The organism is Aeromicrobium sp. REDSEA-S38_B2 (assembly GCF_001628525.1).
GTDB classification, from domain to species: domain Bacteria; phylum Actinomycetota; class Actinomycetes; order Propionibacteriales; family Nocardioidaceae; genus Aeromicrobium; species Aeromicrobium erythreum.
Genome location: NZ_LUNH01000028.1, coordinates 1 through 54180, shown reverse-complemented (window position 1 = coordinate 54180; position 54180 = coordinate 1). Strand labels below are relative to the sequence as shown.

The 54180-nt window shown below is 69.6% G+C and carries 62 protein-coding genes, 1 tRNA gene and 1 pseudogene (1 of these 64 only partly in view); 39 read left to right on the top strand and 25 right to left on the bottom strand.

Annotation, left to right across the window (positions count from 1 at the left end; translation table 11 throughout):
• Positions 1–957 carry the 5' portion of an MFS transporter gene (locus A6Q81_RS07525; protein WP_286690056.1) on the bottom strand. The gene continues 567 nt to the left of window position 1, outside the view, so only the first 957 of its 1524 coding nucleotides appear in the window; its start codon is at positions 955–957; its stop codon lies off the left edge, out of view.
• A 103-nt stretch (positions 958–1060) separates the two neighbouring features.
• On the opposite strand from A6Q81_RS07525, the gene A6Q81_RS07520 reads away from it, so the two are divergent.
• Positions 1061–1795 carry a DUF3027 domain-containing protein gene (locus tag A6Q81_RS07520; RefSeq protein WP_253027137.1) on the top strand — a complete coding sequence of 245 codons (735 nt, stop codon included), beginning with the start codon at positions 1061–1063 and terminating at the stop codon, positions 1793–1795.
• A gap of 18 nt (positions 1796–1813) precedes the next feature.
• Here A6Q81_RS07520 and A6Q81_RS07515 read toward each other — a convergent pair whose 3' ends face one another.
• Complete coding sequence (locus A6Q81_RS07515) at positions 1814–2218, bottom strand: DUF2530 domain-containing protein (protein WP_236749741.1); 405 nt, start codon at positions 2216–2218, stop codon at positions 1814–1816.
• A 92-nt stretch (positions 2219–2310) separates the two neighbouring features.
• On the opposite strand from A6Q81_RS07515, the gene A6Q81_RS07510 reads away from it, so the two are divergent.
• The 3 genes from A6Q81_RS07510 (at position 2311) to A6Q81_RS07500 (ending at position 5466) form a co-directional block, all read left to right on the top strand.
• A complete protein-coding gene (locus A6Q81_RS07510; RefSeq protein WP_286690055.1) occupies positions 2311–3402 on the top strand; it encodes a YncE family protein in 1092 nt (363 codons plus the stop codon).
• 77 nt (positions 3403–3479) lie between these two features.
• Positions 3480–4919 (top strand): NCS2 family permease, encoded by a 1440-nt coding sequence (locus A6Q81_RS07505; RefSeq protein ID WP_286690054.1) that lies wholly within the window; start codon positions 3480–3482, stop codon positions 4917–4919.
• A gap of 22 nt (positions 4920–4941) precedes the next feature.
• Entirely contained in the window at positions 4942–5466 is a 525-nt protein-coding gene (locus tag A6Q81_RS07500) for a gamma carbonic anhydrase family protein (protein ID WP_286690053.1), read from the top strand.
• A gap of 129 nt (positions 5467–5595) precedes the next feature.
• On the opposite strand, the gene serC is transcribed toward A6Q81_RS07500, so the two are convergent.
• Complete coding sequence (gene serC / locus A6Q81_RS07495) at positions 5596–6705, bottom strand: phosphoserine transaminase (protein WP_286690052.1); 1110 nt, start codon at positions 6703–6705, stop codon at positions 5596–5598.
• A gap of 101 nt (positions 6706–6806) precedes the next feature.
• Here serC and A6Q81_RS07490 point away from each other — a divergent pair, with 101 nt between their 5' ends.
• On the top strand, positions 6807–8675 hold the full coding sequence (locus A6Q81_RS07490) for a methylmalonyl-CoA mutase family protein (protein WP_286690051.1): 1869 nt from the start codon (positions 6807–6809) through the stop codon (positions 8673–8675).
• 62 nt (positions 8676–8737) lie between these two features.
• A pseudogene (gene scpA / locus A6Q81_RS07485) lies at positions 8738–10855 on the top strand (methylmalonyl-CoA mutase); the annotation flags it as partial.
• Between the two features lie 62 nt (positions 10856–10917).
• Here the strand turns inward: scpA and A6Q81_RS07480 are convergent.
• The gene (locus A6Q81_RS07480) at positions 10918–11205 is read right to left on the bottom strand and encodes a hypothetical protein (protein WP_286690050.1); all 288 of its coding nucleotides are present in this window, start codon (positions 11203–11205) and stop codon (positions 10918–10920) included.
• A gap of 114 nt (positions 11206–11319) precedes the next feature.
• Here A6Q81_RS07480 and meaB point away from each other — a divergent pair, with 114 nt between their 5' ends.
• From meaB to A6Q81_RS07465, 3 genes are read left to right on the top strand one after another with little or no spacing between them, the layout of a single operon-like run.
• Positions 11320–12291 (top strand): methylmalonyl Co-A mutase-associated GTPase MeaB, encoded by a 972-nt coding sequence (gene meaB / locus A6Q81_RS07475; protein ID WP_286690049.1) that lies wholly within the window; start codon positions 11320–11322, stop codon positions 12289–12291.
• Between the two features lie 10 nt (positions 12292–12301).
• Positions 12302–12997, top strand: coding sequence for a SurA N-terminal domain-containing protein (locus A6Q81_RS07470; protein ID WP_286690048.1), 696 nt, complete (start codon positions 12302–12304; stop codon positions 12995–12997).
• A 10-nt stretch (positions 12998–13007) separates the two neighbouring features.
• The gene (locus tag A6Q81_RS07465) at positions 13008–13607 is read left to right on the top strand and encodes a nucleoside triphosphate pyrophosphohydrolase (RefSeq protein WP_067859572.1); all 600 of its coding nucleotides are present in this window, start codon (positions 13008–13010) and stop codon (positions 13605–13607) included.
• Positions 13608–13615: 8 nt separating this feature from the next.
• Here the strand turns inward: A6Q81_RS07465 and A6Q81_RS07460 are convergent, their stop codons facing one another.
• Complete coding sequence (locus A6Q81_RS07460; RefSeq protein WP_144433786.1) at positions 13616–14287, bottom strand: hypothetical protein; 672 nt, start codon at positions 14285–14287, stop codon at positions 13616–13618.
• A 295-nt stretch (positions 14288–14582) separates the two neighbouring features.
• On the opposite strand from A6Q81_RS07460, the gene A6Q81_RS07455 reads away from it, so the two are divergent.
• The 4 genes from A6Q81_RS07455 to A6Q81_RS07440 all read left to right on the top strand — a co-directional run bounded on the left by A6Q81_RS07455 (position 14583) and on the right by A6Q81_RS07440 (position 17886).
• A complete protein-coding gene (locus tag A6Q81_RS07455) occupies positions 14583–15164 on the top strand; it encodes a M23 family metallopeptidase (RefSeq protein WP_067859568.1) in 582 nt (193 codons plus the stop codon).
• A 352-nt stretch (positions 15165–15516) separates the two neighbouring features.
• The gene (gene eno, locus A6Q81_RS07450; RefSeq protein WP_067859566.1) at positions 15517–16794 is read left to right on the top strand and encodes a phosphopyruvate hydratase; all 1278 of its coding nucleotides are present in this window, start codon (positions 15517–15519) and stop codon (positions 16792–16794) included.
• A 2-nt stretch (positions 16795–16796) separates the two neighbouring features.
• On the top strand, positions 16797–17363 hold the full coding sequence (locus A6Q81_RS07445; protein WP_067859564.1) for an FtsB family cell division protein: 567 nt from the start codon (positions 16797–16799) through the stop codon (positions 17361–17363).
• Entirely contained in the window at positions 17356–17886 is a 531-nt protein-coding gene (locus tag A6Q81_RS07440) for a DUF501 domain-containing protein (RefSeq protein WP_067859559.1), read from the top strand. Before A6Q81_RS07445 ends, A6Q81_RS07440 begins: the two co-directional genes overlap by 8 nt.
• Here A6Q81_RS07440 and A6Q81_RS07435 read toward each other — a convergent pair.
• Together A6Q81_RS07435 and A6Q81_RS07430 are read right to left on the bottom strand one after the other, a co-directional pair.
• Complete coding sequence (locus A6Q81_RS07435) at positions 17828–18499, bottom strand: response regulator (RefSeq protein ID WP_286690047.1); 672 nt, start codon at positions 18497–18499, stop codon at positions 17828–17830. The two genes, A6Q81_RS07440 and A6Q81_RS07435, sit on opposite strands and share 59 nt — an antisense overlap.
• Positions 18496–20082, bottom strand: a complete 1587-nt coding sequence (locus tag A6Q81_RS07430; RefSeq protein ID WP_144433785.1) for a sensor histidine kinase — start codon at positions 20080–20082, stop codon at positions 18496–18498. The genes A6Q81_RS07435 and A6Q81_RS07430 overlap by 4 nt, the downstream gene beginning before the upstream one ends.
• Before the next feature lie 120 nt (positions 20083–20202).
• Between A6Q81_RS07430 and A6Q81_RS07425 the strand changes: the two genes are divergently transcribed.
• Entirely contained in the window at positions 20203–21558 is a 1356-nt protein-coding gene (locus A6Q81_RS07425; protein WP_067859553.1) for a cation:dicarboxylate symporter family transporter, read from the top strand.
• Positions 21559–21625: 67 nt separating this feature from the next.
• A complete protein-coding gene (locus A6Q81_RS07420; RefSeq protein ID WP_286690046.1) occupies positions 21626–22552 on the top strand; it encodes a Ppx/GppA phosphatase family protein in 927 nt (308 codons plus the stop codon).
• An 80-nt stretch (positions 22553–22632) separates the two neighbouring features.
• On the opposite strand, the gene A6Q81_RS07415 is transcribed toward A6Q81_RS07420, so the two are convergent.
• Together A6Q81_RS07415 and A6Q81_RS07410 are read right to left on the bottom strand one after the other, a co-directional pair.
• The gene (locus A6Q81_RS07415) at positions 22633–22977 is read right to left on the bottom strand and encodes a TraR/DksA family transcriptional regulator (protein ID WP_286690045.1); all 345 of its coding nucleotides are present in this window, start codon (positions 22975–22977) and stop codon (positions 22633–22635) included.
• Positions 22974–23399, bottom strand: coding sequence for a DUF1232 domain-containing protein (locus A6Q81_RS07410; protein WP_286690044.1), 426 nt, complete (start codon positions 23397–23399; stop codon positions 22974–22976). The genes A6Q81_RS07415 and A6Q81_RS07410 overlap by 4 nt, the downstream gene beginning before the upstream one ends.
• Before the next feature lie 65 nt (positions 23400–23464).
• Here A6Q81_RS07410 and A6Q81_RS07405 point away from each other — a divergent pair, with 65 nt between their 5' ends.
• Both A6Q81_RS07405 and A6Q81_RS07400 read left to right on the top strand, forming a co-directional pair.
• The gene (locus A6Q81_RS07405; RefSeq protein ID WP_286690043.1) at positions 23465–24403 is read left to right on the top strand and encodes an NAD(P)-dependent oxidoreductase; all 939 of its coding nucleotides are present in this window, start codon (positions 23465–23467) and stop codon (positions 24401–24403) included.
• 84 nt (positions 24404–24487) lie between these two features.
• The gene (locus tag A6Q81_RS07400; RefSeq protein ID WP_286690042.1) at positions 24488–25354 is read left to right on the top strand and encodes an aldo/keto reductase; all 867 of its coding nucleotides are present in this window, start codon (positions 24488–24490) and stop codon (positions 25352–25354) included.
• Between the two features lie 51 nt (positions 25355–25405).
• Here the strand turns inward: A6Q81_RS07400 and A6Q81_RS07395 are convergent, their stop codons facing one another.
• From A6Q81_RS07395 to A6Q81_RS07385, 3 genes are all read right to left on the bottom strand, one after another.
• Positions 25406–25828, bottom strand: coding sequence for a hypothetical protein (locus tag A6Q81_RS07395; protein ID WP_286690041.1), 423 nt, complete (start codon positions 25826–25828; stop codon positions 25406–25408).
• Positions 25829–25929: 101 nt separating this feature from the next.
• On the bottom strand, positions 25930–26130 hold the full coding sequence (locus A6Q81_RS07390; protein WP_286690040.1) for a hypothetical protein: 201 nt from the start codon (positions 26128–26130) through the stop codon (positions 25930–25932).
• 13 nt (positions 26131–26143) lie between these two features.
• Complete coding sequence (locus A6Q81_RS07385; protein ID WP_286690039.1) at positions 26144–27223, bottom strand: hypothetical protein; 1080 nt, start codon at positions 27221–27223, stop codon at positions 26144–26146.
• A gap of 379 nt (positions 27224–27602) precedes the next feature.
• Between A6Q81_RS07385 and A6Q81_RS07380 the strand changes: the two genes are divergently transcribed.
• Positions 27603–28172 carry a hypothetical protein gene (locus tag A6Q81_RS07380; RefSeq protein ID WP_286690038.1) on the top strand — a complete coding sequence of 190 codons (570 nt, stop codon included), beginning with the start codon at positions 27603–27605 and terminating at the stop codon, positions 28170–28172.
• A gap of 23 nt (positions 28173–28195) precedes the next feature.
• Positions 28196–30577 carry an AAA family ATPase gene (locus A6Q81_RS07375; protein WP_286690037.1) on the top strand — a complete coding sequence of 794 codons (2382 nt, stop codon included), beginning with the start codon at positions 28196–28198 and terminating at the stop codon, positions 30575–30577.
• Positions 30578–30604: 27 nt separating this feature from the next.
• Here A6Q81_RS07375 and A6Q81_RS07370 read toward each other — a convergent pair whose 3' ends face one another.
• The 3 genes from A6Q81_RS07370 to A6Q81_RS07360 all read right to left on the bottom strand — a co-directional run bounded on the left by A6Q81_RS07370 (position 30605) and on the right by A6Q81_RS07360 (position 32460).
• Entirely contained in the window at positions 30605–30805 is a 201-nt protein-coding gene (locus tag A6Q81_RS07370; RefSeq protein ID WP_286690036.1) for a hypothetical protein, read from the bottom strand.
• Positions 30802–31980: a hypothetical protein gene (locus tag A6Q81_RS07365; protein ID WP_286690035.1), complete on the bottom strand. Its 1179-nt coding sequence runs from the start codon at positions 31978–31980 to the stop codon at positions 30802–30804. The genes A6Q81_RS07370 and A6Q81_RS07365 overlap by 4 nt, the downstream gene beginning before the upstream one ends.
• 69 nt (positions 31981–32049) lie before the next feature.
• Positions 32050–32460, bottom strand: coding sequence for a hypothetical protein (locus tag A6Q81_RS07360; RefSeq protein ID WP_286690034.1), 411 nt, complete (start codon positions 32458–32460; stop codon positions 32050–32052).
• Between the two features lie 141 nt (positions 32461–32601).
• Here A6Q81_RS07360 and A6Q81_RS07355 point away from each other — a divergent pair, with 141 nt between their 5' ends.
• The 3 genes from A6Q81_RS07355 (at position 32602) to A6Q81_RS07345 (ending at position 33693) form a co-directional block, all read left to right on the top strand.
• Positions 32602–33099, top strand: a complete 498-nt coding sequence (locus A6Q81_RS07355) for an O-acetyl-ADP-ribose deacetylase (RefSeq protein ID WP_286690033.1) — start codon at positions 32602–32604, stop codon at positions 33097–33099.
• A gap of 90 nt (positions 33100–33189) precedes the next feature.
• Entirely contained in the window at positions 33190–33579 is a 390-nt protein-coding gene (locus tag A6Q81_RS07350) for a hypothetical protein (RefSeq protein ID WP_286690032.1), read from the top strand.
• Between the two features lie 41 nt (positions 33580–33620).
• Positions 33621–33693 (top strand) — tRNA-Leu (locus A6Q81_RS07345).
• A 96-nt stretch (positions 33694–33789) separates the two neighbouring features.
• Here the strand turns inward: A6Q81_RS07345 and A6Q81_RS07340 are convergent.
• The 3 genes from A6Q81_RS07340 to A6Q81_RS07330 are packed head-to-tail and all read right to left on the bottom strand — an operon-like array spanning position 33790 to position 36262.
• The gene (locus A6Q81_RS07340) at positions 33790–34137 is read right to left on the bottom strand and encodes a hypothetical protein (protein WP_286690031.1); all 348 of its coding nucleotides are present in this window, start codon (positions 34135–34137) and stop codon (positions 33790–33792) included.
• Complete coding sequence (locus tag A6Q81_RS07335) at positions 34134–35327, bottom strand: site-specific integrase (RefSeq protein ID WP_286690030.1); 1194 nt, start codon at positions 35325–35327, stop codon at positions 34134–34136. Before A6Q81_RS07335 ends, A6Q81_RS07340 begins: the two co-directional genes overlap by 4 nt.
• The gene (locus A6Q81_RS07330; protein ID WP_286690029.1) at positions 35324–36262 is read right to left on the bottom strand and encodes a hypothetical protein; all 939 of its coding nucleotides are present in this window, start codon (positions 36260–36262) and stop codon (positions 35324–35326) included. The genes A6Q81_RS07335 and A6Q81_RS07330 overlap by 4 nt, the downstream gene beginning before the upstream one ends.
• A 121-nt stretch (positions 36263–36383) precedes the next feature.
• On the opposite strand from A6Q81_RS07330, the gene A6Q81_RS07325 reads away from it, so the two are divergent.
• The 7 genes from A6Q81_RS07325 (at position 36384) to A6Q81_RS07295 (ending at position 39874) form a co-directional block, all read left to right on the top strand.
• Positions 36384–36551 carry a helix-turn-helix transcriptional regulator gene (locus A6Q81_RS07325; RefSeq protein ID WP_286690028.1) on the top strand — a complete coding sequence of 56 codons (168 nt, stop codon included), beginning with the start codon at positions 36384–36386 and terminating at the stop codon, positions 36549–36551.
• A complete protein-coding gene (locus A6Q81_RS07320) occupies positions 36548–36847 on the top strand; it encodes a helix-turn-helix domain-containing protein (protein ID WP_286690027.1) in 300 nt (99 codons plus the stop codon). The genes A6Q81_RS07325 and A6Q81_RS07320 overlap by 4 nt, the downstream gene beginning before the upstream one ends.
• On the top strand, positions 36819–37109 hold the full coding sequence (locus tag A6Q81_RS07315) for a hypothetical protein (RefSeq protein ID WP_286690026.1): 291 nt from the start codon (positions 36819–36821) through the stop codon (positions 37107–37109). The genes A6Q81_RS07320 and A6Q81_RS07315 overlap by 29 nt, the downstream gene beginning before the upstream one ends.
• Positions 37106–37453 (top strand): hypothetical protein, encoded by a 348-nt coding sequence (locus tag A6Q81_RS07310; protein ID WP_286690025.1) that lies wholly within the window; start codon positions 37106–37108, stop codon positions 37451–37453. The genes A6Q81_RS07315 and A6Q81_RS07310 overlap by 4 nt, the downstream gene beginning before the upstream one ends.
• Positions 37450–38526 carry an AAA family ATPase gene (locus A6Q81_RS07305; protein ID WP_286690024.1) on the top strand — a complete coding sequence of 359 codons (1077 nt, stop codon included), beginning with the start codon at positions 37450–37452 and terminating at the stop codon, positions 38524–38526. The genes A6Q81_RS07310 and A6Q81_RS07305 overlap by 4 nt, the downstream gene beginning before the upstream one ends.
• Before the next feature lie 285 nt (positions 38527–38811).
• Entirely contained in the window at positions 38812–39456 is a 645-nt protein-coding gene (locus A6Q81_RS07300) for an HGGxSTG domain-containing protein (protein ID WP_286690023.1), read from the top strand.
• Between the two features lie 115 nt (positions 39457–39571).
• Positions 39572–39874: a hypothetical protein gene (locus tag A6Q81_RS07295; RefSeq protein WP_286690022.1), complete on the top strand. Its 303-nt coding sequence runs from the start codon at positions 39572–39574 to the stop codon at positions 39872–39874.
• 13 nt (positions 39875–39887) lie between these two features.
• Here the strand turns inward: A6Q81_RS07295 and A6Q81_RS07290 are convergent, their stop codons facing one another.
• Positions 39888–40346, bottom strand: coding sequence for a hypothetical protein (locus A6Q81_RS07290; protein ID WP_286690021.1), 459 nt, complete (start codon positions 40344–40346; stop codon positions 39888–39890).
• Complete coding sequence (locus A6Q81_RS07285; protein WP_286690020.1) at positions 40343–40786, bottom strand: hypothetical protein; 444 nt, start codon at positions 40784–40786, stop codon at positions 40343–40345. Before A6Q81_RS07285 ends, A6Q81_RS07290 begins: the two co-directional genes overlap by 4 nt.
• A 144-nt stretch (positions 40787–40930) precedes the next feature.
• On the opposite strand from A6Q81_RS07285, the gene A6Q81_RS07280 reads away from it, so the two are divergent.
• Genes A6Q81_RS07280 through A6Q81_RS07250 form a run of 7 tightly spaced genes read left to right on the top strand, consistent with a single transcriptional unit; the run spans position 40931 to position 46634 of the window.
• Positions 40931–41179, top strand: coding sequence for a hypothetical protein (locus A6Q81_RS07280; protein WP_286690019.1), 249 nt, complete (start codon positions 40931–40933; stop codon positions 41177–41179).
• A 19-nt stretch (positions 41180–41198) separates the two neighbouring features.
• Positions 41199–41639 (top strand): helix-turn-helix domain-containing protein, encoded by a 441-nt coding sequence (locus A6Q81_RS07275; RefSeq protein WP_286690018.1) that lies wholly within the window; start codon positions 41199–41201, stop codon positions 41637–41639.
• The gene (locus A6Q81_RS07270; RefSeq protein ID WP_286690017.1) at positions 41617–42087 is read left to right on the top strand and encodes a hypothetical protein; all 471 of its coding nucleotides are present in this window, start codon (positions 41617–41619) and stop codon (positions 42085–42087) included. The genes A6Q81_RS07275 and A6Q81_RS07270 overlap by 23 nt, the downstream gene beginning before the upstream one ends.
• Entirely contained in the window at positions 42084–42797 is a 714-nt protein-coding gene (locus tag A6Q81_RS07265) for a hypothetical protein (RefSeq protein ID WP_286690016.1), read from the top strand. Before A6Q81_RS07270 ends, A6Q81_RS07265 begins: the two co-directional genes overlap by 4 nt.
• Positions 42798–42834: 37 nt before the next feature.
• The gene (locus A6Q81_RS07260) at positions 42835–43152 is read left to right on the top strand and encodes a hypothetical protein (protein WP_286690015.1); all 318 of its coding nucleotides are present in this window, start codon (positions 42835–42837) and stop codon (positions 43150–43152) included.
• A gap of 3 nt (positions 43153–43155) precedes the next feature.
• Entirely contained in the window at positions 43156–43524 is a 369-nt protein-coding gene (locus A6Q81_RS07255; protein WP_286690014.1) for an HK97-gp10 family putative phage morphogenesis protein, read from the top strand.
• Positions 43521–46634, top strand: a complete 3114-nt coding sequence (locus tag A6Q81_RS07250; protein WP_286690013.1) for a phage tail tape measure protein — start codon at positions 43521–43523, stop codon at positions 46632–46634. Before A6Q81_RS07255 ends, A6Q81_RS07250 begins: the two co-directional genes overlap by 4 nt.
• Positions 46635–46742: 108 nt before the next feature.
• On the opposite strand, the gene A6Q81_RS07245 is transcribed toward A6Q81_RS07250, so the two are convergent.
• The gene (locus tag A6Q81_RS07245; RefSeq protein WP_286690012.1) at positions 46743–47159 is read right to left on the bottom strand and encodes a hypothetical protein; all 417 of its coding nucleotides are present in this window, start codon (positions 47157–47159) and stop codon (positions 46743–46745) included.
• Positions 47160–47218: 59 nt separating this feature from the next.
• On the opposite strand from A6Q81_RS07245, the gene A6Q81_RS07240 reads away from it, so the two are divergent.
• The 3 genes from A6Q81_RS07240 (at position 47219) to A6Q81_RS07230 (ending at position 49956) form a co-directional block, all read left to right on the top strand.
• Entirely contained in the window at positions 47219–47920 is a 702-nt protein-coding gene (locus A6Q81_RS07240; RefSeq protein ID WP_286690011.1) for a hypothetical protein, read from the top strand.
• Positions 47921–48329: 409 nt separating this feature from the next.
• Positions 48330–49175 (top strand): TIGR04255 family protein, encoded by an 846-nt coding sequence (locus tag A6Q81_RS07235; protein WP_286690010.1) that lies wholly within the window; start codon positions 48330–48332, stop codon positions 49173–49175.
• A 256-nt stretch (positions 49176–49431) separates the two neighbouring features.
• Positions 49432–49956 carry a hypothetical protein gene (locus tag A6Q81_RS07230; RefSeq protein WP_286690009.1) on the top strand — a complete coding sequence of 175 codons (525 nt, stop codon included), beginning with the start codon at positions 49432–49434 and terminating at the stop codon, positions 49954–49956.
• Between the two features lie 532 nt (positions 49957–50488).
• Here the strand turns inward: A6Q81_RS07230 and A6Q81_RS07225 are convergent.
• From A6Q81_RS07225 to A6Q81_RS07210, 4 genes are all read right to left on the bottom strand, one after another.
• Positions 50489–50758: a hypothetical protein gene (locus tag A6Q81_RS07225; RefSeq protein ID WP_286690008.1), complete on the bottom strand. Its 270-nt coding sequence runs from the start codon at positions 50756–50758 to the stop codon at positions 50489–50491.
• Complete coding sequence (locus A6Q81_RS07220) at positions 50755–51003, bottom strand: hypothetical protein (protein ID WP_286690007.1); 249 nt, start codon at positions 51001–51003, stop codon at positions 50755–50757. Before A6Q81_RS07220 ends, A6Q81_RS07225 begins: the two co-directional genes overlap by 4 nt.
• Positions 51004–51131: 128 nt before the next feature.
• A complete protein-coding gene (locus A6Q81_RS07215) occupies positions 51132–51440 on the bottom strand; it encodes a helix-turn-helix domain-containing protein (protein WP_286690006.1) in 309 nt (102 codons plus the stop codon).
• A gap of 314 nt (positions 51441–51754) precedes the next feature.
• Entirely contained in the window at positions 51755–53194 is a 1440-nt protein-coding gene (locus tag A6Q81_RS07210; protein WP_286690005.1) for a HEPN domain-containing protein, read from the bottom strand.
• Positions 53195–54180 lie beyond the last annotated feature (986 nt).

Genomic DNA, 54180 nt, shown 5'->3' with positions numbered 1-54180 from the left:
CCGGAGCCCGGCGTTGCTGCGCAGCGCGTCGACGACGTGGCGCGAGACCGTGATGCCACGCTTGGCGGGCCGGCCGCTGAGGTCGGACAGGTCGACCTGCTCCTCGCCCTCGCTGGAGTCGACGCGCGCGGGCAGCAGAATCGCGAGCACGGTGCCCACGACGAACAGGACGAACGCGTACCGCAGCGACCACTCGGCGCCGATCGCGGCGGCACCCACGGCGAGCGGTGCCGAGACAGCCGCGGCAGCCGTGCCGGTGAGCGAGATCCGGGAGTTGGCCTTGACCAGCGTGAACTCCTCGGGGAGCAGCCGGGGGACGGCCGACGCGCGGGTCACGCCGTAGGCCTTCGAGGCCACCAGGCAGCCGAGGGCAGCGAGGTAGAACGCGGGCGACTCTTCGGCCACGGCCCCGGCGAGCACCCAGCAGCAGAACGCGCGGATCGCGAGCGTGCCACCGATGGCCCACCGCCGGCCGCGACGGAACCGGTCGAGGAACGGGCCGATCAGCGGGGCGACGAACGCGAACGGCAGCATCGTCAGCACCAGGAAGAGTGCCACCTGGCCGCTGGCCTGCTCCGTCGGCACGGTGAAGAACAGGGTGCCCGCGAGCGAGACCGCGACGGCCGCGTCGCCGGCGGTGTTGAAGGCGTGCAGCTCGAGCAGACGCGACAGGCCCGACTCGCCCGCGCCACCGGCGTGGGTGAAGCGGCGCGCACCCGCGACGGCTCCGGCGCCACCACGGGCCACCGTGCGCCCGGTGCGTCGCAGGCCCGACGCGACCTTGGCGCCGCGACGAGGCGGAGGCGTGCCGGCGTCGGCCCCGGTCGGTGCCTCCTGGTCGGGGCCGAGGTCGTCGAGCGTGTCCCGGTCGCCGGCCGTGCCAGCGGCACGACTGCCGGAAGGACCCGGCCAGTCGGGGCCGGGCGTGCGATCGTCTCCGTCGCTCGTCGGGGCCATGACCACATCCTGCCCCACCCTGCCCCGCCCGACCGGGTGAGCCTCGTCCCGTGTCGGGCACGGGGGTTGGCGGCCGGCTGGACCCATGAGGGACAATCGAGCCATGACGACCCACCCCGCCCTGGGCGCCGCCCACGACGTGGCCCGCGCCGCCCTGCTCGAGGCCACCGACGAGTCGGCCGTGGGCGAGCACCTGAGGGTCGTCGACGACGGCGAGCGGCTCGCCACGCACCTGTTCGCCTGCACCGGCCCCGGCTACCGCGGCTGGACCTGGGCGGTCAGCCTGTCCGCGGGTGTCGAGGACGACGCGGTCACGGTCAACGACGTCGTCCTGCTGCCCGGCGACGACGCCGTAGTCGCGCCCGCCTGGACGCCCTACCGCGACCGCATCAAGCCCGGCGACCTCAGCCCCGGCGACGTCCTGCCGCCCGAGGAGGACGACGCGCGCCTCGTGCCCGCCTGGTCGGCCGGCGACCACCTCGACACCGTCGACCGCGCCTTCGCACGCGAGGTCGGCCTGGGTCGTGCCTGGGTGCTCTCCCTCGAGGGGCGCGACCTCGCTGCGCAGCGCTGGAACGACGGTGAGCAGGGCCCCGACAACCCCATGACCAAGCAGGCCCCGGGCACGTGCGACTCCTGCGGCTTCCTCGTCAGCCTCGCCGGACCGCTCTCCGACCGGTTCGGCGTGTGCGCCAACGGCTCGGCGAACGACGACGGTCGCGTCGTCGCCCTCGACCACGGCTGCGGCGCGCACTCCGGCGCGCGGCTCAGCCGGTCCGCCGGTCCGCAGAAGCTGCCGCCGCCGGTGTGGGACACCGTCGACGTCGACGAGCTCTAGCCGCCCGTCGGGCTCTCGTCAGCCGTCGCGGCGTCGGCCGGGCTGGTGCCGCAGGGCGTTGCGACGCAGTCGGCAGTACTCGATGCCGAGCAGGCCGAGGCCGAAGCCGGCGATCGCGGTCCAGAGCCACCACGTGCGGCCCTGCTCCTCGAGCGTGCCCAGGAACGGGACCAGCGCCACGGCCACCACGCCCCAGAGGATCGTGCCGACCGTCATCGTGCGGACGCCGTCGAGGTCCATCGGCTCGACCTGGGCGACCTTGTGCGTCGTGCGGCCGATCTCGAGCTCGGTGACCTCCGGCCGGCCCAGCTCGTGGCGGCGTGCCGCGCGCTCCAGACGTTCGCGCTCGCGGTGCCCGAGCTTGCGCTCGACCGTCTCCGGGCCGTCGCCGTCGCGCAGCGTCCACTCCGACTCGTCGCTCACCGGACCAGGGTAGCGTTCCCGTCCGGGCGCCCGCCGGCCCGTGACGGACCGCACCCGTGCGTCCCCTGCGGGCCGCTGGGAGGATGGAACCGATGAACCCCCGTCGTCGCCGGCTGCTGTTCCCGGCCCTCCTCGTGGTCCTGCTGGTCGTGGCCGCCGTCGTCTCGCTCGCGCGCGACGCCGACGCCCGCCCGCTGGATCCCTCCAGCCTGGGCGCCCTGCCGGCGCCCGCGACGCTGTCGCGCGCCGACGACGAGACCGCCGCGGCGGCCCGGGTGGTCAGCACCGTGCGCGACCCTCGCATCTCGGAGTCGAGCGGGCTGGCCGTCAGCGCCGTGCACGACGACCTGGCCTACACCATCAACGACTCCGGCAACGCCGACGTCGTCTACGCGGTGCGCATCTCCACGGGCGAGGTCGTCGGCACGACCACGGTCAGCGGGACGCCGTGGGTCGACACCGAGGCCATGACCCTGCACGACGGGAAGCTCTGGATCGGCGACGTCGGCGACAACTCCGCCCAGCGTCGCGACACCGCGATCTACGCCATCGACGAGCCCGGGCCGGGCACGCACGCCGCGCGCTCGACCCGCTACCCGGTGGGCTACTCCGACGGCCCGCACGACGTCGAGTCGCTCGCCGTCGACGGCGACGGCCGGTTCCTGCTCGTGACGAAGGACCTGCTGTCGGGCCAGGTGCTCCGCTTCCCGGACGCGCTCTCGACGCAGCGCACCAACGTGCCAGAGCCCGTCGGCGACCCGACCCTCCTCATGGCGACCGACGCCTCGACCAGCCCCGACGGCCGCTACGTCGTCGTCCGCAACTACATCGCCGCCGCCGTCCTGAACGCCTCGGACCTCTCCCTCGTGCGCACCGAGGCGCTGCCCGAGCAGCCCCAGGGCGAGACGCTCGCCTTCGAGCCGTCGGGTGGCTCCTACCTCATCGGCAGCGAGGGCAGCCCCTGGCAGCTGCAGCGCGTCGGCTTCTCGGCCGAGCGGGCCGGCGCCGCCGTGCCGTCGGCCACCCCTACGCCCACGGCGACGACGCCCGCCGCCGCGACGACGCCCAGTGCACCGGCGCCGACCGAGCTGGGCCGCCCCTGGTTCGCGGTGGCCGTCGGCGGTCTCGCGGTCCTGCTGCTCGCCGCGTTCGGCGTGTGGATCACGCGCCGCGACGACGACTGAGCCGGTCCCAGCGACCGGACGTCCACGAGACGGGGACGGCTCGGGGCCGGACGCCGCGGTCTGGCATGCTGCGGGCCATGACGACCGTGCTCGAGCGCCACTTCAAGATCGCCGCCCGCGGCTCCAGCGTCGGCCGGGAGGTGCGTGGCGGGGTCGTCACGTTCCTCACGATGGCCTACATCATCGTGCTGAACCCGATCATCCTGGCCGGGGTCCCGGACGCCGACGGGAACTTCCTCGGCGGCGGCAGCGAGCCGGGGTCGGGCTTCACGACCATCGCCGCGTGCACGGCCCTCGCCGCCGGCGTGCTGAGCATCCTCATGGGCGCGGTCGCGAACTTCCCGCTCGCGATCGCCACCGGCCTCGGCCTGAACGCCTTCGTCGCCTACTCCGTCGCGTCGCAGATGACGTGGGCCGACGCGATGGGCCTCGTCGTCATCGAGGGTCTCGTCATCCTCCTGCTCGTGCTGACCGGCTTCCGGAAGGCGGTCTTCGACGCCGTCCCCGCGCAGCTCAAGACAGCCATCGCCGTCGGCATCGGGCTCTTCATCACGCTCATCGGCCTCGTCGACGCCGGGTTCGTGCGCACCACCGGCAACGCCGCGCCGCCGATCGGGCTCGGCATCGGCGGCGAGCTGGCCGGTTGGCCCGTGCTCGTCTTCTGCCTCGGCCTGCTGCTCATGATCGCGCTCCACGCGCGCGGCGTGCCCGGCGCGATCCTCATCGGCATCCTTGCGACCACCGTGCTCGCCGGTGTCGTGCAGGCGATCACCGACACCCCCGACGGCGGTGGCGATCCCACCTCCAAGGGCTGGAACCTCAACGTCCCGTCGCTGCCCGACACCATCGTCCAGACGCCCGACTTCAGCCTGCTGGGACAGTTCTCCCTGCTGGGCTCGTTCGAGCGCGTCGGCGTCGTCGCGGCGTCGCTGCTGGTCTTCACCCTCCTGCTCGCCGACTTCTTCGACACGATGGGCACGATGACGGCCATCGGCGCCGAGGCCGGCCTGAACGACGAGGGCGGCTCGCCCGAGGGCGCCCAGCGGATCCTCGTCGTCGACTCCATCGCGGCGGCCGCCGGCGGTGCGGCGGGCGTCTCGTCGAACACGTCCTACATCGAGTCAGCGGCGGGCGTCGGCGACGGTGCGCGCACCGGACTGGCGAGCATCGTCACCGGGGTGCTGTTCCTTCTGGCCACGTTCTTCGCGCCGCTCGTGCAGCACATCCCGAACGAGGCCGCCGTACCCGCCCTCGTGCTCGTCGGCTTCCTCATGATGTCGCAGGTGACGGGCATCAGCTGGGACGATCCCGACATCGCCATCCCGGCGTTCCTCACCATCGTCCTCATGCCGTTCACCTACTCCATCACCGCGGGCATCGGCGCCGGCTTCATCGCCTGGGTCGTGCTGCGGGTGACGCGTGGCCGGATCGCGTCCATCCATCCCCTCATGTGGGTCGTGACGGCGCTGTTCGTCATCTACTTCGCGATCGACCCGATCACCCGCTGGCTGACCTGACACGCTGGCTAGGGTCGGGGTCATGCTGATCGACCTGGGTGACGACCGACGTCCGCGCGTGGCCGAGACCGCCTTCGTAGCCCCGAACGCCACCCTGGTGGGCTCCGTGCTGCTCGAGGAGGGTGCGAGCGTCTGGTACGGCGCCGTGCTGCGGGCCGACAACGAACCGATCACGGTCGGCCCCCGCTCGAACGTGCAGGACGGCTGCGCCTTCCACGTCGACCGCGGTCATCCCGTGGTGCTCGGCGAGGGGGTGTCGGTCGGCCACAACGCCGTCGTGCACGGCGCCACGGTCGAGGATCACTGTCTCGTCGGCATGGGCGCCGTCGTCATGAACGGGGCCGTCATCGGCAGCGAGTCGCTGGTGGCTGCCGGAGCCCTCGTGACCGCCGGCATGCAGGTGCCGCCCCGTTCGCTCGTCGCGGGCGTACCCGCCAAGGTGCGCCGTGAGCTCAGCGACGCGGAGGTCGAAGGGTTGCACCGCAACGCCCGCATCTACGAGGAGCACCGCGAGCTGCACCGCGGCGCCACCGTCGTCGCCCCCTGACCCACCCCTCCGTCCGGTGCGCGTTTGCGTGGGGCCCCACGCAAACACGCAGATGCGGGCGATGTTTGCGTGGGGCGGAGCTGGTTTGCGTGGGGCCCCACGCAAACAGGCTCGGGTGCGGGGGGCTCGTCAGAGGCGCTCGACGACCCAGTCGATGCAGGCGGTGAGGGCGCTGACGTCGTCGGGCTCGACGGCGGGGAACATGCCGACGCGGAGCTGGTTGCGACCGAGGCCCCGGTAGCCGTCGAGGTCGACGACGCCGTTCTCGCGGAGGACGCCCGTGAGGTCCTTCTGCGAGACCGACGCGTCGAGGTCGATCGTGCCCACGACGAACGAGCGTTCGGTGGGGGCGGTGACGAACGGCGACGCGAACGTCGAGGCCTCGGCCCACTCGTACAGCCGCGCGCTGGAGTCGCGCACGCGCCGTGCCGCGAAGTCCATGCCGCCCTGCTCGTTCAGCCAGCGCACCTGCTCGTCGAGCAGCACGAGCGTGGCGACGGCGGGCGTGTTGTACGTCTGGTCCTTGCGCGAGTTCTCGATCGCGGTGGGGAGGTCGAGGAAGGCGGGCACGTAGCGGCCCGAGGCGGCGATGCGCTCCGCACGCTCGACGGCGGCGGGCGACATGACCGCGATCCACAGCCCGCCGTCGGAGGCGAACGACTTCTGCGGCGCGAAGTAGTACACGTCGGTCTGCGCGACGTCGACCGACAGGCCACCGGCCGCCGACGTCGCGTCGACGAGGACGAGGGCGTCGGGGTCGGCGTCGGGCACGCGCTCGACCGGCACCATGACGCCCGTCGAGGTCTCGTTGTGGGCCCAGGCGTACACGTCGACGTCGGGGTTCGCGCGGGGGAGGGGGTGCGTCGACGGCGCCGACTCGAGCACGTCGGGGTCCTGCAGGAACGGGGCCCGCGCGGCGGCCGTCGCGAACTTGCGGCTGAACTCGCCGTGCACCAGGTGCTGGCTGCGACGCTCGACCAGGCCGTGCACGGCGGCGTCGAAGAAGGCGTGGGAGCCGCCGAGGCCGAGCACGACCTCGTAGCCGTCGGGCAGCTCGAGCAGGTCGCCCAGACCACGTCGCACGGAGGCGACCACGTTCTTCACCGGCGCCGCCCGGTGCGACGTGCCGAGCAGCGACGACCCCGTCGCGGCGAGCGCCGCGAGGGCCTCGGGGCGGACCTTCGAGGGGCCCGAACCGAATCGTCCGTCCTGGGGCAGCAACCTGGCGGGGATCTTCACCACCCCATCCTCTCAGCCCTCCCAGGGCTGCTCCAGCCCGCCACCGTCGGGTTCGTCACATGAGGTGGCCGGGCTCACACGCCCGCCCTACGATGCCCCCTATGGCATCCGACCTCGGCTCCGGCGTGGGCCCCGAGGCAACGGTCGCTGTCCCCCTCGCCGACGGTGTCGCCCCCGACGTCGCCGCCTGGGAGAAGGCCACCGCTGCTGTCCTGCGCAAGACCAAGAAGCTCGCCGACGACGCCCCCGACGCCGACGTGTGGGGTCTGCTGACCCGCCGCACGCTCGACGGCATCGGCGTGACCCCGCTGGGCACCCCGGCCCTCACGGCCGACCTGCCGGAGACCGGTCTCCCGGGCCAGGCGCCGTTCACGCGCGGCAGCGCGGCGACCCGCGAGCTCGACGGCTGGGACGTGCGGGCCTGGTTCACCGACCCCGACCCCGACGTCACCGCCGAGCAGGTCGTCACCGACCTCGAGAACGGTGCCAACTCGCTGTGGCTCAGCGTGGGCGACGGCGCCGTCCCGACCAGCGCGCTCGCCCGCGTCCTGGAGCCGGTCTTCGTCGACCTCGCGCCCGTCGTGGTGGAGGACCCGACCGACCCGCTCGCCGCCGCCCAGGCGCTCGACGCCGTGCTCGACGACAAGGCCGTGGCGCCCGCGCCCGGCACCAGCTACGGCGCCGACCCGCTCGGCGCGCACGCCCGCACCGTGCTGGGCATCGGCCTGGAGGGCGCGGTCACCGACCCCGCGGTGGCCGTCGAGGTGGCGCACCTCGCGCAGCGTCGCGGCGCGCGCGGCATCGTCGTCGACGCCACCGCCGTGCACGACGCCGGCGCGTCCGACGTGCAGGAGCTCGCCTACAGCCTGCTCGCCGGTGCCGCCTACCTGCGGCTGCTCGTCGAGGCCGGCCTCGACGTCGACGCCGCCGCCGACCAGCTCGACGTGCGGCTCGCCGCCACCGACGAGCAGTTCCCGACCATCGCGAAGCTGCGCGCCGCCCGCCGCACCTGGGCCCGGCTCCTCGAGCTGAGCGGTGTCGCCGAGACCGGACGCGGCCAGCGTCAGCACGTGGTCACGTCGCGGCCGATGATGGCCTCCTACGACCCGTACGTGAACATGCTGCGCACCTGCGTGGCGACGTTCGCCGCCGGCGTCGGCGGTGCCACGAGCGTGACCGTGCTGCCGTTCGACGAGCCGCTCGGCCTGCCCGAGGCGTTCAGCCGGCGCATCGCGCGCAACACGTCCAGCCTGCTCATCAGCGAGTCGCACGTGGCGCGGGTGACCGACCCCGCCGGCGGCTCGCACGCCGTCGAGAAGCTCACCGACGACCTCGCCCGCTCCGCCTGGGAGCTGTTCGGCGAGCTCGACGCCGCCGCGTCCGACGGTGGTCTCGTCGCGGCGCTGGAGGTCCTGTGGCCCAAGGTCGAGCAGACGGTCTCCGACCGCGCCCTCGACATCGCCCGCCGCAAGCGTCCCGTCACGGGCGTCTCGGAGTTCCCGAACCTGCACGAGGAGCTGCCGCAGCGGCGCCCGTACGGCCGCACCCAGCCGGTGCTGCGGTACGCCCGCGAGTTCGAGGCCATGCGCGACGACCGCGCCGCGCAGCCCGTCTTCCTCGCGACCCTCGGCCGCGTCGCGCAGCACACCGCGCGCGCGACCTTCGCCGCGAACCTGTTCGCCGCCGGCGGCATCGACACCGTCACCGCCGGCGCGACCGACGGCGTCGAGGCCGTCGTCGAGGCCTACCGGCAGGCCGACGCCCCCGCCGTCGTCTGCCTCGCGGGCCCCGACCCGCTGTACGCCGAGTGGGGTGGCGACCTCGTCGCGGCCCTGCGCGAGGCCGGCGCGCGCCACGTGGTGCTCGCCGGCAAGCCCGAGAGCGTCGACGCCGACGTGGACGACTCCTGCGCGGTCGGGCTCGACGCCCTGGCCTTCCTACGCCGCACCCGAGAGGAAGTGACGGCATGACGATCCCCGCCTCGTTCGCCGGACTGCCGCTGGACCCCGACGAGCCCACCACGCCCGACCCCGCCGCGTACGCGGCCGCGGTCGACGGCGCCGAGCCGTGGGACGCCCCCGAGGGCATCGCGGTCAAGAACCTCTACACCGCCGACGACCTCGCCGACGTCGACGCGCTCGACACCTACCCGGGCCTCGCGCCGTTCCTGCGCGGTCCCTACCCGGCCATGTACACGACCCAGCCGTGGACGATCCGCCAGTACGCCGGGTTCTCGACCGCCGAGGAGTCGAACGCGTTCTACCGCCGCAACCTCGCCGCCGGCCAAAAGGGCCTCTCGGTCGCCTTCGACCTCGCGACGCACCGCGGCTACGACTCCGACCACCCGCGCGTGAAGGGCGACGTCGGCATGGCCGGCGTCGCGATCGACTCGATCTACGACGCCCGCCAGCTCTTCGACGGCATCCCGCTCGACGAGATGAGCGTCTCGATGACCATGAACGGCGCGGTGCTCCCGGTGCTCGCGCTCTACATCGTGGCGGCCGAGGAGCAGGGGGTGACGCCGGAGCAGCTCTCGGGGACCATCCAGAACGACATCCTCAAGGAGTTCATGGTCCGCAACACCTACATCTACCCGCCGGCGCCGTCGATGCGGATCATCTCCGACATCTTCGCGTACACGGCGGCGAAGATGCCGCGGTTCAACTCCATCTCCATCTCCGGGTACCACATCCAGGAGGCCGGGGCGACGAACGACCTCGAGCTCGCCTACACGCTCGCCGACGGTGTGGAGTACATCCGCGCCGGGCTCGACGTCGGCCTCGACATCGACGCGTTCGCGCCGCGGCTCAGCTTCTTCTGGGCCATCGGCATGAACTTCTACATGGAGATTGCGAAGATGCGCGCCGCCCGTGCCCTGTGGGCCCGGCTCGTGCGCGACTTCGACCCGAAGAACCCCAAGAGCCTCAGCCTGCGCACGCACAGCCAGACGTCGGGCTGGAGCCTCACCGCGCAGGACGTGTTCAACAACGTCCAGCGCACGTGCATCGAGGCGATGGCGGCCACGCAGGGCCACACCCAGAGCCTGCACACGAACGCGCTCGACGAGGCGATCGCGCTGCCGACGGACTTCAGCGCGCGGATCGCCCGCAACACGCAGCTGCTGCTGCAGCAGGAGTCGGGCACCACCGGCGTCATCGACCCGTGGGGCGGCTCCTACTACGTCGAGAAGCTGACGCACGACCTCGCGAACCGCGCCTGGGCGCACATCCAGGAGGTCGAGAAGGCCGGCGGCATGGCCAAGGCCATCGAGGCGGGCATCCCCAAGATGCGCGTCGAGGAGGCGGCCGCCCGCACGCAGGCACGCATCGACTCCGGCCAGCAGGCCGTCATCGGCGTCAACACCTACCGCCTCGCCGACGAGGACCCGCTCGACGTGCTCAAGGTCGACAACGCGTCGGTCTACGCCCAGCAGGTGGCGAAGCTCGAGCGACTGCGCGCCGAGCGCGACCCGCAGGAGGTCGAGCGCGCGCTCGACGCCCTGACGGCCAGCGCCGAGCGTGGCGCCAGCCGCGACGGCTCGCTCGACGGCAACCTGCTCGCCCTGGCCGTCGACGCGGCCCGCGCGAAGGCGACGGTCGGCGAGATCTCCTACGCGCTCGAGAAGGTCTACGGGCGCCACCAGGCCGTCATCCGTACGATCTCCGGTGTGTACCGGACCGAGGCGGGCCAGGGCGGCAACGTCCAGAAGGTCATCGACGCCACCGAGGCGTTCGAGAAGGCCGAGGGTCGACGCCCGCGCATCCTCGTGGCCAAGATGGGCCAGGACGGCCACGACCGCGGCCAGAAGGTCATCGTCACGGCGTTCGCCGACATGGGCTTCGACGTCGACGTCGGACCGCTGTTCTCCACGCCCGAGGAGGTCGCGCAGCAGGCCGTGGACGCCGACGTGCACATCGTCGGCGTCTCGAGCCTCGCGGCGGGCCACCTGACGCTCCTGCCGGAGCTGAAGAAGGCGTTGGCCGAGCTCGGCGGCGAGGACGTCATGGTCGTCATGGGTGGCGTCATCCCGCCCGACGACGTGCCGACGCTGAAGGAGATGGGCGCTGCCGAGGTGTTCCTGCCCGGCACGGTCATCGCCGACTCCGCGCTCAGCCTGCTCGAGCGGCTCCGCGCGAGCCTGCAGCACTAGATGGTCGGTTCGTCCGAGGTAAGGCTGGCGCCGCGTCTCATCGCGAGACGCAGTGCTCGCCGTCAGGCCGCGCCGTCGCCGAACACTCGCTTCGTGAGGACCCGCACGTCACGATCGAGGTACCTGATCTCGGTACGCACCGAGGCGAACTCGGCCTGCATCTCCGTGCGCAGCGAGCCGATCTCGGTCCGGACAGAGCCGATCTCGGTCCGGACAGAGCCGATCTCGGTCCGGACGGACCCGATCTCGGTGCGGATGATGCGCACGAACATGGTCGACATGAGCGTCAGCATCCCGAACAGGGAGGTGCCCAGGATGCCGATCGCCGTCCAGACCTGCGGCTCGTTCACATGGATCACTCCTCCAGTGTCGTCGGTCGACTGCGATGCTTCCAGTGCGATGGAGGTCGGTCCAGGCGATCTCCACGATCTGCGTGGAGCGCTTGACGCCGAAAGGAGCATCTGATGGTTGACGTCGAGAAGCTCGCCGCCGACGTCCTCGACGGACGTCGCGCGGGGGTCTCGCGCGCCATCACCCTGGTCGAGTCGAGCCGCGCCGACCACCGCGCCGCGGCCCGGGAGCTGCTCGCCGCGCTCGCGCCGCACGCCGGGGGAGCGGTGCGGGTCGGCATCTCGGGCGTGCCCGGTGTCGGCAAGAGCACGTTCATCGAGGCGCTCGGCACGCACCTCGTGGAGCAGGGCAACCGGGTCGGCGTGCTCGCCGTCGACCCGTCGAGCGTGCGCACCGGCGGCTCCGTCCTCGGCGACAAGACCCGCATGGCACAGCTCGCCGTCAGCCCGCAGGCCTACATCCGCCCGTCGCCGAGCGCGGGCACGCTCGGCGGAGTCGCCCGCGCGACCTCCCAGGCGATGACCGTCCTCGAGGCCGCCGGCTACGACGTCGTCCTCGTCGAGACCGTCGGGGTCGGCCAGTCCGAGATCACCGTCGCGGGCATGGTCGACACGTTCCTGTTCCTCACCATCGCCCGCACGGGCGACCAGCTGCAGGGCATCAAGAAGGGCATCCTCGAGATCGCCGACGTCATCGCCGTCAACAAGGCCGACGGCGAGCGTGCCCGGGAGGCCGAGGTGACCGCCAAGGACCTCGCGGGAGCCCTGCGCCTCGTGTACGCCGGCACCCAGGGCTGGGTGCCACCGGTCGTCACCTGCTCGGCGCTCGAGCACCAGGGCATCGACACCGTCTGGAACCGGCTCGTGCGGCACCGCGAGTTCCTCGGCCACCGCGGCCTGCGCGAGAAGCGCGCCCAGCAGCAGCTCGACTTCACGTGGGCGCTCGTGCGCGACGAGCTCGACCAGCGCCTGCGCACCGACGAGGGCGTGGCGCGGGTACGCGACGAGGTGCGCGAGGCGGTGCTCTCGGGAGAGCTGCCCGCGGCCAGCGCCGCGGACCTCATCCTCGAGGCCTACGACCAGTAGTCTGGCCTCCATGAGGTCGCGTCCTGTGATGCCCGTCACCCGTCGACGGCCCCGGTCCGCCGGGGCCCTGGTCCCGCCGCTCGCGCTGTCGGCCCTCCTGCTCGCCGGCTGCGGCGGGTCGATCAGCCCCGGCGCCGCCGCCACCGTCGACGGCACCACCATCACGATGGCCCAGGCCGACCGCACCGCCGACGTCCTGTGCGAGGTGTCGCTGTTCTCCGCCGCCCAGTCCGGCGGCGGGAGCACGATCGACAACGCCGACGTACGACGCCAGGCCGTCAGCGAGCTGGTGAGCGGCGTCGTCGCCCGCGAGGTGGCGGCACGCGAGGGCATCCGCGTGCCCCGCAGCGCGTACGTGTTCACCGGCGAGCAACGCGCCCAGGTCGAGCAGGCCCTCCCCGACGTCGACGTCGACGAGGCGGTGCGGGTGCTCGAGGCCGGGCAGCGCACCTACGCGATCGCCGAGAAGCTCGGCGAGGCCGCCACCGGCCAGCGCGCCGACGACACCAACGCCCAGCAGCTGCAGCAGGCCGGGCGCAGCGTGCTCGCCGACGCCCTGCGCAAGGCCGACGTCAGCATCGACCCCCGGTTCGGGCTCGGCGACGACGGCCAGCAGGTGGCGGCCACCGGCTCGCTGTCGGTCCCTGCCGCTGCCGACACCCGCGACCGTCCGCTGATCGCGCCGGCGACGCAGCGGTGCTCGTGAGCAGCCGCCCGTGAGCGACCCGCGCCCCGGCGAGCGGCTGCTCGACCTCGTCGCCGTCATGGCCCGGTTGCGCGCCGAGTGCGCCTGGACGGGGCAGCAGACCCACGAGAGCCTGAGCCGCTACCTGCTCGAGGAGACCTACGAGACCCTCGAGGCGCTCGACGACGGCGACACCGACCTGCTCCGCGAGGAGCTCGGCGACCTCCTCATGCAGGTCGTCTTCCACGCCGCCGTCGCCGCCGACACGGGGGAGGGGTGGGACGTCGACGACGTCGCCGCGGGGATCACCGACAAGCTCGTGCGGCGCAACCCGCACGTCTTCGCCGACGGCACTGCCCGCACTCCCGAGGAGATCGACGCCGCCTGGCAGGCGGTCAAGGCGCAGGAGAAGGCGGCATCGGGAGCGCGTGAGGCGCACCCGCTCGACGGCATCGCCCGCGACCTGCCGGCCCTCGCCACGGCCCGCAAGGCCCTCGACCGCGTCCCTGACCTCGACACCAGCGGCGACGACCTCGGCTCCCGGCTCCTGCGTCTCGTCGCCGAGGCCCGCGAGCAGGGCGTCGACGCCGAGGAGGCGCTGCGCCGCGCCGTCCGCGACCGGCTGGCGTGACGTCCTGCTCAGCACATGAGCGAAGGCACGAACCAGGTCGCCAGCGTGAGGTCGGAGTCGAGGGAGCTCCGCCAGCCCAGGGTCGACACCTCGATCTCGGGACGTTGGCGGGAGACGAACTGTCCCCCGCTCCGACAGACCCCGTGGCGACGCTGGAAGTCCATCTCCACGCGAGCGAAGTCTCCGGCGCCCAGCGTCTCGTCGACCACGTACGCGGCGTCCTGGCGCTCCTCGCCCACGGCTCGCACGGCGGCGCCGGTCCCCTCGTCCGAGACCACCCAGTCGTCCCTCGTCGAGGGCTCGTCCGCCCATCCGTAGAACCTGACGGCGCGGACCTTCACCGGGATCGACCCCCTGTTGGTCACGTCGAGGACCATGGTGCACTGCATGTCTCGCGTGTCGACGGTGAGGAAGAAGCCGGGATCACGCGGCTCGCCCCGCTCCGCGAACGCAGCCGTCGAGGTGGCGTCCTTGCCGGGGATCTGCGTGGTGTCGACCACCCAGGGCATCGGTCGGTACGCGTCGTCCGATGGTCTGATGCACTGGAGCGACGCCGGCGTCACGCGGACGTCGACAGCGGCGCGCGTCGACAGGACGTAGGTGACGCCGACACCCACGAGCAGCAGCACTGACAGAGCGGCGCAGGCAACGCCGACGAGTCGTCCACGGGTCCAGGTCATGCTGGATGCTCCCACGCGCGTCGGGACCGCGTCCGCGATATCGATTCTCTCCGCGCGAGCTCGCCGCGCTTGTCCACGACGAGTCCTCCTACCTGGCAAAGCAGTGGCGACTCCGGGCCCTCTCGAAGGGGCAGACCTGCTCATCGACACCGTGCTCATCGACAGGGATCGACCAAGTCCTCCAACGTCTTCGCTACTCGTCCAGGCGACGAGGATCTCGCAGCAGTTTCGCAGCGCTCGTCGCAACGATCGTGACCACAGACGACGCTTCTACTCAGACGAGGATGGAATCCCCATGCGCAAGATCACCACGGTGCGAACGGCTGCAGCGACACTGGCGCTCTGCGCCGCCGCCGGGCTCACGACCGCAGCCACCGCCGCTGCAGCGCCCGCGAGCGGCTCCAACGACCCGGGCGCCAACCGTCCGGCCCTCGAGGTCCCTTTCCCCTGCGGCGACGTGTGGAGCGGCCAGACGCGGGGCGCTGACGACCCCCACCCCCACAATCCGCTCTTGGCCATCGACTTCAACCTTCCAACCGGAGGTGACAGCGACTTGGGCCGGTGGGTCCAGGCCAGCAATGCCGGCACAGTCACCTTCGCCGGCAACAAGGGCCCGGGCTACGGCAACACGGTCGACATCTACCACAAGGGAGGCTGGTCGACGCGGTACGCGCACCTGAAGGAGATCGCCGTGGACAAGGGCCAGGTCGTGACAGCAAGGACCGGCATCGGCCGCGTCGGCAAGAGCGGGGGCCAGCCGTCCGCACACCTGCACTACGAACAGCGCTGGAACAACGACGACCAGGTCATCTACTTCGGCAACACCAAGGCGAAGTACTGGGGCACGACGAACTACACGCGCAAGACTCTCTGCTGATACCACCCTCCCGCGCGCGGCCCGAGATGACGCCTGTCTCGTGCGGGAGACCGGCCACGACCGACGTCTCGACCGCGACAGCACACGCCCACCGTGCCCGTCGTGGCCGACATCGTCGAACGAGAGCGTCCTCCCGCGCTGGGAGGACGCTCTCGTCGGCCGCGTCGACATCAGAGCCGCGGGCAACAGCCCACGACGACGAGACCACCCCCGGCTGTCCCGAGGATGGCAAGTACAACGATGCCGAACCCGTCGACTATCCCAAGGATGTCGACCGCCTCGCCTGTCACGGACGGACGGCCCCCGGCACTAGGCTGGGCACCGACCGCACCACCACAGCAGCAGGAGCAGCATGGCCAGCATCGAAGCCGTCGGAGCACGCGAGATCCTCGACTCGCGCGGCAACCCCACCGTCGAGGTCGAGGTCGCCCTCGACGACGGGACCATCGGACGCGCCGCCGTCCCCTCCGGTGCCTCCACCGGCCAGTTCGAGGCCGTCGAGCTGCGTGACGGTGGCGACCGCTACCTCGGCAAGGGCGTCCGCAAGGCCGTCGAGGCCGTCAACACGACCATCGCCGCCGAGATCGTCGGCTTCGACGCCGACGACCAGCGCGCCGTCGACGCCGCCATGATCGCCCTCGACGGCACGCCCAACAAGGCGAAGCTCGGCGCCAACGCCATCCTCGGCGTCTCCCTCGCGCTCTCCAAGGCCGCCGCCGACTCCGCCGGCCTCCCGCTGTTCCGCTACGTCGGCGGCCCCAACGCCCACGTACTGCCCGTCCCGATGATGAACATCCTGAACGGTGGCGCCCACGCCGACTCCAACGTCGACGTCCAGGAGTTCATGATCGCGCCGATCGGCGCGCCCACGTTCGCCGAGGCGCTGCGCCAGGGCACCGAGGTCTACCACGCGCTCAAGTCGGTCCTGAAGAAGGACGGCCTGTCGACCGGCCTCGGCGACGAGGGCGGTTTCGCCCCGAGCCTGCCGTCCAACCGCGCCGCGCTCGACCTCATCGCCACGGCCGTCGAGAAGACCGGCCTCACGCTCGGCACGGACATCGCGCTCGCGCTCGACGTCGCCAGCTCGGAGTTCTTCGAGAACGGCAGCTACACCTTCGAGGCCGCGCCCAAGACCTCCGGGGAGATGGCCGACTACTACGCCGAGCTCGTCGCCGCCTACCCGATCGTGTCCATCGAGGACCCGCTCGACGAGGAGGACTGGGACGGCTGGGTCGCGCTCACCGAGCGCATCGGCGACCAGGTCCAGCTCGTCGGCGACGACCTGTTCGTCACCAACGTCGAGCGGCTCACGCGTGGCCTCGAGCAGGGCGCCGCGAACGCGATGCTCGTCAAGGTGAACCAGATCGGCTCGCTCACCGAGACGCTCGACGCTGTCGAGCTCGCCCACCGCCACGGCTTCAGCAACATGATGAGCCACCGCTCGGGCGAGACCGAGGACGTCACGATCGCCGACCTCGCCGTCGCCACCAACTGCGGCCAGATCAAGACCGGCGCCCCCGCCCGCTCCGACCGGGTCGCCAAGTACAACCAGCTCCTGCGCATCGAGGAGGCCCTCGGGTCCGCCGCGGTGTACGCCGGCGCGTCGGCCTTCCCGCGCCTCGCGCTCTGAGCATGGCCGGCTCCCGCGGACCCGGACGACCCACCCCCAGGACACGACGTCCTGCGGGGCGGCCGTCCGGTGCCGCGGGGGCCAGCCGCCCCGGCCCGACCCGACCCCGGTCGGGCACGACCACCGCCCGCGGCGTCGGGTCGCGGTTCACCACCCGCGCCGTCCTGCTGCTCGCGGTGCTGCTCCTGCTGCTCGCGTCGTACACGTCGGCGCTGCACGCGTGGTGGCAGCAGCGCGGCGAGGTGCAGCAGCTGAAGGCCGAGATCGCCACCCGGCAGGCGTCCATCGAGGACCTCGGCGACACCAAGGCGCGCTGGAACGACGACGCCTACGTCCGCCAGCAGGCGCGTGAACGGTTCGGCTGGGTCATGCCCGGCGAGGTCGGCTACCGCGTCATCGGCGCCGACGGCACCGTCGAGGGCGACGCGCCCCGGCTCGACGACCCGCCGGACCCCACCCAGAAGCAGTGGTACGACACGCTGTGGGGCAGCGTCGAGGCGTCCGGACGCACCTCGTCGGCCCAGCAGCCCGTCCCCGACCCCGACGAGGTGCTGAAGAACCGTGACTGACCCGAGCCCGAGCGACCTGCAGATCGTCGCCGAGCAGCTCGGGCGGCCCGCCCGCGGTGTCCTCGGCATCGCCGCGCGCTGCCCGTCCGGCCACCCCAACGTGGTGCGCACCGAGCCGCGGCTGCCCGACGGCACGCCGTTCCCGACGCTCTACTACGTGACCTGCCCGAGGCTCGCCGGCGCCATCGGCACCCTCGAGGCGTCCGGCCTGATGGCCGAGATGAGCGAGCGGCTCACCCACGACGCCGACCTCGCCGACCACTACGCACGGGCCCACGCCGAGTACCTCGCCGAGCGGGAGGCCGTCGCCCACGTGCCCGAGATCGACGGCATCAGCGCCGGCGGCATGCCCACGCGGGTCAAGTGCCTGCACGTGCTCGTCGGCCACGCCCTCGCCAAGGGCCCTGGCGTCAATCCGCTCGGCGACGAGGCCGTCGAGCTGCTCGGCGACTACTGGGGCAGCTCTAGCTGCGCCCCGGCCGGTACTCGACCTCAGGACGACCAGCCCGACCCAGGCGCGTGACCCGCGCGACCTCGCCGGTCTCGGCGAGGTGCTCCAGGTAGCGGCGCGCCGTCACCCGTGACGAGCCCAGGTGCTCGCCGACCTCGCTCGCCGACGACGGACCGTGCTCGGCCAGGACCGCGCGCACCTGCTCCAGCGTCTCCGCGCCCAGCCCCTTCGGCAGGGCGGGTCGGGACGTGTGCCGCAGCGACTCGAGCATCCGGTCGACCGCACTCTGGTCGAGGTCGTCCGAGCCCTGCAGGCCCTCGTGGAAGGTCCGGTAGGCGAGCAGCCGCTCGCGCAGCGCGCCGAACGCGAAGGGCTTGATGAGGTAGCCGACCACGCCCTGCGCCACCGCGTCGCGCACCACCTCCGCGTCGCGCGCCGACGTCACGGCGATCACGTCGACCCGGCTGCCGGCCGCCCTCAGCCGGCGCAGCAGCTGCAGGCCGTGACCGTCGGGCAGGTGCATGTCGAGCAGCACCAGGTCGACCGGCTCCTCCCGCAGCACCCGCGCCGCGTCCTGCGCCGACATCGCGACGGCTACGAGCTCGAAGCCCGGCACGTCGCGCACGTACTGCGCGTGCGCCTGCGCCGCGACTCTCTCGTCCTCGACGACCAGCGTGCGGATCACGCGTCCTCCCCGATCTCCACCTCGACCATGGCCCCGCCGAGCGCACCCGAGCCGACGCGCACGCTACCGCCGTGGCGGCGCACCACCTGACCCACCAGCGCCAGACCCAGGCCTCGGCCGTGCAGACGGTCGTCGACCTTCGTCGACCAGCCCCGCTCGAAGACCTGCTCGCGCGCGTCCTCGGGGATGCCGGGGCCGGAGTCCTCGACCACGACATCGAGGTGCGTGTCGCTGGCGTGCAGGTGCACCGCCACGGTCGCGTCCGCCGTGCCCTGCGCCGCGTCGATCGCGTTGTCGAGCAGGTTGCCCAGCACCGTCACCGCGTCGTGCGGGCCGAGCGGGAGCCCCGTGACGGCGGAGCCCGGGTCGACGTCGAGCCGCACGCCGCGCTCGTGCGCCTGCGCCGACTTGCCCAGCAGCAGCGCCGACACCACGGGCTCCTCGACCGCAGCCACCATCTGGTCGGTCAGCCCCTGCGCCAGGCGCATCTCGTGCGTCGCGAACTCGACCGCCTCCTGCGTGCGGCCCATCTCGACGAGGGAGACCATCGTGTGCAGCCGGTTCGCCGTCTCGTGGCTCTGCGACCGCAGCGAGTCGGCCAGGCTGCGCACGGTGTCGAGCTCGGCCGTCACGCCCTGCAGCTCCGTGCGGTCGCGCACCGTGAGCACCGTGCCGACGTCGCGACCCTCCCAGCGGGCGCGCGCCGCGTTGACGATGAGCACGCGGTCGGCGAGCGCCACCACGACGTCGGAGAGCGGTCCGCCCGCGCGCACCGCGTCGGTCAGCGTGGGTTCCAGGCCGAGCTCCGCGACGTCGCGGCCTACCGCCCGCGACGCCTCCACGTCGAGCAGACGCTCGGCCTCGCGGTTCACGAGGCTCACCCGGCCGCCGGAGTCGACCAGCACGAGTCCCTCGCGCACCGCCCGCAGCACCGCGTCGTAGTACTCGTACATGCGGGTGATCTCCTGCTCGCCGAGCCCGTGCGTCTGGCGGCGCAGGCGCCGGTGGATGAGCCACGCGCCGAGGATGCCCACGAGCGCGGCCAGCGCGGCGGCGCCGAGGATCCGGGGGAGCGCGTCGACGACCTCGTCGCGCTGCTTCGCCGTGCGGATCCCGACCGACACGAGCGCCACGACGTCGTCGTCGCCGGCCCCCGCGCGCACCGGCACGACGGCCCGCACCGACGGTCCGAGCGTGCCGACGTACTCCTCGCTGTACGTCCGGCCCGCCTGGGCCTGGGTGATCGACCCGAGGAAGCGCTTGCCGATGTTGGCCGGGTCGGGGTGGGAGTAGCGGATGCCGTCGCGCGACATGATGACGACGAAGTCGGTGCCGCTGTCGCGACGCACCTGCTCGGCGAACGGCTGGAGCGTCGTCGACGGGTCCGTCGTGCGGACGGCCTCGCGCACCGTCGGGGAGTCGGCGACCGCGACCGCGAGGTCGAGCGCGCGCTGGCGTGCCGAGGCCGTCGCGTCGGCGCGGGCGTCGAACCAGGCGGCGGCCACGCCACCGAGCACCAGCACGCACACGACGACGACCTGCCAGAGCAGGATCTGGCGCGCGACGGACGACGGGCGGGGCACGACCGCATCGTCCCACCTCGACGAAGCCGCTGTGACCGCGGTCACCGAACTCTATGTACGCAACGGTGACCCGGGTCACGTGACCGGGCACGGTGGGCAGGTCGTCCCACAGGAGGAACCATGACCAGCACCACCCCGCAGGCGCGCACCCGGCGCGACCGCACGCACTACCTCTACATCGCGGTCATCGCCGCGGTGCTCGCCGGCATCGCCGTCGGCTTCGCGGCGCCCGACTTCGCGAAGGAGCTCAAGCCGCTCGGCGAGGGCTTCGTCAAGCTGATCAAGATGATGATCGGCCCCGTCATCTTCTGCACCATCGTGCTCGGCGTCGGCTCGGTCCGCAGCGCCGCGCAGGTGGGCAAGGTCGGCGGCATGGCGCTCGGCTACTTCATCACGATGTCGACGTTCGCCCTGGCCATCGGCCTGGCCGTCGGCAACATCCTGCACCCGGGCGAGGGCCTGCAGATCACCCCGGAGGGCGCGGCGAAGGCGGCCGAGTCCGCCGGCGGTGAGAAGCAGACGACCGCCGAGTTCATCCTGCACATGATCCCCGACACGATGGTCTCCTCCCTCACGTCCGGCGACGTGCTGCAGGCGCTGTTCGTCGCCCTGCTCGTCGGCTTCGCGCTGCAGGCCATGGGTCGCGCGGGCGAGCCGATCCTCGTCGGCGTCGGGTACCTGCAGAAGCTCGTCTTCCGCGTGCTCGCCATGATCATGTGGCTGGCCCCCATCGGCGCGTTCGGCGCGATCGCCGCCGTGGTCGGCGAGACCGGCATGGACGCCCTGCGCAGCCTCGCCGTCCTCATGGTCGGCTTCTACATCACGTGCTTCCTGTTCGTCTTCGGCATCCTCGGCGCGCTGCTCAAGGCCGTCACCGGCATCAACATCTTCAGCCTGCTGAAGTACCTGGGTCGTGAGTTCCTGCTCATCGTGTCGACGTCGTCGTCGGAGTCGGCCCTGCCGCGCCTCATCGCCAAGATGGAGCACGCGGGCGTGCACCAGTCGACCGTCGGCGTCGTGGTGCCGACCGGCTACTCCTTCAACCTCGACGGCACCGCGATCTACCTGACGATGGCGACCCTGTTCGTCGCGTCGGCCACCGGCGACCCGCTGAGCTTCGGCGAGCAGCTCTCCCTGCTGCTGTTCATGATGATCGCCTCCAAGGGTGCGGCAGGCGTGACCGGTGCCGGTCTCGCGACGCTGGCCGGCGGCCTGCAGTCGCACCGCCCCGACCTCGTCGACGGCGTCGGCCTCATCGTCGGCATCGACCGCTTCATGTCCGAGGCGCGTGCGCTGACGAACTTCGCCGGCAACGCGGTCGCGACGGTGCTCATCGGCACCTGGACCCACTCGATCGACCGGCAGAAGCTCGACGCCGTCCTGGCCGGCGACGACCCGTTCGACGAGACGACGATGGTCGACGACGACCACGGCTACACGCCCCGCAAGGACGAAGAGCTCGACGTCGCACGCTGACGCGACGTGGGACGACCCACAGGGCCCGGACACCGTCCGGGCCCTGTGTCGTCGGTAGGGTCGGGGCATGCCGGATGCCCTCCGCGTGGCCGCGATGGACTGTGGGACGAACTCGTTGCGCCTGCTCGTCACCGACGTGCGTGGCGACCAGAAGCGCGACGTCGTGCGCGAGATGCGGGTCGTCCGCCTCGGGCAGGGCGTCGACGAGACCGGTCGCTTCCACCCCGACGCGCTGGAGCGCACGCTCGCCGTCACCCGCGAGTTCGGCGAGCTGGCCACCGTGCTCGGCGCCGAGCGGGTGCGCTTCTGCGCGACGTCGGCCGCCCGTGACGCGTCGAACGCCGACGAGCTGAGCGACGGCGTGCGCTCGGTGCTGGGCATCGACCTCGAGGTGCTGTCGGGCGAGGAGGAGGCCCGCGCCTCGTTCCTCGGGGCGACGCGCTCGCTGGCGGGACCGGCCCTCGTCGTCGACATCGGCGGCGGCTCGACGGAGCTGGTGGTCGGTGCCGACGGCGACGTCGGCTGGTCGCACTCCTTCGACGTCGGATCGGTGCGGCTGACCGAGCGGTTCCTGCGCAGCGACCCCGCCTCGATCGACGAGGTGACCGCACTCGAGTCCTACCTCGACGACGTGCTGACACCCCGGCTGTCAGGGCTCGACCCGGTGAGCAACCTCGTGGGGGTGGCGGGGACCATCACGACGGTCGCCGCCCACGCCCTGGAGCTCCCGTCGTACGACTCGTCGCAGATCCACGGCGCCCGCATCTCCGTCGACGACGTCCGCACCGCCTGCCTGTCGCTGCTGCGCATGTCGGTGGCGGACCGTCGCGCCCTGCCGTTCATGCACCCGGGTCGCGCCGACGTGATCGGCGCCGGCGCGATGATCCTCGACGCCGTCCTTGGCTCCGTCCCCCTCGCCACCGACGAGGTGCTGGTGAGCGAGCACGACATCCTCGACGGCATCGCTTGGGGCGCCGCGCAGCGCTGGCCCTGACCCCGCGGCGCACCCCCCCACCCCGCTGAGTGTGACGTTTGGGGCCCGGATCGGCCCGATCCGGGCCCCAAACGTCACACTCAGCGGGGTCGGGACGCGCAGACGACGCAGAGGGTGGTGGCCGGGAGGGCCTCGAGTCGACCCTCGCCGATCGGGCGACCGCACACCTCGCAGACGCCGTAGGTGCCGTCCTCGACGCGGCGCAGCGCTGACTCGACGGCGACGAGCCGGCGACGTGCGCTGTCGGCGGCGTGGTCGGCCTGCGACCGCTCGAAGGCGATCGTGGCACCCTCCGGGTCGTGCTCGTCGTCGACGTTGGACCCTTCGCGGGCGGCGACGATGCCGGCGACGTCGGCGTCGCGTGACGTGATCGACGCGAGCAGGCGTCGACGCTCCTCCTCCAGACGTGCGGCCGCGTCGGTCACGACGCAGCCCCCGACGTGACGCCGGCCAGGCGCAGCACCGCGGCGAGCCCAGCGTCGGTGCCCGGCCAGTGGCGCTCGATGGCCTCGGGCCCGGCCCGCCGCACCACCGACCGCAGCACCAGCGCGACCACGACCACGTCGTCGGCGTACCCGACCACGGGGATGACGTCGGGGACGAGGTCGATCGGGAGGGCGAGGTAGACGAGGAGGGCGACGAGCCGCACGCGGACGCCGCGCGGCAGGGACGGGTCGCGGGCGAGACGGTGCGTGAGTCGGACGAGGTCGGGCACGAGGCGCAGCAGGTCGCGCAGGTCGACCCGCTGCGACGTGCGTCGTGCCGCGACCCACAGCAGCCCGACGAGGACAGCCCAGAGCAGCACGAGGCCGCCGACCACGGCCGCGACGATGCTCCAGGTGCTCATGCAGCCACGGTAGGTGGGCGCACCGACGGCGTGCACGTCGGCGAGGGACCGGCATGATCGGACCCATGCCCGTGCAGCTGAGCCTCCCCGACGACGAGACCCGCGACCTGTTCGCCGACCTGGAGTCCGACGGGACGGCCGAGCTCCACGTGTGGGACTTCGCCGGACCACCCCCGGCCGACGTGGTGCTCGACCTCGCCGTCCGTCCGTACGTGCTCACCGGCGACCTCTCCGTCCTCGACGCCGACCGGATCAAGGCCGTGCAGGCGCAGTCGCTCGGCTACGACGACGCGATCGGCCACGTGCCCGACGGCATCACCTGGTGCAACGCGGTCGACGTGCACGAGGAGCCGACCGCCGAGCTGGCCGTCGCGCTCACCCTGGCGTCGCTGCGCGGGCTCGACGACTTCGTGCGCAACGCCGCCCGCGACGACGACCGGTGGGACAAGGGCACGGCCCGACCCGGCCTGCTCGGCAAGCGGGTGCTCCTGCTCGGCGTCGGCGGCATCGGCCACCAGGTCGAACGCCGCCTCGACGGGTTCGGCGTCGACCTCGTGCGGGTCGCGTCGTCGGCGCGTGACGACGAGCGCGGCCACGTGCACGGCATCGACGAGGTGCACGACCTGCTGGCCGACGTCGACGTCGTGGTCGTCGCGGTGCCCTACGGCGAGTCGACGCACCACCTCGTCGACGACGCCTTCCTCGCCGCGATGCAGGACGGCGCCCTGCTGGTGAACGTCGCGCGCGGCAAGGTCGCCGACACCGACGCGCTCGTGCGGCACGCCACGTCGGGCCACGTGCGCCTCGCGCTCGACGTCGTCGACCCCGAGCCGCTGCCCGACGACCACCCGCTGTGGACCACCCCGGGCGTGCTCGTCGCGCCCCACGTCGGGGGAGCGGTGGCGACGCGGCTCGAGCGCATCGAGCCCCTCGTGCGGGAACAGGTGCGACGGATCGCGGCGGGGGAGCCGCTGACGAACGTCGTTGACGTCTCGGGGTCCTGACCCGCTCGGCTGGCGCGCTCGCGCACGAGGCGTACGGTCGAAGGTGAAGGTTCAACGACGTCCATCGACCCTCAGGAGGACCCAGTGCAGCAGCGCACCATCGGCACCGCGACCGTCAGCGCGATCGGACTCGGCGGCATGCCGATGTCGATCGAGGGGCGGCCAGACCGTGAGCGCTCCATCGCCACGATCCACGCCTCGCTTGACGCCGGCGTGACCTTCATCGACACCGCCGACGCGTACCACCGCGACGCGAACGAGGTCGGTCACAACGAGGAGCTCATCGCGGAGGCGCTGAAGGGCCACGCGGCCGGCAAGGACGTGCTCGTCGCGACGAAGGGCGGCCACCTGCGCCCCGGCGACGGCTCGTGGACGCAGAACGGTCACCCCGACTACCTCAAGGACGCTGCGAAGGCGTCGGCGAAGCGGCTCGGCGTCGAGTCGATCGGCCTCTACCAGTTCCACCGCCCTGACCCGGAGGTGCCGTACGCGGAGTCGATCGGCGCGCTGAAGGAGCTGCTCGACGAGGGCGTCATCCAGCAGGCCGGCATCTCCAACGCCACGGTCGCGCAGATCGACGAGGCCAACGAGGTGCTCGACGGCCGGCTCGTGTCGGTGCAGAACCAGTTCAGCCCGGCGTTCCTGTCGAGCCGTGACGAGCTGCGGCACTGCGCCGAGATCGGCGTCGCGTTCCTGCCGTGGAGCCCGTTCGGCGGCATCAAGAAGGCCGGCGACTTCGGCTCGGACCACTCGGCGTTCCAGGAGGTGGCCGACGCGCGTGGCGTGAGCCCGCACCAGGTCGCGCTCGCGTGGCACCTCGCCCAGGCGCCTGTCGTGGTCCCGATCCCCGGCGCCTCGCGTCCGGAGTCGGCGAAGAACTCGGCCGAGGCAGCCGACCTCGAGCTCACCGAGGACGAGCTCACGACGATCGAGTCCGGCCTCGACGCCTGACGTAGTCCCTAGCGCGGCCCCGTCCTCCTCGGGGGCGGGGCCGCGGTGCGTTCAGGCGCCGGCGCAGCGCGAGATGTCGTGACGTGCGCCGTCGCGCTGCCGCTGGTCGAGGCAGCGGCGCAGGCGAGAGAACGCGACCGTCCGGGGGTCGCAGACCTGGAGCGCGTCGAGGACCCTCGTCCGCGCCGGCTCCTCGTCGAGGACGCCGTGCCAGGTGGCCCACTGCTGCTCGTCGAGCAGACCGATCGCGGCGACGGCGAGCTCGTCCTCCAGGAGCTGCAGGTAGCGAGGGTCCCCGTGGATCTCGAGCGGGTCGCTGCCAGCCCGACGGAGGTCGTCGGCGATCTGCCAGTACCGCTGCACGTAGGCGGCGCTCGCAGCCGCCCGCGACGCCCGCTTGATGTCGACCAGCTGCTTGAGGCCGACGCAGGCCACGAGGAGGAGGCCCAGCAGGGGCAGCGTCGCAGTGTCCACGCGGCGAGCGTAGTGGGTGGGACGTCCAGGTCCTCGGCTCCTCCACGACGCCCGGCGGCCCCGCCCTCGGGGGAGGACGGGGCCGTCGGGGGAGTCGAGCGCTACGTCGCGGGCGGCTCGTCGTCGGCAGACCGGTGGGCTCGCAGTCGTCGTACGACGTAGAGCACCAGCAGGTAGATCGCGATGACGCAGGCGAGCGTGTAGGCGCCCGACGCCGCCTCGTTGCTGTCGACGTAGCCGATCACGACGCACGTGACCGCGGTGACGGCGAGGACGCCGATGTAGTCGTCGATGCTCTTCATGACGCGGTGCCCCCTAGAAGCAGTTGTCGATGACGCCCTGGACGGACGCGATCTCGAGCAGGACGGCCTGCGCCTCCTTGCCCACGCCGTCGCGCTTGAACACCTTCCGGAAGGCGTACTTGGCCGACGACGACCGGCCGTAGCCCGCCTTGCGGTAGGCCTTGTACGCCTTGCGCAGCGCGCGGTAGGCCTTCTTCGCACCGCCCACGGCCTTGATCGCCGCCTTCACCTTCGCCAGCTTGGCGACGAGGAAGATGTTGCTGATGACGGCGATGACGATCGAGCGGACGCACGCGGCCGCGCCGGTCGCGAGGGCCGAGCGGTCGGTGCGCGGGTCGAAGACCGCGGGGCTCGCCTCGGTGGAGTCCGCGTCGGACACGGACTCCTCGCGGGCCAGGCCCTGGTCGGCGAGCCAGGCGTCGATGTCGTCCTGCGTGGTGGTCTCGGCGTCGGGGATCTGCTCGATCAGCGCGAAGCCGTCCTCGACGCCGGCGCCGACGTCGCTCTGCGGGTCGGGGTCGGTGTACCAGCCGAGCACCTCGACCTTGACGTCGATGTCGGTGCGGGAGGAGTTCTGGATCTCGATCGTGCCGTCCTGCGAGAGGGTCGTCGCGAAGGTCTCGGTCGAGACGTAGCTCGACGCGGGGGGACGTTCGATCCACATGACGTCGCCGGCCAGCTCGGGGTCGCGGACCGCGAGCACGCCGGCGTCCTTCTTCGTCAGCCAGCGGCCGCTGATCTTGAGCCGCGCGCCGAAGGCGTCGGCGGGCACGGTGCCGACCCCGCCGATGGTGATCTGCTGCGTGGTCGAGCGACGGATCGGTTCCCAGCCCGAGCCGCCCGGGTAGACCGGCGCCGGTGTGGGGGTGGTGGGGGTCAGGTCGCCGTTGAGAGGGAGTCGCTCGTCGGACGGGTCGGTCGTGTCGACGGTGCGGGTGGACCCGTCGTCGATGCGCTGCGTGGTGGGTAAGACGGAGGTGTCGGACGCGCCGTGCAGGACGGGGGGACGGGTGGACGGGGCCGCGAGCAGGCCGGCGAGCACCGCGGTGGCGGTGACCGTCGTGACCGCGGTCAAGGGGGCGGAAGGGGGCATGGGGGCCGCTCTCTCGTGATCGGGCGCCACCGGGTGAGCGGCGCTGCGATCGCGACACTCGCAGGGCCGGCAGGCTCGGCGCGCCCTTCTCTCGATCTCCTGAAGAAGCCTTCCGTCGACGGCTGCGATGGGGTATGCGTCGCGCCGCGATGGACGGACGAGGGGATGGGCTGTGCTCGTGTCGGGCCCGCTCGACGGGGTCGTGTGCCGTCGCAGGGCGTCGGCACCGACGGACGTTCGGAACGACAACCACGTGGTCGGCCGATACCGTGGAGACTCGCCTCGAGCGACGCCGGAGCCCGCGGCCCCGTGCTTCGTCGCCAACCTCCCCGGGAGCCTCGCAGTGAAGTGGTTGACACGCGTCCTTGCCGTCGTAGGTGTGCTTGCGCTGCTGGTCGGCGGGCTCGTCGTGTCGAGGAACGCCGGGTTCCTGTCGCCCTTCGGGATCGAGTCCAGGAGCAGGGACTCCCAGGTGATCCAGGCCGTGGAGCGGACCGAGGAGGTCGCGCTGGTGGGCCTGAACATCCAGGGGATCACCAGCGAGAAGCGCAGCTCCACGATCTTCGGGCGGAGCGTGCCCGGTACGAGCGAGACGGTGTACGTCCAGTACGAGTTCACCGCGAAGCTGGGGATCGATGGTGCGAAGGTCGACGTCTCCCGGGACGGCGCCGACGGCTACTCGGTGTCGGTGCCGGCGTTCACGTTCATCGGCTACGACCAGCCGAAGTTCGAGGAGGCCGTGACTGACGGCGGCGTGCTCAGCTTTGTGACGGCGGACGTCGACCGGTTCGAGCTGGTCAACAAGATCCTCGGCGACGGCCAACAGGCGGAGTACGTCGCGAAGAACCGCGAGGCCCTCGAGGAGCAGACGAAGGCGTTCTACGGACGACTCATCACCAGCATCGACCCCGGCGCCGACGTCGCGTACACGTTCGCGACCGACTCCTGACCCTCGCGTGACACCCTGACCTCGTGCCCGACCTGACCATCACGCCGGAGATCGAGCGCGCGCTGGAGCTCCTGGAGTCGGGCAGCCACCTGTTCCTTACGGGCAAGGCGGGCACCGGCAAGTCGACGCTCGTGCGGCACTTCCTGGAGACGACGGAGCGCCGCGTGGTGGTGGCCGCACCGACCGGCATCGCCGCGCTGAACGTCGACGGCTACACGATCCATCGGCTGTTCGGCTTCCGCCCGACCACGACGCTCGACGACGTCCGCTCCGGCAGCTACCGGCCGGGACGGTTCACGCGCGCGATCCGCGGTCTGCAGACGCTCGTCGTCGACGAGGCGTCGATGGTGCGCGCCGACGTGCTCGACATGGTCGAGGCCGCGCTGCGTCGCTTCGGGCCGCGCGAGGGGGAGCCGTTCGGTGGGGTGCAGGTGGTGCTCGTCGGTGACCTTCTGCAGCTGCCGCCGATCGTCGGCGACCGCGAGACCGAGTTCTTCCGCACCCACTACGACACCGAGTACTTCTACTCGGCGCACTGCTTCGACCGCGACGCGTTCCCGACCGTCGCGCTCACGACGGTGTTCCGCCAGCTCGGCGACGATACCCTCACCGGGCTGCTCAACGCGGTGCGCGAGGGGGTGCTGCTGGAGCAGGCGCGCGAGGAGCTGAACAGCCGCGTCGATCGCGACTTCGAGCCGCCGGAGGACGAGCTGTGGCTGACGCTCGCGCCGTCGAACTCGATCGTCACGGCCCGCAACCGCGAGCGGCTGGAGCGGCTCCCGGGCGAGGTCGTCACGAGCGTCGCGCGGGAGAGTGGCGACCTCGGCGGGTTCGACCCGCCCACCGACACGGTGCTGCGGCTGAAGGTCGGCGCGCAGGTCATGATGCTCACCAACGACCCCAGCGACCGGTGGGTCAACGGCTCGCTCGCGCGCGTCGTGGGCATCGAGGCCGACGACGTCTCGGGCGACGTCGAGCTGGAGGTGGAGCTGGCCGACGGCTCGGTCGTCACGGTCGATGAGTACACGTGGGAGGTGACGCGGCCGGTCGTCGACGGCGGCACGCTGACCCGCGGGGTCGTGGGCACGTACCGGCAGCTGCCGTGCCGGTTGGCGTGGGCGATCACGATCCACAAGAGCCAGGGGCAGACGCTCGACCGGCTCGTCGTCGACCTGACGGGCGGCGTGTTCGCGACCGGCCAGGTGTACGTGGCGCTGAGCCGGGCGACGTCGATGGCGGGGCTGGTGCTGAAGCGGCCGATCGAGCCGCGGCACCTGCGCACCGACCGTCGGGTCACGCGGTTCCTGTCGGGCGAGGTGGCGCGCACGGCGCCGGACCGCTTCGCGGCGCTGGGGGTCTGCTTCGTCGGCGACGAGGGCACGTTCTCGCGGCCCCGACCCGTGGAGCTGGCGGTCGCGTTCGACGACGGCACCGCGGTGAGCACGCTCGTGAACCCCGAGCGCGACCTCGCCGACGCGCGCGCCCGCTTCGGCATCTCCGCCGACGACGTGCTGCTGGCGCCGACCCTGCCGGAGGCGTGGGCGGTGCTGGCGCCGCTGCTGGAGGGCGTCACGCTGGTCGGCTCGCGGGTGGACGACGCCCTCGGCAAGGTCGACTTCGAGCTCAAGCGACTGCAGCACGTGGTGCCGATGGGTTTCGGCGTCGAGCTGCCGTTCGGCGGGTTGTCGTCGGCGGAGCGGATGGCGATGTCGTCGGGGCGTGCGGCCGACCAGGCGCGCGCGGCGCTGTCGGCGTTCACGCGGATGCGCGACGAGGGCCTGGCCGTCGCCGCCAGCACGCCGTTCGAGCCGGCCGAGGGCCTGCCCGACCCGAGCTACCTGCTCACGCGGGACCCCGACCTCACGCCCCCGTCGACCGACCGCCTCCCCACCCTCTCCGCGCTCGTGGAGGCCAGCGTCGGGGTGAGCGCGACGCTGCTCGGCGGTGCTTCTGTGCCGTCGGGGGAGCGCCCTCCGCGGGTGGTGGCCGACGCGGTGGTCGCGCGGCTGGCCAACGTCGCGACGAAGGCGTCGCGCCTCTCGCCCCAGCTCGTCGAGCGCCTGCGGATGGTCGAGAAGCTGCTGGACGAGCGCTTCGTCGACGACCTCGTCGCGACCATCGATGCAGCCAACCCGTCGGCGTCCGACGTGCTACAGCCCGGCGCGCGCGTGTGCTTCACCGGCACCGCCACGTCGCCGTCGGGGCGGACCTACGGGCGCGACGAGATGGAGCGCCTCGCCCGCGACGCCGGCCTCGCCCCCGCCGCCAACGTGACGAAGACGAGGTGCGACCTCCTCGTCGTCGCCGAGGTCGGCACCCAGTCGGGCAAGGCGCGCAAGGCCCGCGAGTACGGCAAGCCGGTGATCTCCGCGGACGAGTTCTTCGCGTGGGTGGGCGTGGTCTGACGACACCGTCGGGATGGTGCGGTCGGCTCAGCCTCGCGGAGGCTGGTCCATCCGCGCCCGGATGACGAGCCCGACGAACGCTCCGACCGCCATCGTCGCGAGGATCAGCCAGAAGTCGTCGGTCAGGAACATCGCGATCAGGCCGGGCCCGATGATCGCTGCCATGAGGATCATGGAGGCGCCGAAGAACGTGGTGGTGGCGTCGTGGTGTGGGGGTGTCTTGGTCACAGGAGCTCCTCGATGATTCCTCCGCCGCAGTACACCGCGCCGAACAGGCCGAGACGGCGGACCATGAACTTCGCTGCCTTGTTTGGCGAGCTGACCAGCTGCAGGAGCGCCTCGGTACTGAGCGTGAGGCCCAGGCACACCTTGAAGAGCTTCTTGAACTTCTTGATCCACTTCTTGCTCCACTTCGGGTCTGCAGTGATCCCGTAGCTGAAGTTGCCCGCCTTGTGCTCCACGACCTGGGTGAGCGTCGTGCCGCTGACCTCGTAGTGGGTGGGAACGGGCCTGCCGGCCGCGTCGTAGGCCCAGGGAGACTCGAAGTGGCCGAGCGGTTCCTTGCCGTTCCCGAACACCCAGACGCTGCCGTCCTGCTCGTCCAGCACGAGCCGTTCGGCGTCGCCGCCGAGCTCGAACGGGTAGCGCTCAGGAGCGTCGGCGGAGTCGATCGCGATGGCTGCGCGCACCCCGTCGGCGGTGGGCTGGACGGCGACGCGGCTGTCGTCGTGCTCTCCGTTGTAGACGCGAGTGAGCTCGTCGTCGGCGACCTCCCCGCGGCCCTTCGCTGGCGTGTCGATGGTGACGGTCCCGCCGACACCGGCCGCGACGATCTCACTCTCGCCCGACGTCGGGACGTCAACCTCAGCGTTCGGCTGCGCGACAGTCGAGCCCGCCCTCGTCGTGCCGTCGGAGATGGCATGGGTGAACGACTCCGTCGGGTCCTCTCTCGAGGCGGCACCCGCATTCACCCCGGTGACGCACACGAGCGCCAGGGCCGTCCCGGTGACGAGACCACTCGTGAGAAGAGGTTTCGACCTCCCGACCCATGCGTCCGTTCGCGTGATCTTCACGGGTCGGTGTCGGGACCATCCGGGTCGGTCAGCAACGCTGCATGCGACCAACAGCGTGACGGCAGCAGCCGCTGCGACGGTTTCAGCGGTTCCGTTCGACGTCCACAGTCCGATGCCGGCGGCGACGGTGACGGCGGCGACCGTCGCGCGACTCTTGGTGACGCTCATGCAGCTCTCCCTCGACTCTCGTGCTCGCGGGTCACGCTGCCGGAGGGACCACCCCTCGCGCGAGCGCGCGGCCCCGTCTTCTCGAGTTCGTGAAGAACTCTTCCGATCCCGTGCTTCATCAGGTAACGGCTGACCGAGTCGTGTGCTGCTCGGGGCAGCCAAGGCGCGCAGGGTCGTCAGAAGGACACCTCGGCCGACGAGTTCTTCGCGTGCGTCGGCGGGGTCTGACCGTCAGGAGTCGGCTGCGGGTGCGGAAACTGACCGTCGCTTGAGTCGAGGGCGTCCGTAGTAGGCCCAGACGAGATAGGCGGCGACCGCGGTACCGACCCAGAGGGCGCCGTCCGCCGCGGCCTCGGCGCGCGCGACGTAGCGCAGGAGGGGCTGGCACATGACCACGACGAAGAGGATGTTCAGGCAGTCGTCGACACTCAGGTCGTCGCGTCGGGCGGTCCCGCCGTCCGCGAGCGAGCGTCGCGCGTCCCGTCGGCGTCGACCGACGATCACCCACGCCGTCCAGGCGGCGACGGCCACGGCAGTGGTGAGCGCCCCGAGACCTTCGGCTCGTCCGGTCACGGTCCACACGGTGGCTGCGCTGGCGGCAGCCACGACGACGACCGCGACGTGCGCTCGCTTGACGTCCACGGATCTCCCTCCGGGCACGCGTTGGTCGGTGCTCCTCGGCAAGGGTGCCACTTTCCGCCGACGCCGGCGGCAACCCCGACCGCACCTCTCGAACTCGTGAACGACGCTTCACCTCACCGCCGTGGGTGGTGTAGTAGGGGGATGGAACTCGAGGTGGTGCAGGGCGACATCACGGCCCAGGACGTCGACGCCGTGGTCAACGCGGCGAACCGTGCCATGCGTGGCGGGGGAGGGGTGGACGGCGCGATCCACCGCGCGGGCGGCCCGGAGGTGCTGGAGGACTGCCGTCGCCGCTTCCCGCACGGTCTGGAGACGGGCCAGGCCGGTTGGACGACGGCCGGCCGCATGCCGTCGAGGTGGGTGATCCACGTCGTGGGACCGAACCACAACCGCGGCGAGCGCGACCGCACGCTGCTGACGTCGTGCTACGCCAAAGCCCTGACCGTGGCCGACGAGCTCGGCGCCACATCGATCGCCTTCCCGCTGATCAGCGCGGGCTCCTACGGCTGGCCGTTCGACGACGCCGTCGCGGCAGCCGTCGACACCCTCCGCTCCACCCCTACGCAGGTCGCTTGGGCCCGGCTCGTCGCCTACGACAAGCGCGCGTTCGACGCGATCGCACGTCGGCTCGAGGCTTGATTGCCGCCTCGATTCGGTTGCGCCGCCTACATCAAACGGTGAATTTGCGATACAGCCTCCTGAGTGGACGAAGGCACGTAGGTTCCGGGGATGGGATTTTTCAGCGAGCTGTTCAAGCAGCCACCGCCATCAGTGACCTTCACGCCGGTGCGTGGTGAGCAGCTGTTCGTGGGGGAGTCGTTCTATCAATCGGCACTCGTCGGCCTGTTGAAGGCCCGGGGGCACGCGCCTGCGTCCCTCAAGAACTGTCGCTTGCCGATCAACGAGTCTTTCGTCGCTCACCTGACTCCCGAGGCCCGCAACCCTCACGACCCGAACGCCGTTGCTGTGGTCGTCGACAACCACGTCGTCGCCTACCTGTCGCGCGCGAACGCTGCTGAGTACCGAAGGACCCTAGGTACAAAGAGCGGGGAGGCAACCGTGGCCCTTTGGGTCAAGCCTGGCGGCAAGGGCATCGTGTCCGTGTGGCCACAGGAGTAGCCGTTCCTCCTCGGCGCTTGGAACGCCTAGTCTGACATCGCGCTCCCGTAGCCCAATGGCAGAGGCAGGCGGCTTAAACCCGCCCCAGTGTGGGTTCGACCCCCACCGGGAGCACGGACCTGAACGGCACATTGCCGCAGGTCAGAGGCAAGTTCGTTTGTGATCCTGAGGCCGTGAAGGGCTCGGTGGTCACGAAGTGGTCACGCGGGCTCACAGATCGGGCCTTCCGAATCGGCGGTCGAACTCAGCACGGCCGCCCTGAGGGATGGCCGGGTAGAGCTCGCGCAGTCTCGCAATGTGTGAGTCGTCGAGCCGGTCGAAGACCTCGGGCCAGGACATGCCCGCAACCTTGAGGCCGGCGTCTTGGAAGACCTCGTACACCTTCAGGAACGCTTCGCCCTGTGGCTGACGCAACGAGAACGCCTCGAGGATGAGCGCATCGGCCGCCTCCTTCTCTTCGCGAGTCACCTCCGACAGCCCCTGCAGCGCGCTGGGATCGAGGGCCGTCCACGCCTTCACGATCGCGTCGACGACTTCGGCATGGATGTTGTCGCTCATGAGGGATCTCCTGTCAGAAGGGCCGCGACCCGCGCCGCCGCCACAGACTGCATCTCAAGGTCCACGTGGCTGTAGATGTCCAGCGTCACGCTGATGCTCGAGTGCCCCAGGCGCTCCTGGACGATCTTCGGGTGCACGCCAGCGTTGAGCGCGACCGTGGCATAGGTGTGGCGCAGGTCGTGCAGGCGGATCAGTGGAACGCCCGAGGCGAGGACGTCACGACGGAACTTGTCACTGAACACCTTCGGGTGGATCGGCCGACCGTCAGCGGCGGCGAACACCATGTCCTGGTCGTCGTACCCGATCCCAAGGGCGAGGCGCTCCTGGTTCTGCCGCGCGCGGTGGGCGCGCAGCGCGGCGATCGTGCCGTCGTCGAGCGCAAGCTGTCGCCGCCCCTTCGCGGTCTTCGGGCTGCTGAACTCGGCCGCAATGTCGCCCTTGCGCTGCGCGCCGGTGGAGACGTAGCTGCGGACGATTCGCAGGTGCCGCGCGTCGAGGTCGATGTCAGACCACTTCAGGCCGAGCGCCTCTCCGCGGCGCATGCCCGTGTAAAGCATCAACTGGTAGGCGCCATAGTTCCTGTCGTCCCTCACAAAGGCGAGGAACGTGCGTGCCTGCTCGGTCGTCCACGTCTTCATCTCGCGCGCGGCCGTCAGTGCCGGCGGGTCGGACCGGTCGACGGGGTTGTGACTGAGCGCGCCCCACTTCTGCGCATCGCGGAATGCGCGGTGCAGGATCATCGCGATGTAGCGGACCGATTTCACCGAGAGCTTGCGATGATCGTCGTCCCCGTCGAGGAGCAGCGAGTACAGCAGGTTCAGGGACTGGCCGTCGACCTTCTGCAGCTGCCGGGCACCGAGAAAGCGGCCGGCGACATGCAGACGGATGTTGCGAGCGTAGGAGTCGTACGTCGAGCTCTTGAGCGTGTGCCGCACTGACGGCAGCCACGTGGTCTGGAGGAACTCGGCGACGGTCTGCCGGCTCGGGGCGACGTATTCCGCGTGCTCGAGTGACGTGAGGACTCGCGTGAGCTCGGCCTGCGCGGCCTTCTTGGTCGCGAACCCGCGGCGGCGGGTCTGCTTGCGCTTCGGCTTGCCGGAAGGCAGGATCTCGTCGCTCTCGACGTCGACGATAAAGCCCCACGTTCCGTTGGCGGCTTGCTTCACGCTGCCGCGACGTCCGTCGCTCATGAGTCGTTCCTCTTCCTTGCTCGCTGAGCAGCTTTGCGCTGGCGTTCCTTTTCGCGACGGCAGTCCGCCGCTGTGCAGTAGACGAGGTCGCCGTCGCGTGGGCGACGGGGCAACTGGACCGGCGTCCCGCAGTTCACGCATTGGAAAATTGACCGACGCTCACCGTCCGTGCTCAAGCGACGGACGAGCTCCAAGGTGTACATCCCCCACGAGTCCTGAACCTTCATCACCAACTCAGGACGTCGTCGCTCCAGCCAAGAGACACCAGCTTGAACGCCGCACTGAGAAAGAAATCGCTCGGAGGCACGAGAGACCAGGTCTCTCGACCGGCCGGGCAGAGGCTTCCCGTCGCGCTGGATCTCCTCCAACGCAAGCCGTTGAACGATGTCACGACCGGGGTATCCCGGCACGCTCACACCCTCGACATGCCACGGTGCAATCACCCGACCGCGCCGAATGGTGTAGGCGAGGTCCAACACCGTTTCGAAGAAGGTGGCGAGACGTACAGCCTCTTCCACCCGGACTCCCGCGATCGGACTGCTTTTCGACGGCCCGCCCGCCAGGCAACTCCCTCCACGTCCGGGACCGCGGCCATCCTCGAGGGATGTCCGGTCCGGCACTCGATGCCACATCGGGAGGCCGTGATCCCGGCACAGTACCGACAGCCCGAATCGACGGACGTGCTCCACGAGATGGTCGGCCCGACCTTCGTTGAGGACAGCGAGCGCACGGAAATGATCGAACGCGTCGCCCACTGAGTGTCGAAGACGACGAGGCCGTGGCTCGAAGTCGCCGTCGTCCTCGAAGACGTCGCTCGGCAGGACCGACTCGGCTTCTCCGCTGAACAGCACCCATGCCCCGTCGGCTGAGAGCTCGGCCGACGGATAGCGCCAGACCGCCCACTCCATCGTGGTCAGAACGAGCTGGTTCTGCATGTCCCACCCTTGTGTCCCTAGGTGTCCCTGGCTGATTGCTTGAACTCTCTCACCGCGAACTACAGGCTGTCAACAGGAACCACCAAGAGAGGCCGAGATGGCAGACAGCATGGCTACCTACATGACCGAAGACGAGGTCGCGGAGTACATCCGCACGCCCACAGAGACCCTGCGGTACTTCCGTCGGGTACGGAAGGGTCCGCGGTCGTTCAAGATCGGGCGCCGCGTCCTCTACGACCTCACGGACGTCGACGCATGGCTCCAACAGCAGAAGGCCGCGGCCTCGTGACCGCGCTGCCCGATCCGCGCAAGAGGCCGCTTCTCAAGGTCGCGGAGGTCGCCGCCTACCTGCCCGACGGAATCAGCGAGAAGGCCGTCCGCGCTGCCATCGACAACGGACAGATCAAGTCCGTCCGGGTTGGCCGCTACGTCCTCGTCCCCACCGTCGAGCTCTGGCGCATGGCCGGCATCGACCCCGCGCGAAGTGATGCCGCCCCCGCAGCAACGGAGACGGCATCTCAGACCACGTCCACCGGCGAGCAGAACGGAAGTCGAGATGAGCCTACGCCCCTCCACGCCGCCTGAACAGGACGACGAGCTCGCGCCCCTCCTCGCGATCTTCGACGCCCAGAAGCGCCTAACCCAGGCCGCGGAAGACCTCGCCGCAGCGCTCGACACCTGCGACATGTCCCGCGAGCAGTGGGATCGCGCTACCTGGGGCGCTTCCCGCGACGCCGCCCGACCCTTCTACACAAACTACCGACCGCGGCCCTCCCGGCCGCACGAGTTCGAGCCGCAGCCGCTGCGTCTCATCTACGGCGAGGGCGGCGGTGACCAGTCCGCATGACTACGACCCCCACCGCGCGCGAAGCCGCCAACTTCCTCGCCGACATCCTCTTCGATCACCCTTCCCGCATCGTTCAGGACGCCCTCGCCGGCGCCACAGCCGCCCACTGGCGGAACCGAGCGGACCGCCTCGACGCCGCCCGCCCGAAGCCCGGTGACTACTTCGGCGCCCGGTGGGGCCGACTCGACCACATCCCCGACGACCCACGCATTCTTGCGCTCGACCGCAGGCTCGCGACCCTGGCTGAAGTCTTCAGGATGCGCGCGTACGTCTGCGACGTGAACGAGATCAGCCCGACGCTCGTGGACGAGATCGCACGCCAGCTCGGAGCGGGGGCTGCGTGACCGCCAACGACTGGGACGCCGACGAATACATGCGCGCCGTCGAAGCCGGCGAGGTGACCATGCCCGGCTTCGAACGCACCTGGCAGCCCGTCGACCTCACCGACGTCCTCTCCGGCCGCTACGAGCGCCCCAAACCGTCGGTCGGTCGCCGCATGGATGGCATCGGCATCCTCTACCCCGGCAAGGTCCACACCCTTTCCAGCGAGTCCGAAGCCGGCAAGACCTGGTTCGCCCTCGAGCTCGCTGCCCAGGAGATCCGCGACGGCCGAGACGTCGTATACCTCGACTTCGAAGACGACGAGGGAGGCGTGGTCGGACGACTCCTCACCATGCAGGTCGCCCCTCAGGTGATCAACGACCACTTCCGCTACATCCGACCGACCACTCAGCTCGGCCACGCCATCAACGTCGACGACCTCCGCGGCGCCGTCACCAGCGCCACCACCTTCATCGTCGTTGACGGAGTCACCGAAGCCATGACCCTTCACGGCCTGAACCCGCTCGACAACGCCGACATCGCCGAGTTCGGACGGCTCCTGCCCCGCAGGCTCTCCGCCTGGGGCCCCGCTGTGCTCTGCCTCGACCACGTCACGAAGGACCGCGAGACCCGCGGCCGCTACGCCATCGGCGGCGTCCACAAGCTCAACGCCCTCGACGGCGCCGCGTTCCTCCTCGAGAACCGCACAGCCTTCGGCGAAGGCGTCACCGGCCGATCAACCATCCGCATCGCCAAGGACCGCCCCGGCGGCCTCCGCCGCCACGCCCTGCCCTCCAAGAGCGGCCTCCACTGGTTCGGAGACCTCGTCGTCGAGGTCCACAACGACACCTGGGCCGAGGTCTACATCGAAGCCGCACACGAGGGCGACCCCAACCGCCGACCTGTCGACGTCATGACACAGATCGTGCGCGCCATCGAAGAACACGGCCCTCTCTCTGCCAACAAGGTCCAGGCCCTTCTCGGAGGCAAGGCCGAGAAGAACCGCAAGGCCCTCGCCTACCTCCAGCTCGACGGCTACCTCAGCGAGGCCACACCACACGCGCTCCTCAAGCCCTACGGAGGCGGATCCGAATGACCAACTTCGACCCCTCGACCCCCACCTCGACCCCCCTCGACCCAGACAGGGAGTCGAGACCTCGACCCCTCGACCCGGCCTATAGGTCGAGGACGAGGGTCGACGTCCCTCGACCACCGGAATCGCAGCGACGCAGGAGCCAACCGATGAAATCCACCTCGACCCCCTACCGGACGACCAGCGCCCGACAGGCGCAACGCCAGAGCATCGACCTCATCCGAGCGCGAGCCCGTGAACGCCGACCACGACGACGAGCAGCGAAGCACCCGGCCGAAGGAGAAACCCATGACTGACCCCCGCGAGCCGTCGAGCAACCCCATGCGGTTCGGCGCTGACGAGGCACCCCATGCGTCGCGCTGCGAGGCGAAGACGCGGTCGGGTTCGCAGTGTGGGTCGTGGGCGATGCGTGGTCAGCGTCGTTGCCGGATGCATGGCGGCTCGAGTCCGCAGGCGCGGAAGGCTGGCGAGCGCCGGCTGGCGACTCGGGCAGCTGTGGCCGAGCTGAACGCTGTACTGGCTCACGAGGGCCTCAAGCCGATCGAGGACCCGTACAACGAGATGGCGTTGCTGGCGTCGGAGGCTCGCGCGTTCCAGGCGGCATGTGCGCAGCGGGTGAATGCGCTGAACGCGATCCGGTACGAAGCGTCAGGGGCAGGCACGGAGCAGACTCGCGCCGAGGTCGCCCTGTACGAGCGGTCCATGGATCGCGCGGGGAAGTTCTTGGACGTGCTGATGCGGTCCGGGTTCGAGGAGAGACGGGTGCGCGTCACCGAGGAGCAGGCGCGGCAGATGGCTTTGATTATCCAGGAGATCCTGGGTCGCCTCGGTCTGGATGCGCGGCAGGCGGCGCTGGTGCCTGTGGTCGCTCCCGAGGTGCTTCGCAAGTACTCGGGCCAGTCGGAACTGCGCGCGATCCAGGGCGGGGCATGAGTGCGCTTCGGCGTGACCACGCCGTGACCACTGGTCGGCTGACCTGCGGCGATGTCCGCCGAATGTGGCTTGGTGTCACACCGGAGGGTCGACGCGCGATGGCGTGTGGTGTGTCGTGACCGCCACGTCGCAGGTCGTCATTGCTCGCGCGCTCGGGTTGATCACGGCCGCTGTCGGAGCGAAGACCGGAGACGAGGCTGTGCAGGCAGTCCGTGCCGAGGCGGCCGACATGTCACCTGAGCTTGCTCGTCGTGCGGCGACCTACCTTGCCGTGCAGATCGTGTGGCGACGTATGCCGAAGCGGTCGCGGGCAGCGATGCGCGAGTGGGTCGCGCAGGAGTGGGTGCGGGTCATGCAGTCGCCCGTCGTCGTCCCGGCAGGGTCGATCCAGCGAGGCGGTGTCGACGATGGCGCGTGAGCGTGCTGCCTCGTCACCGCTGTTCGGCGAGAGCCTTCGCCAATTGGTCGGTCCGTCCGCGGACCTCCATCGACAAGTTGCCGAACTCGTCCGTTCCGTCGTGCGGCGCATCTGCCCTGGGCGCCTCGGCGGCGAGAAGCAGAAGATCCTCACAGGCTTCCATCAAATCGATGATGTCTTGGCGGAGTCGAGGCGTCAGGAGCGCAAGTTCGTGGCCGGATCGACGAAGAGGGTCGAGCGCCGATGTGGTGGCGTCGAACCAGGAGCGAGCGGATTCGACATCGGTCCACTCGTTGCGGGAGCTGGCCTTGATGGTGACGATCAAGAACGCGTTGACGTCGGCGAGAAAGGAGGCCGCGATAGTGGAGCGTCGAGACCGGCGGGCTTGTCTGCCCCCCAACCACTGCACCCCGAAGCCGCCGAGCAGGGCAAGCACACCACCACCGAGCCCGGCCAGGAGCGTCTCGCTCATTGCATCGCCACGCCGGCTGCGGCGCCCGCGACGGAGACGAGCAGGTCCCGGCCGAGGCTGCCCAGGGCGTCGAGCGCCTTGCGCGCCTTGGCCTTCTCGACTGGGTCGGAGCCGTGTTCGGCGAGGTCCTCGAGGATTGCTAGGAGTCGATCGGCGACGGAGTCGGCTGAGGGCCACGCCTCGGCGAGCTGTTGGGCGCCGCCGCTGACCGCGACGACCCGACCTGCGTGGACTGGGCTGACCAGTCGCGTCTCGACAAGACCTGCATCTTCCAGCCGGCGTAGAGCGGCGAGCACGTCATCTGAGGGCAGGTCTGTGTCCTGCATGATCTCGAGGATCTGGACACCGGTGTCTGACCGGTCGGCGTTGATCAGCCCTACAACGGACTGCAGCACTGGCTTGTGCAGCGTCTCCCAGATCGTGGGCGCGGGCTGGTTCATGACGGCTCCTGAGGTGGTGTCGGGATGTTGAGGCTACGTCTGAGGTCCGACGTTCGGGCTCGCTTGGCGAAGTTGGTCCGGTGGATGGGTGATCGTCTGGATCCTCCAATGCGAGCGGCACCTGGTCTGGAGGATCCGTTGCAGGTGGCGTTGCGGATGGTGATCGCCGCGACTCGCGGTGATGACCCTGGCTCAGCGATCCAGGCTGCGTACGAGGTGCTCGAGCGGACGAGTGTCGATGTTGCGGTCCGCGCGTCTTTGCACCTTGCGGTGATCGCGGCGCTGTCGGGGGGTTCATCGCGTGACGGGTTCCGGGAGTCGGCTTCGCGACTGCTCACCAACGAAGTGTTCGCCAAGCTCGTAGCTTCGGTGGAGGTGAGCGAGGGTGCGTGAGGCTACGAGGTACGCCGCGGTGCCTCCCTACGTCGCGAACTGGCTTCTCGGGAAGGTGCCGCCGCAGGTGTGGCGAGAGGCGATCGTCGCTGCGCAGGTGAATGCGCCGCCGGGGTTGTCGCGGGACCTTGAACGCGCCAGGGATCAGCTTCAGGCGTCGGCGGATCAGTGGATGTCGATGCTGCAGCAGCGGGGCGGTTTCCCGAAGGAAACTCCGGGCGCGCAACAGGTCGATCACGAGGGAAAGTCGGAGTGTCCCTCCTCGGATCCTGCGGGCTCGCTGTCGAGTTCGGAGGCCGCCGACCTCCTGGGGGTCACGCGGCAGTACATCGGGCAGCTGGTCAACCGCGGGGCCCTCAGGGGGCAACGGGTCGGGGGACGGTGGCTGATCGACGCGGCGTCGGTCGTTGAGCTGAAGCACACAAAGGAGCAAGCGGATGGGGAAGGTCTCGGAAGCTGAGGTCGATCGCGCGATCGCGCACATGGTCGGCCGCGAGAGTCCGGCGGTTGCGGCCCCTGCGGCGGGGGCGACCGCGGACTTCCGTCGTGTCGGTCTGAGCGAAGCGGACGCTGCGAAGGCAGCGAGTGGCCTGGAGCGAGGCGTGTACTCCTCGTTCGCGGAGGCTGCGTCGCTGACGTCGGCTTTCTCGACGACTTCCGGGGCGCTGGACCACGAGCTGGTCGAGAGCGTGGGCCGTGCCCGCCGTGTCTCCGACGACGTCTCTCGCCACATCCATGAGGCACTGCAGGGCAAGTCCGCTGCGCAGGCGCAGTCGCTGCTGAGCAGGATCGAGGCGGCCCTGCTCGGCCAATCGCCAGGTGGCGAAGCCGCTGTGGTGCCCGCGGAGAAGCGCGCCGAGGTGGCCGAGTCGTTCAAGACGCTGCGTCAGTTGGTGGATGGACGATGAGCGTCGAGCGCGAGGCGCTCCTCAGCGGGGTCCAGCGGTGGCTCGCCGCCGAGCGCGAATGGGCGTCGAAGGTTCGCGAGGCAGAGGCTGAGGCCGACGATCTGAGCCGGTCGATGGGTGGTGACGTACTCGACGCACCCGAGCGGGCCACTGAGCTTGCCACGAAGCTCGCTGCCGCTCGCGCATCCCGTGAAGTCGCCGAGGCATCCCGACTGGCGGTCGCCCCTCGGCTCGTTGCCGCGCGGATCGCGGTGCTCGAACATGACGCAGCCGCGTACGAGGCCGAAGCCTCCGCGATCCGTGTCGAGCTGGAAGCGCACCAGTCCAAGACCACGCGCCTGCTGGCGCAGCTGCGACGGCACGAGGGCGAGTTCGTCTCGGTCGAGCAACACATCAGCACGATCCAGGACATCGCGTCGTCCACAGAATCTCTGTTCCTCGACTCGCGCTACTCCGTCCAGAAGCGGTCGAAGTCGTCCATGATCATCGAGCGCCTCCAACGCACCGATCTGCGCGCCCGGGTGCTGAGGATGCTCATTGCGGGCGACGACCCTCGACCGGAAGTCTCCGCTGTCGCATCCATGGTTGACGGGAAGGTCTTCGGAGTACCTGCGAGCGAGTTCTGGCCCCCGGCGGTGGCCGGCGATGCCGCGATCTGGACAGTCGGCGAAGCGGTAACGCGGCGCCCTGACCTAGTAGCAGTCTCATGACGTCGCCCAGGCCCGCCGCTCGAGGGCGGAGCGCGCGATGAACGACCTCAACGACACCTCGACCTCCGACCTCGAGGGGAGACCCGCGCGCGTGGTGGGTCTGACGCGTGTGTCAATAGAGCGCGCGACCGAGATGCTTCTCGCTCTCGCGGATGGCGCGGAGGGAACTCGGTCGCTGGGTGCCCCGCTCGAGAAAGCGATCAGCGACGACAGCAGCCTCGACCTGGCCTACGTGCTCGCAGGCATGGCTTCCGTCGCGGTCCGAGAACTCGCTTCGGCTGTCGGTCAAACGGAGGCCACGGTCGTGGGGGTTCTGCGGGCGCGTCTTCTCTTCGTTTACGCGAGGGAGGGCTGAGCAATGGCGTCGGTGAACGTGGACACCTCCGACCTCGACCGGCTGGCGGTCGAGCTCGCAGTCCTGGTCCCTGCGGCCGCGCGAGCGCGGGTTCGTGTCGCCGTGCAGAAGACCTCCGATGACATCAAGCGCGACGCGCAGGCGCTTGCACCGGTCGACACCGGCAACCTGCGGTCGTCAATCCATCGCTTGACGATTGACCGAGCTTGGGCAGTCACCTGTCGGGTCCGCGCGGACGCGGACTACGGCGTTTACGTCGAGTACGGAACCTCCACCCAGGCTCCGCAGCCCTTCATGGGGCCGGCGTTCGACCGCCACGTCGGTCCGTTTGCCGATGCAGTGGCCCAGTCCGCTGGGGAGTGGTGGTCATGAGCGATCGCAAGGTGACCGTGCTCGTCACGGCAGACATGTCGCAGTACCGGACGGCGATGCAGCAAGCCTCGCGCGACACCGCAGCTCTCGGTGTCCAAGGACAGAGGTCCGGCGGACAGGTCTCCAGTGCTCTCAAGATCGCAGCCGGGTCGGTCGCGACGGTCGGCATCGCGAAGCTCGTCAAGGACTCGGTGCAGCTGGAGGCCGCGTACTCGCGGACCATGCGTCAGGTCGCGCAGCAGACGAAGGCGCCCAAGGCTGCGATGGCCGAACTGGACGACCTGGCGATGAAGCTCGGCGCCGACACGGTGTTCTCCGCTCAGGAGTCCGCGTCGGCGATGCTCGAGCTTGCGAAGGGTGGCCTGTCGCCGGCGCAGATCCAGGCTGGCGCGTTGAAGAACTCGCTCACCCTGGCGGCGGCGGGTAGCCTGGACCTGGACGTGGCGGCGAACTCGGTCGTCAACACGATGGGCGCGTTCCGGTTGGAGGCGTCGCAGACCGACGAGGCGGTGTCGGCTCTCGCGGGCGCCGCGAACGCCTCGAGCGCGGACGTCTCGGACATCACGCAGGCGCTCGCTCAGGCCGGCACGGAGGCCAACTCGGCGAGCCTGTCGGTGCAGGAGACCACGGGCATCCTGGCGGCTTTCTGGAACGCGGGCATCCAGGGTTCGGACGCGGGCACGTCGCTGCGGACCATGTTGACGCGTCTGGTGCCGCAGACGAAGGAACAGGCTCAGGCGATGGCCGAGCTGGGGCTGACGTTCACCGACAGCAACGGCGAGTTCGTGTCCGCGACGCAGATCGCCGAGCGGCTCCAGCGCACCTTCGGCGGCATGTCCGCGAAGGAGCGGACGGCCGCGTTGACGACCATCTTCGGTGCTGATGCCCGCCGCGCGGCGAACGTCCTCATCCAGGAGGGCGCTGAAGGGCTTGAGGGCTACATTCGGCAGACGTCGGACCTGGGCGCGGCGCAGCGTCTCGCGGATGCGTCGATGTCGGGCACTTCGGGAGCGCTGGAGAATCTGTCCGGGCAGATCGAGACCGCGAAGATCCAGTTCGGCAAGGGTCTGGCGCCCGCGATCGTCGAGGTCGCGGACCGGCTCTCGGACTTGGCCGCCGACGGAGACTTCGAGGAATGGGGACGCAAGGCCGGGGACGCAGCGGTCTGGCTCGTCGACACGCTCGGACCGGCCGCGGAGTCCACACTGCCCGCTGTCGCCACGACGATGGGCATCGCAGCCGACGCAGCTGAAGCACTCGCCCCAGCCGTGAAAGCCGTCGCCGACGCCTTCAACGCGATGCCGGAGTGGGCTCAGACCGCCCTCGTGACCGGGGCGTTCGCGCGCTACGCCGTACCGAAGGTCCTGCCGGGAGCTGCCGGCGCCGCGGCTGCCGGAGCCGGCGCCAGCGCCGCCGGGTCGGCCGCAGGAGGCGCAGCGCGAGGGACCGCACTGGGTGCCGTCTCCAAGACCGCACTGGGCCGGTCCGCCGGGGTGATCGGCATCGCCGGGATCCTGGGCGAGATCTACAACGACAAGCTCCTCGAGTCCCTGCCGAAGCGGTACGAGGATCTGCGCCAGTCGGCGATGACGGCGAACGAGAAGCAACGCGAGACGCTCGAACTCCGCAACCAGATCTTCGGCGAGGACCTCGGCGGTGGTGGAGGCACCCGTGGAGCGCTGTGGCAGTTCGAGGACCTTGGCGAACGGACCAGGCTCGCCTCCGCTGGCCTGGGGAAGTACGCCGACGAACTGATCAAGCTGCCGGCCGAAGTCACGACCAGGATCGCCACGCCGGGCGCCGTGAAGTCGATCGAGGACGTGGTCGCCCTGTCGCGGCAGTACGGTCTGACGCCCGAAGAGGTCGAGACGATCATGCGGGCGAAGGACTTCGCCACACGCGACATCCAAGAGGCCATCGGCTACCTCTACTCCGTCGACGGCGACTCGGCCACGCTCAAGGTCGACGCGAACACGCAAGCCGCGCGGCAGGCCGTAGGAGGGCTGCTGTCCTTCGCGAACAGCCTGCCTGGGATCAGCATCCCCATCCAGCCGGCTGCAGCCACCGGCGGAGTCGTGCCGCAGGGTTTCGCATCCGGTGGAGTGGTGCCCGGTCGGCCCCCGTCGAACCCGATGCTGGACAACGTCATCGCTCGTGGCCCCGCGGGGAAGACGCTCATGGTGCGTTCTGGTGAGTGGATCATCAACGAGCGGTCCTCGCGCGAGAACGACGAGTGGCTGGCCGCGATCAACGCTGGCCTGAACCTGTCGGACCTGCTGGGCGACGTCCCCGGGTTCGCGTCGGGTGGACAGGTCGACGCGGTCTCCTCCCTCGAGCTGACCCGGCTGCGGATCCGCATGCGGGACCTGCAGCGGTCGTTGAACGAGCGGGAGAAGTACGGCGAGAAGCCGAAGGGCAAGGACACCCGCCCGACGCGGTACGTGCTGCGTGGCCTGGATCGGGTGGAGGCGCGGCAGGATCTGATCGAGACCCGCCGCGAGTACGCGGGCACGCTGCGCGCGTCGCGGGATGCCCGTCGCCGGGGCATGAGCCCCGATCAGTACAACGAGTACCGCGACAACCGCGCCGAGCAGCGCCGTCAGCTGCGCGAGGACCGCCGCCAGGCGACCGACTCGTTCATCAGTAGCAACACGTCGATCGAGGGGCTGTCTACGCCTGAGCAGGTGGAGCGGGCGTTGGACCGGTCGATCGCGGACATGGCGACGCTGACGAGTCTGCTGTTCCAGTTGAAGAAGCATGGCGCGGCTCCGTGGCTGCTGCAGCAGCTGCAGGCGGCGGGTCCGTCGAAGTCGGCGATCAAGCTGGCCCGGCATTACTTGTCCGACGCGAACGCGTTGCGGCGTGTGAACGCTCAGGTCCCGACCCTGCAGGGGGTGGCTGGCGCCTACGGCCAGTTGACGACGGATCCGGCGTGGATGGCTGCTCGGGGTTGGTCGGGGAATCTGTCGGCTGCGCAGCGTCAGCAGGTCACGAAGCTCGAGCAGACGGTCACGATGAAGTTCGACGAGACGTCCCTGGCTCGCGAGGTCGCCCGCCTGGTCCAGCACAACCTGGATGCCGGTCAGCAGAGGGTGGGGGTGCTCGGATGACGGCCTACGGTCTGGGGCACTACGGCATCGGCCTCTACGGGATCGCGGTTCGTGAGCGATTCAACGACAGCAACCGAAGGGCGGGTCGCGGATGAGCACGGTTCGCGCTCAGTCGTCGATAACGCCGACGCCTTCATCACCGAGCGCTTCGATGAAGAGTCGAGCTAGGTGGCGCCAGTCGGCTTCAATCGCCCGCTCATCTGAGTGAATCTCCACGGCATCCTGAAGCGTGATGCCTTCCATGGGCGAGTAGGCGATCCACCAACCGCGCTGCGAGCCGTCCCAGGCCGCGAACGCCATCTGCCTGTTGGCGGACTTGCTGAGTCCACCCCAGATGAAGTCGCCGGGAAAAGGACCCGAGATTCCTCGAAAGTTGTTGGCTTTGGGCCATGCGCTCCAGGCACGGTTGAAGGCGAATGCGAACTTCATCTTGTCGGACGACACTGCGTCGACGCCCTCGAGCAGCACCCCGAGAGCGAGCCCGATGACGACGTGCTTCCGCTGAGCGTCGCGAGATGGGGGCATGAGTCGATCGTAGGGTTCGGACCCGACAATTCGTCAGATCTTCGCTTTAGCCTGGACCAGTGAGCCAGTATCCGTGTGCAATCACCCCTGGCGCCGAGGACAAGTCCGGCGCGGTGCGTCTTGGGGTCCGATGGATCCTGCGGCAACAGCGAGAACTCGGTGGGGAGATCTTGCTCGACGTTCCGAACGCCTATGTGTTGAGCGAATGGCAGGGGGTCTCCGCTCTAGCGAAGATGCCGAATGTCAGAGTTTCGAAGCGTGGGCGCGGTTTCCCGAACGGACCGGTGCTGGCCGTGTGGCCCACGGCGAAGGCTTTCACAGAGCTCTTGTCCCACGATCACGACATCCGAGCGATGTGCCTGCTGCCCTGGCAAGCGCCCACGTCGCCATTGCCGTGGGTGACGGCATGGGCGAACGGATCCAAGGCGGAACTGCTGGGAGAGGCGTTCGTGCCGTCCGGAAACGTAGGCCTAGACAGGGCGGTCAGAGCTGGCTTGGAGAGTCTCGCTGGCAATTTAGGCGGGACGCTGGGCTACGGCATGGTGAAGTCCACCATCAAGATCCTGGCCGACGCGCGCCTTGCGATGCCGCCTGAGCAAGTGCGGGCCCACATGTTGGAGAAGGGATGCCGTCCAGAGGACGCAGCTGAGGCGTACAAGCTCTGCCAGCGCGTCGCCGCGGGAGTGAAGCTGCGGTGGCCCGAGGTCGGCCGAATGGACCCCGCGATACTTCGAGAGTGGTCGCAGCGGAATCGGACTTGACCAAGGTCCCGCCTGCGCCTCTGAGAGGAAGAGTCGGTGGGGCTCCGTAGGTTGCCCCCATGGCGCGCCAACGACTCAGCCCCGACCGGCATCTCGAGATCCGTCTGACGACGACCGCTCGCCGGCTAGCTCGCGAGGGTGCGAATCGGGCCGCGGCCGTTGCTGAGCTTCGCGAGATCGCCGCCGGGAGAGCTGACATCCTCTCTGAGGCGTGTGGGATGGCACTGGGCGGGTTCCTGGCTCAGCCAGGCATCTATCACCCGCAGGACCTGCACGCCCCGGCGCTACTGCTCGAAGCCGGCGCGGACTGGACGCTCGAGGCTGGGTTCGCTGGTCGGGCTCGGCGTGCAGTGGGCGGGCGCCACACGACTGCGCGCAGCGCGGTCCACTAGCCGGACACGCTCAGCGGATGGCGTGCGACGCGCGCATCATGGGTGTTGGTACGCTCGCAGTAAGCAGCATAGGAGGCGCCGCTCTGAACGCTCAGCACGACTGGGGAGACCTGGCCGCCCTTATGCCCGAGGGCGGGCGACGATACGCACGTGCGCCGATCGTTGAAGCATCCATCGCGATCGCGATCAGCGAGACACTGAGCGACGCGTCCGTGCTCGAGAGCGCTTTCACCGAGGGCTTCACTCGCGAACCAGCTTTCGACGTCTCCAATGAGTTTGAGGTCATCGGCGACCAGGTCATTGGGACGACGACCGGCGAGGTGAACGGTTACGTTTTTCGATCGGATGACTCAGCTGTGCGAATCGGCACGATGCGCGATGCATTCATCGGGTCGTCGTTCAGTACCTATGAGACGTGGGAGAAGTTTTCGAGCAACTTGGAAGCGTACTGGTCGCGCTACAAGGAGCTCGCCGAACCGCGGTTTGTCAGCGGGATTGCCGTCCGCTTTGTGAATCGCATTGACGTCCCAAGCGAGTCCATCGAGTTCAAGGACTACCTGCGGACTTCCGTGGATGTGTCTTCCTACCTTCCCCAGTCCGTCACTAGTTTGTTCATGCGAATCGACGTCCCGCTGCCCAAGCATGGGGCGGTGGTGGGTATAGTTTCTGCACTGGCGCCCCAGGCCTTGGATGGGCACACCTCCCTCCTGCTCGACATCGAGGCTCGCTCAAGCGTTGCGCTCGACGTCCGGGACCCTGAATTTGATGCAAACCTGCGTGGCAGACTGGAAACACTCCGGAATGCCAAGAACTATGTCTTCGAAGCAAGCATCACCGACGCAACACGGAGGTTGATCGAGTAATGGTGGCAGTAAACCCGCGGGTCGACCACGCTCAGCTCTCCATTCTTGCGTATTCGCAAGACGGATCGGCTCCCACCGCGCAGCGGCAGGTGGCCGGTCGCCGTGGTCTCGAGTTAGACGCATTCCGAGCTCGCCGGATCGCCGCTTCGCGCTTGTTCCAAGATCCTCGTTCGCAGCAGCCGCGCTTTGACTGCGAACCCGAAGTTGGCGTAAAGCACGTCAAGCTGGTGCCAATCACCGTCGACGACATTGATTGGTGACTGCGAACGGCCGGCTTGAATCGGCGGACTGGTGGTTTTCCCAGGGCGACATCTTTAGTTCAATGCCGCTGGTGGACACGGCGATCGGGCCGGGAGTGGGTCTGGCAGCCCTACCGCGCGGCTACGCGGTCCTGGTGACGCACGGGTGCGTGCTCGACAAGCAGAACGCACGTGGTGAGTCCCAGGCTGATCACATGACGTTTCTGCGGCTGATCGATGTGGCGAAGCAACCGCAAGAGCGCGCGGCGATGCTGCGCCGCATGGCTGACGATGTCCAGCCCTACCGCGTGATGTACCTCGGGGAGGTCGACGGCTTCGGAGAAGCTTTTGTGGACCTCGGGCAGCCCCTAACCCATGAGGTGTCGGTTTTCCAAGCTTTCCTCAGAGAGTTTCAAGGGGAGGAACGTCGGCTCACGGGTGCGACCAACTCTGATAGGTCTCAGCGTCTGACCTCCGAAGCTGTTGACCTTTTCCACCAGAAATGGGTCGCGCACTGGACGAGGCTCGCCGTCGAGGTCTAGCGCGGCTCGGTAAAGTTCTCCGGCGTCAGCCCGCCCTTAGGCATCTGAAGCTTGGTCCTGGTCTCGCCGGCTCGGTGCGCGTTCCAGGCGTAGATGACGAGAGCGAGGGCTTCGGTCTCGTTGACCCTGCCGCCGGAGACGCGCATCTTGATGACGCGGTTGCGTAGGACGGCGACGGGGGGAGTTGCTCGGGACGCCGTCTCCGTCTGTGATGCGGGCGAGGAAGGCGAGGAGCCGGTCGAACGGACCCCCCCGCCTCACCACCCCCTGACCTGCTAGTCGAGCCAGTCGTCTCCCCAGACAGACATCGGATGCAGTCCAAGCATCTTGATCGCGAGGGTGTCAGCAGTGCGGAAAGACAGATGCCCTCGGACGATGCCGCGGTTCAACTTCCGCTCCAGACGAACCCGGTCGAGGTCCGGCTCCCGCTCGAGACAGGCCCCGATGCCGCCTCGTGCCGCAATTCGCGCGACGAGAGGACCGACAGGGAGCTGCCCCCTTCCCGTTGCGGACGTCTCGGTCGCCTGGACGCTCATCGTGCGGCCCGCATGGCGACCCCGACCGCGTCCCGGATCGCATCGATGATCCGCTGCCCTTCTCCGGGTCGGAGCAGCACTGATCGTCCGTCGATGTCGAACTCAAGCTCCGCTGCTGCCCTCCGCTCGTGCTGCAAGAGCACTACCGCGAGCGACCCGCCCTCGAGCCCGTTCAGCACCGTTCGCATGCCCTCATGAGGCCTGTCGGCGAGAGTGACACCGTCGCCGTGCACGAGGCACCAGAACGGGCACGTCAACGCGCTCATGACGCTGTCCTGGCGTAGGCGCGGTCGAGGATCTTGAAGCGCTGCTCGAGGTCGGTCGTCGAGGCGACGAGCGCGGCCTCCTCTTCGGTCAGGTGCTCCTGGGCGGCGAGACGGTACTCGATGAACGCGAGCAGGGGCGTCGGCGGCTCACCGCTGCGGTCGCCGCGATGCCAGGCGAGCGCCGCCTTGAGCTCGTCGATCGTAAAGTCGGCGAAGGGGTCCGACGGCGTCGACGGCTTCCCCACCGTCGCATCGTCGTGCTGTCGGGTGTTACGGGTACGGTCCTTCATGGATCCGTCCTCCTTCTAGTCCAAGGTTGGTTGGGTCAAGGCCTCGCCGTTGTGCTGGAACACGCGGCGGGGCCGTCCTGCGTTTAGTGCTTCCCACCCCCGTTCCTGCGCCGCTTCTGGTCAGCGGTCCGGAAGACGGAGGCCTGCGAAGCGGACTGTCGCGTTTGTCGACGCAATTCGGTTGTCATGAAAGGCGCGCGCTCCGGTTCGCTGGACGGCGTGTTGGTGGCCTGCATGTAGCGGTCGAGGTCGGCGCGGAGGATCCACCAGGAGCGGCCGTGCTTGGCTGCGGGCAGGACGCCGTCGCGGCATCGCTTGCGGATGGTGAACGCGGACTCGCGTGTGATCGCTGCGGCTTCCTCGACCGTCAGTCGGACAGGCAGATCGGTCATCGAGGGCCTCCTGATGATGAGCCGGCGCCACCGGCAGGGGGTGGCGGGAGCTCGGAACCTATCCCAATCAGCGGGGCGGTCGGGGCGAGGCCTGGTCACGGATGCGGTCACCGACTGACAGCACTCGACGGACACCGAGGGGAACGAGGCTCCCGGTCGGGACGCACTCAGGACTGCAAGTCCGCACCGCAGGGAGCGAGGGGGCAAGGAGAGGACTGACCGCGTTCGGAGTTCGACCCCCACCGGGAGCACTGTGGTGTCCGATGGTCGGCGCTGCCATCCTTTGAATATTGCCGACGATACCCGCTCAGGACTCAAACGGTAGGCCGTATGGCTCGAGTGCGGGATGCAATGCTTGCGCCGAGTAATCGAAGGCATGTCTCCGTAGCGAAGCGCCTCAGCACTTCGACAAGTTCATGGAGCTCGTAAGGGTCGTAGGACCTGTTCGCGTGTGAATAGTCATTCCGAATAACGCGTATTGCGTCAGCCCAAGAGGTAGCAGATTTTTCGTCGAGTTTCGCTTGGATGATGTCAAGTGACCCGACTGCCTCACCAAGGCTACCTGTGCTCCCTTCGTCGATCCAATGAAGCGCTCGATCTAATCCCGAAGGTGGCTTGCGCGCGAGATTCTTCTTGAGAAACTTGCGCTCCGCTGTGGAGAGATACGTTAGCGGCGTTGAGTTCAAGAAGTCCTCACGTTTCAGCGTGAATTTGTCTTCCTCGGCAGCTGTCTTCGCTGCCTCTTCGCTCCGATGCGTGCCTTCCAGGGCCTGGATCAGTGTAAGGAACTGCGCTCTTGGGGTCTGGTCGGTCAAGCTTCCAACTTCGCGACCGAAAGAGTGAATGATGGGATGTCGCATCGCGTCAAGATCGTTCCACTTGCGAATGATTGCTAGGAGACTGTCGCCATCCGGTCCTAGCGCAAGAGCCGATTTGGTCTCCCTGACCTCCTTCTCTACTGAGGCATACGGGGCCTGTGTGACACCCTTCGCGAAAACCTCCCATTTTCCATCATTGCCGTCCTCATCTTCACCTACCGCCGTGACGTGCGTGATCGCTTGACGTTGCCCAATGGAAACAGCCGCCAGGCGATGGATCGGATCGATCCATAGCGCCGAGAATTCGAGGAAAGGCAGGGGCTCGTCGATGTCCAGCTGGAGAGTGGGGCTAAAGAGATGACGAGTTCCGTACAAGTCGGCAGAAGCTGCGCTAGAAGCATAATCGGCGATGAGAATGGCCGACTCGTCTTCCCAAGCGAGTCGCGCTGACGGACTGGGGGCTAGCTCGAAGGTGACGCGTTCCCCGTTGCGAGGTATCTGAATGGCGCGGTCGAGTGGGGCTGTCGCAGTGATCGATTCGAGGCCAGTCACCTGTGTTTTAATCTGGCAGATTCGCGCGGAAGAGTCAGCCGGGTAGCCCTGCCCAACTAGGACGGCCGACGCCGAGATATTGACGCGCTCCGGCGCCCAGACGCGCAGGCGGGCGTTCAAGAGTGTGGCTACCGCGCCGATCGCAAGTTCGCACTTCAGCGCCGGGTGATAAGTCGTTTGAGGAAGCGACGTCAGACCGCTAGCTGAGACTGAAGTCGGAACCTCTGGTCCGTAGCCGTGTCCAGTCGGAACCCGGCCGCCTTCGAGAGTGAGCGTTCCAGGGACTCGGGCTGGCGATTCGTCGGACACGCCGTTGGGGATGAGCCATGTGCAGGAATACTCCCCCTCTTCGAATCTTGGCTTCAACGCCGTCGCAGGATCCACGCCAACAGCCTGTCATCTAGATCCACTGGCGTCGCTCATTTAGCATAGAAAGCTCTCGCGAGGAATTCCCGCACGGGCAGACTCAAGAAGCCCTGGAAGAGTCGACGCGGTCGCTCATGGCAAGCGTCAGGACGATCGCGGCAGCGTCGGAATTGGGCAGTCTGGCCGGCGGGCGTCGTCACGCCTCCTGCAGGGGTTTCGTCGCGTACGCCAGGCAGGACGCCGCATGACACCCGCAAGGCCTTGCTGGAGCTGTTGTGGATCACCACATGCTCCGGGACATCCCGGCGAACGATTCTGCGTAGGCCTCGATCGCCACTCGCGCGCGGTCGGCGTCACCCCCCCGAAGAGTCCCGCCCGCAGAGGGCCCCACGAGGAACCTTCGACACGCAGCTCCTGCGCGATGTCCTCGACCGCGTTGCCTCGGCTGTGGGCGCCGCGCCAAGCGGATCGACCAAACCAGTGAGACCGACCGTAGTAGCGTCCGTCTTCGGCGGTGGCTCGACGAGTCAACACGATGTCCTGCGCGAGCACACCGAGTACGACCTCGGCGCGGTCCCATTCTTGGTCGTAAGTTTCATCGTCGGGAAGCAGATCTCGGAAGTGAGGCCGCAAGATGTGGTGCAGCCACTCCGCCGCGGGAGTGTGGTATTTGCCGACCTCCTTCTGGGCGAACTGGGTCATAGCATCTGCGAACCCCATCGCCTCCCGCGCCGAACGGGCTAGGACTTGGGCGGTCCACTCTCCGCTGCTGAAAGCCGCATAGGGATCGGTTGCTTCGAGCAAGGGCTCCATTTTTCCGTCGTACTTGCTGCGGACAGACTGCTCCACGACCAGTCGTCGGAGGTTGCTCCACTTGTCCGAAGTAGTCGCGGTCAAACCGACGGTGGTCTCAACCGGTAGTTGCAAGACGATGTGACTACTGGAGGTGGGTATGCCTGGTTCTCGTCTGGTCGAGGGTGAGCGGTGGGTGATCGAGCGTGGTT

Coding starts and splice junctions, on each gene's coding strand:
- A6Q81_RS07520 (WP_253027137.1), top strand. CDS start 1,061: ATGACGACCCACCCCGCCCTGGGCGCCGCCCACGACGTGGCCCGCGCC.
- A6Q81_RS07510 (WP_286690055.1), top strand. CDS start 2,311: ATGAACCCCCGTCGTCGCCGGCTGCTGTTCCCGGCCCTCCTCGTGGTC.
- A6Q81_RS07505 (WP_286690054.1), top strand. CDS start 3,480: ATGACGACCGTGCTCGAGCGCCACTTCAAGATCGCCGCCCGCGGCTCC.
- A6Q81_RS07500 (WP_286690053.1), top strand. CDS start 4,942: ATGCTGATCGACCTGGGTGACGACCGACGTCCGCGCGTGGCCGAGACC.
- A6Q81_RS07490 (WP_286690051.1), top strand. CDS start 6,807: ATGGCATCCGACCTCGGCTCCGGCGTGGGCCCCGAGGCAACGGTCGCT.
- meaB (WP_286690049.1), top strand. CDS start 11,320: ATGGTTGACGTCGAGAAGCTCGCCGCCGACGTCCTCGACGGACGTCGC.
- A6Q81_RS07470 (WP_286690048.1), top strand. CDS start 12,302: ATGAGGTCGCGTCCTGTGATGCCCGTCACCCGTCGACGGCCCCGGTCC.
- A6Q81_RS07460 (WP_144433786.1), bottom strand. CDS start 14,287: ATGACCTGGACCCGTGGACGACTCGTCGGCGTTGCCTGCGCCGCTCTG.
- A6Q81_RS07455 (WP_067859568.1), top strand. CDS start 14,583: ATGCGCAAGATCACCACGGTGCGAACGGCTGCAGCGACACTGGCGCTC.
- eno (WP_067859566.1), top strand. CDS start 15,517: ATGGCCAGCATCGAAGCCGTCGGAGCACGCGAGATCCTCGACTCGCGC.
- A6Q81_RS07445 (WP_067859564.1), top strand. CDS start 16,797: ATGGCCGGCTCCCGCGGACCCGGACGACCCACCCCCAGGACACGACGT.
- A6Q81_RS07425 (WP_067859553.1), top strand. CDS start 20,203: ATGACCAGCACCACCCCGCAGGCGCGCACCCGGCGCGACCGCACGCAC.
- A6Q81_RS07420 (WP_286690046.1), top strand. CDS start 21,626: ATGCCGGATGCCCTCCGCGTGGCCGCGATGGACTGTGGGACGAACTCG.
- A6Q81_RS07410 (WP_286690044.1), bottom strand. CDS start 23,399: ATGAGCACCTGGAGCATCGTCGCGGCCGTGGTCGGCGGCCTCGTGCTG.
- A6Q81_RS07405 (WP_286690043.1), top strand. CDS start 23,465: ATGCCCGTGCAGCTGAGCCTCCCCGACGACGAGACCCGCGACCTGTTC.
- A6Q81_RS07390 (WP_286690040.1), bottom strand. CDS start 26,130: ATGAAGAGCATCGACGACTACATCGGCGTCCTCGCCGTCACCGCGGTC.
- A6Q81_RS07385 (WP_286690039.1), bottom strand. CDS start 27,223: ATGCCCCCTTCCGCCCCCTTGACCGCGGTCACGACGGTCACCGCCACC.
- A6Q81_RS07355 (WP_286690033.1), top strand. CDS start 32,602: ATGGAACTCGAGGTGGTGCAGGGCGACATCACGGCCCAGGACGTCGAC.
- A6Q81_RS07350 (WP_286690032.1), top strand. CDS start 33,190: ATGGGATTTTTCAGCGAGCTGTTCAAGCAGCCACCGCCATCAGTGACC.
- A6Q81_RS07340 (WP_286690031.1), bottom strand. CDS start 34,137: ATGAGCGACAACATCCATGCCGAAGTCGTCGACGCGATCGTGAAGGCG.
- A6Q81_RS07335 (WP_286690030.1), bottom strand. CDS start 35,327: ATGAGCGACGGACGTCGCGGCAGCGTGAAGCAAGCCGCCAACGGAACG.
- A6Q81_RS07330 (WP_286690029.1), bottom strand. CDS start 36,262: ATGCAGAACCAGCTCGTTCTGACCACGATGGAGTGGGCGGTCTGGCGC.
- A6Q81_RS07325 (WP_286690028.1), top strand. CDS start 36,384: ATGACCGAAGACGAGGTCGCGGAGTACATCCGCACGCCCACAGAGACC.
- A6Q81_RS07315 (WP_286690026.1), top strand. CDS start 36,819: ATGAGCCTACGCCCCTCCACGCCGCCTGAACAGGACGACGAGCTCGCG.
- A6Q81_RS07310 (WP_286690025.1), top strand. CDS start 37,106: ATGACTACGACCCCCACCGCGCGCGAAGCCGCCAACTTCCTCGCCGAC.
- A6Q81_RS07300 (WP_286690023.1), top strand. CDS start 38,812: ATGACTGACCCCCGCGAGCCGTCGAGCAACCCCATGCGGTTCGGCGCT.
- A6Q81_RS07290 (WP_286690021.1), bottom strand. CDS start 40,346: ATGAGCGAGACGCTCCTGGCCGGGCTCGGTGGTGGTGTGCTTGCCCTG.
- A6Q81_RS07285 (WP_286690020.1), bottom strand. CDS start 40,786: ATGAACCAGCCCGCGCCCACGATCTGGGAGACGCTGCACAAGCCAGTG.
- A6Q81_RS07270 (WP_286690017.1), top strand. CDS start 41,617: ATGGGGAAGGTCTCGGAAGCTGAGGTCGATCGCGCGATCGCGCACATG.
- A6Q81_RS07265 (WP_286690016.1), top strand. CDS start 42,084: ATGAGCGTCGAGCGCGAGGCGCTCCTCAGCGGGGTCCAGCGGTGGCTC.
- A6Q81_RS07260 (WP_286690015.1), top strand. CDS start 42,835: ATGAACGACCTCAACGACACCTCGACCTCCGACCTCGAGGGGAGACCC.
- A6Q81_RS07255 (WP_286690014.1), top strand. CDS start 43,156: ATGGCGTCGGTGAACGTGGACACCTCCGACCTCGACCGGCTGGCGGTC.
- A6Q81_RS07250 (WP_286690013.1), top strand. CDS start 43,521: ATGAGCGATCGCAAGGTGACCGTGCTCGTCACGGCAGACATGTCGCAG.
- A6Q81_RS07245 (WP_286690012.1), bottom strand. CDS start 47,159: ATGCCCCCATCTCGCGACGCTCAGCGGAAGCACGTCGTCATCGGGCTC.
- A6Q81_RS07235 (WP_286690010.1), top strand. CDS start 48,330: ATGGCGTGCGACGCGCGCATCATGGGTGTTGGTACGCTCGCAGTAAGC.
- A6Q81_RS07225 (WP_286690008.1), bottom strand. CDS start 50,758: ATGAGCGCGTTGACGTGCCCGTTCTGGTGCCTCGTGCACGGCGACGGT.
- A6Q81_RS07215 (WP_286690006.1), bottom strand. CDS start 51,440: ATGACCGATCTGCCTGTCCGACTGACGGTCGAGGAAGCCGCAGCGATC.